This is a genomic window from Agrobacterium sp. CCNWLW32, from assembly GCF_037083425.1.
In the GTDB taxonomy this organism is placed as follows: domain Bacteria; phylum Pseudomonadota; class Alphaproteobacteria; order Rhizobiales; family Rhizobiaceae; genus Agrobacterium; species Agrobacterium radiobacter.
The window spans coordinates 667755-724140 of record NZ_JBAOJM010000001.1; the positions used below are offsets into that span (position 1 = coordinate 667755).

At 59.4% G+C, this 56386-nt stretch carries 55 protein-coding genes (2 of these 55 only partly in view); 44 read left to right on the forward strand and 11 right to left on the reverse strand.

From position 1 onward, the window contains the following. The 17 genes from tsf to V6R85_RS03570 form a co-directional block, all read left to right on the forward strand. Positions 1 to 273, forward strand: the end of a protein-coding gene (gene tsf, locus V6R85_RS03490) for a translation elongation factor Ts (protein ID WP_003502560.1). Its footprint begins 654 nt before the window's first position; 273 of the gene's 927 nt are visible here — the last part of the coding sequence; its start codon lies off the left edge, out of view; its stop codon occupies positions 271 to 273. Between the two features lie 97 nt (positions 274 to 370). Further along, positions 371 to 1093 (forward strand): UMP kinase, encoded by a 723-nt coding sequence (gene pyrH / locus V6R85_RS03495; protein WP_003502561.1) that lies wholly within the window; start codon positions 371 to 373, stop codon positions 1091 to 1093. A gap of 62 nt (positions 1094 to 1155) precedes the next feature. Continuing rightward, positions 1156 to 1713 carry a ribosome recycling factor gene (frr, locus tag V6R85_RS03500; RefSeq protein WP_003502562.1) on the forward strand — a complete coding sequence of 186 codons (558 nt, stop codon included), beginning with the start codon at positions 1156 to 1158 and terminating at the stop codon, positions 1711 to 1713. 65 nt (positions 1714 to 1778) lie between these two features. Next, positions 1779 to 2522 (forward strand): isoprenyl transferase, encoded by a 744-nt coding sequence (locus tag V6R85_RS03505; RefSeq protein WP_003502563.1) that lies wholly within the window; start codon positions 1779 to 1781, stop codon positions 2520 to 2522. Then, positions 2522 to 3355 (forward strand): phosphatidate cytidylyltransferase, encoded by an 834-nt coding sequence (locus V6R85_RS03510; protein ID WP_080866113.1) that lies wholly within the window; start codon positions 2522 to 2524, stop codon positions 3353 to 3355. The genes V6R85_RS03505 and V6R85_RS03510 overlap by 1 nt, the downstream gene beginning before the upstream one ends. Before the next feature lie 49 nt (positions 3356 to 3404). Continuing rightward, positions 3405 to 4526 (forward strand): RIP metalloprotease RseP, encoded by a 1122-nt coding sequence (gene rseP / locus V6R85_RS03515; RefSeq protein WP_162687200.1) that lies wholly within the window; start codon positions 3405 to 3407, stop codon positions 4524 to 4526. A 199-nt stretch (positions 4527 to 4725) separates the two neighbouring features. Next, positions 4726 to 7050 (forward strand): outer membrane protein assembly factor BamA, encoded by a 2325-nt coding sequence (gene bamA, locus V6R85_RS03520; protein ID WP_060724139.1) that lies wholly within the window; start codon positions 4726 to 4728, stop codon positions 7048 to 7050. Between the two features lie 49 nt (positions 7051 to 7099). Then, the gene (gene lpxD, locus V6R85_RS03525; protein WP_111834335.1) at positions 7100 to 8167 is read left to right on the forward strand and encodes a UDP-3-O-(3-hydroxymyristoyl)glucosamine N-acyltransferase; all 1068 of its coding nucleotides are present in this window, start codon (positions 7100 to 7102) and stop codon (positions 8165 to 8167) included. Continuing rightward, complete coding sequence (gene fabZ, locus V6R85_RS03530) at positions 8160 to 8627, forward strand: 3-hydroxyacyl-ACP dehydratase FabZ (RefSeq protein WP_003502572.1); 468 nt, start codon at positions 8160 to 8162, stop codon at positions 8625 to 8627. The genes lpxD and fabZ overlap by 8 nt, the downstream gene beginning before the upstream one ends. After that, the gene (gene lpxA / locus V6R85_RS03535) at positions 8624 to 9439 is read left to right on the forward strand and encodes an acyl-ACP--UDP-N-acetylglucosamine O-acyltransferase (RefSeq protein ID WP_003502575.1); all 816 of its coding nucleotides are present in this window, start codon (positions 8624 to 8626) and stop codon (positions 9437 to 9439) included. Before fabZ ends, lpxA begins: the two co-directional genes overlap by 4 nt. Before the next feature lie 3 nt (positions 9440 to 9442). Beyond that, positions 9443 to 10315: an LpxI family protein gene (locus tag V6R85_RS03540; RefSeq protein ID WP_003502576.1), complete on the forward strand. Its 873-nt coding sequence runs from the start codon at positions 9443 to 9445 to the stop codon at positions 10313 to 10315. A 4-nt stretch (positions 10316 to 10319) separates the two neighbouring features. Further along, positions 10320 to 11504, forward strand: a complete 1185-nt coding sequence (gene lpxB / locus V6R85_RS03545; protein ID WP_003502577.1) for a lipid-A-disaccharide synthase — start codon at positions 10320 to 10322, stop codon at positions 11502 to 11504. 197 nt (positions 11505 to 11701) lie between these two features. After that, positions 11702 to 12412: a GntR family transcriptional regulator gene (locus V6R85_RS03550; RefSeq protein ID WP_003502578.1), complete on the forward strand. Its 711-nt coding sequence runs from the start codon at positions 11702 to 11704 to the stop codon at positions 12410 to 12412. 6 nt (positions 12413 to 12418) lie between these two features. Then, the gene (locus tag V6R85_RS03555) at positions 12419 to 13204 is read left to right on the forward strand and encodes a transporter substrate-binding domain-containing protein (protein ID WP_003502579.1); all 786 of its coding nucleotides are present in this window, start codon (positions 12419 to 12421) and stop codon (positions 13202 to 13204) included. 80 nt (positions 13205 to 13284) lie between these two features. After that, positions 13285 to 13956 carry an amino acid ABC transporter permease gene (locus tag V6R85_RS03560; RefSeq protein WP_111792759.1) on the forward strand — a complete coding sequence of 224 codons (672 nt, stop codon included), beginning with the start codon at positions 13285 to 13287 and terminating at the stop codon, positions 13954 to 13956. Continuing rightward, positions 13953 to 14612 (forward strand): amino acid ABC transporter permease, encoded by a 660-nt coding sequence (locus V6R85_RS03565; protein ID WP_003502581.1) that lies wholly within the window; start codon positions 13953 to 13955, stop codon positions 14610 to 14612. The genes V6R85_RS03560 and V6R85_RS03565 overlap by 4 nt, the downstream gene beginning before the upstream one ends. Then, entirely contained in the window at positions 14590 to 15324 is a 735-nt protein-coding gene (locus V6R85_RS03570; protein ID WP_111834337.1) for an amino acid ABC transporter ATP-binding protein, read from the forward strand. Before V6R85_RS03565 ends, V6R85_RS03570 begins: the two co-directional genes overlap by 23 nt. 78 nt (positions 15325 to 15402) lie before the next feature. Here the strand turns inward: V6R85_RS03570 and gltA are convergent, their stop codons facing one another. Further along, complete coding sequence (gene gltA / locus V6R85_RS03575) at positions 15403 to 16692, reverse strand: citrate synthase (RefSeq protein ID WP_003502585.1); 1290 nt, start codon at positions 16690 to 16692, stop codon at positions 15403 to 15405. Positions 16693 to 16998: 306 nt separating this feature from the next. Between gltA and V6R85_RS03580 the strand changes: the two genes are divergently transcribed. Next, positions 16999 to 19431, forward strand: coding sequence for a ComEC/Rec2 family competence protein (locus V6R85_RS03580; protein WP_111834525.1), 2433 nt, complete (start codon positions 16999 to 17001; stop codon positions 19429 to 19431). A 19-nt stretch (positions 19432 to 19450) separates the two neighbouring features. Here V6R85_RS03580 and V6R85_RS03585 read toward each other — a convergent pair whose 3' ends face one another. Together V6R85_RS03585 and lexA are read right to left on the reverse strand one after the other, a co-directional pair. After that, positions 19451 to 20128 (reverse strand): glutathione S-transferase family protein, encoded by a 678-nt coding sequence (locus tag V6R85_RS03585; protein WP_003502589.1) that lies wholly within the window; start codon positions 20126 to 20128, stop codon positions 19451 to 19453. 400 nt (positions 20129 to 20528) lie between these two features. Further along, positions 20529 to 21251, reverse strand: a complete 723-nt coding sequence (lexA, locus tag V6R85_RS03590) for a transcriptional repressor LexA (RefSeq protein WP_060724145.1) — start codon at positions 21249 to 21251, stop codon at positions 20529 to 20531. A 211-nt stretch (positions 21252 to 21462) separates the two neighbouring features. Between lexA and V6R85_RS03595 the strand changes: the two genes are divergently transcribed. The 11 genes from V6R85_RS03595 to lipA all read left to right on the forward strand — a co-directional run bounded on the left by V6R85_RS03595 (position 21463) and on the right by lipA (position 32835). Beyond that, positions 21463 to 22341, forward strand: a complete 879-nt coding sequence (locus V6R85_RS03595; RefSeq protein WP_111834338.1) for a VOC family protein — start codon at positions 21463 to 21465, stop codon at positions 22339 to 22341. Then, positions 22341 to 23186 carry a 3-deoxy-8-phosphooctulonate synthase gene (gene kdsA, locus V6R85_RS03600; RefSeq protein ID WP_003502594.1) on the forward strand — a complete coding sequence of 282 codons (846 nt, stop codon included), beginning with the start codon at positions 22341 to 22343 and terminating at the stop codon, positions 23184 to 23186. The genes V6R85_RS03595 and kdsA overlap by 1 nt, the downstream gene beginning before the upstream one ends. Before the next feature lie 147 nt (positions 23187 to 23333). Continuing rightward, positions 23334 to 24608, forward strand: a complete 1275-nt coding sequence (eno, locus tag V6R85_RS03605) for a phosphopyruvate hydratase (RefSeq protein WP_003502596.1) — start codon at positions 23334 to 23336, stop codon at positions 24606 to 24608. A 304-nt stretch (positions 24609 to 24912) separates the two neighbouring features. Further along, positions 24913 to 25230: an FtsB family cell division protein gene (locus V6R85_RS03610; protein ID WP_003502598.1), complete on the forward strand. Its 318-nt coding sequence runs from the start codon at positions 24913 to 24915 to the stop codon at positions 25228 to 25230. 153 nt (positions 25231 to 25383) lie between these two features. Beyond that, positions 25384 to 26427, forward strand: a complete 1044-nt coding sequence (pdhA, locus tag V6R85_RS03615; protein ID WP_020012450.1) for a pyruvate dehydrogenase (acetyl-transferring) E1 component subunit alpha — start codon at positions 25384 to 25386, stop codon at positions 26425 to 26427. A gap of 17 nt (positions 26428 to 26444) precedes the next feature. Beyond that, complete coding sequence (locus V6R85_RS03620; RefSeq protein WP_111834339.1) at positions 26445 to 27866, forward strand: pyruvate dehydrogenase complex E1 component subunit beta; 1422 nt, start codon at positions 26445 to 26447, stop codon at positions 27864 to 27866. A 14-nt stretch (positions 27867 to 27880) separates the two neighbouring features. Further along, entirely contained in the window at positions 27881 to 29251 is a 1371-nt protein-coding gene (locus V6R85_RS03625; RefSeq protein ID WP_111834340.1) for a pyruvate dehydrogenase complex dihydrolipoamide acetyltransferase, read from the forward strand. A gap of 12 nt (positions 29252 to 29263) precedes the next feature. Next, positions 29264 to 29908 carry an SGNH/GDSL hydrolase family protein gene (locus tag V6R85_RS03630; RefSeq protein WP_003502606.1) on the forward strand — a complete coding sequence of 215 codons (645 nt, stop codon included), beginning with the start codon at positions 29264 to 29266 and terminating at the stop codon, positions 29906 to 29908. A 60-nt stretch (positions 29909 to 29968) separates the two neighbouring features. After that, complete coding sequence (lpdA, locus tag V6R85_RS03635) at positions 29969 to 31414, forward strand: dihydrolipoyl dehydrogenase (protein ID WP_111834341.1); 1446 nt, start codon at positions 29969 to 29971, stop codon at positions 31412 to 31414. Between the two features lie 96 nt (positions 31415 to 31510). Next, positions 31511 to 31759 carry a GlsB/YeaQ/YmgE family stress response membrane protein gene (locus V6R85_RS03640; protein WP_003502608.1) on the forward strand — a complete coding sequence of 83 codons (249 nt, stop codon included), beginning with the start codon at positions 31511 to 31513 and terminating at the stop codon, positions 31757 to 31759. Positions 31760 to 31863: 104 nt separating this feature from the next. Beyond that, positions 31864 to 32835: a lipoyl synthase gene (lipA, locus tag V6R85_RS03645; RefSeq protein WP_087743870.1), complete on the forward strand. Its 972-nt coding sequence runs from the start codon at positions 31864 to 31866 to the stop codon at positions 32833 to 32835. A gap of 199 nt (positions 32836 to 33034) precedes the next feature. Here the strand turns inward: lipA and V6R85_RS03650 are convergent, their stop codons facing one another. From V6R85_RS03650 to V6R85_RS03660, 3 genes are all read right to left on the reverse strand, one after another. Beyond that, positions 33035 to 33964, reverse strand: a complete 930-nt coding sequence (locus V6R85_RS03650; protein ID WP_111834342.1) for a DMT family transporter — start codon at positions 33962 to 33964, stop codon at positions 33035 to 33037. 93 nt (positions 33965 to 34057) lie between these two features. Next, positions 34058 to 34792 (reverse strand): helix-turn-helix transcriptional regulator, encoded by a 735-nt coding sequence (locus V6R85_RS03655; protein WP_060726183.1) that lies wholly within the window; start codon positions 34790 to 34792, stop codon positions 34058 to 34060. 128 nt (positions 34793 to 34920) lie between these two features. After that, the gene (locus V6R85_RS03660; RefSeq protein WP_003496171.1) at positions 34921 to 35097 is read right to left on the reverse strand and encodes a hypothetical protein; all 177 of its coding nucleotides are present in this window, start codon (positions 35095 to 35097) and stop codon (positions 34921 to 34923) included. A 249-nt stretch (positions 35098 to 35346) separates the two neighbouring features. Between V6R85_RS03660 and V6R85_RS03665 the strand changes: the two genes are divergently transcribed. Both V6R85_RS03665 and V6R85_RS03670 read left to right on the forward strand, forming a co-directional pair. Beyond that, positions 35347 to 35916 (forward strand): AAA family ATPase, encoded by a 570-nt coding sequence (locus V6R85_RS03665; RefSeq protein ID WP_111834526.1) that lies wholly within the window; start codon positions 35347 to 35349, stop codon positions 35914 to 35916. A gap of 9 nt (positions 35917 to 35925) precedes the next feature. Then, complete coding sequence (locus tag V6R85_RS03670; protein ID WP_060724154.1) at positions 35926 to 36381, forward strand: type II toxin-antitoxin system RatA family toxin; 456 nt, start codon at positions 35926 to 35928, stop codon at positions 36379 to 36381. Here V6R85_RS03670 and V6R85_RS03675 read toward each other — a convergent pair. Both V6R85_RS03675 and V6R85_RS03680 read right to left on the reverse strand, forming a co-directional pair. Then, entirely contained in the window at positions 36363 to 36872 is a 510-nt protein-coding gene (locus tag V6R85_RS03675; protein WP_099085433.1) for a CinA family protein, read from the reverse strand. The two genes, V6R85_RS03670 and V6R85_RS03675, sit on opposite strands and share 19 nt — an antisense overlap. Beyond that, a complete protein-coding gene (locus tag V6R85_RS03680) occupies positions 36869 to 38059 on the reverse strand; it encodes a bifunctional 2-C-methyl-D-erythritol 4-phosphate cytidylyltransferase/2-C-methyl-D-erythritol 2,4-cyclodiphosphate synthase (protein WP_111834343.1) in 1191 nt (396 codons plus the stop codon). The genes V6R85_RS03675 and V6R85_RS03680 overlap by 4 nt, the downstream gene beginning before the upstream one ends. 275 nt (positions 38060 to 38334) lie before the next feature. On the opposite strand from V6R85_RS03680, the gene dusB reads away from it, so the two are divergent. The 8 genes from dusB to hflX all read left to right on the forward strand — a co-directional run bounded on the left by dusB (position 38335) and on the right by hflX (position 49090). Continuing rightward, positions 38335 to 39348: a tRNA dihydrouridine synthase DusB gene (gene dusB, locus V6R85_RS03685; RefSeq protein WP_111834344.1), complete on the forward strand. Its 1014-nt coding sequence runs from the start codon at positions 38335 to 38337 to the stop codon at positions 39346 to 39348. Continuing rightward, positions 39345 to 40493 carry a two-component system sensor histidine kinase NtrB gene (locus V6R85_RS03690; protein ID WP_003502622.1) on the forward strand — a complete coding sequence of 383 codons (1149 nt, stop codon included), beginning with the start codon at positions 39345 to 39347 and terminating at the stop codon, positions 40491 to 40493. The genes dusB and V6R85_RS03690 overlap by 4 nt, the downstream gene beginning before the upstream one ends. Continuing rightward, positions 40490 to 41941: a nitrogen regulation protein NR(I) gene (ntrC, locus tag V6R85_RS03695; protein WP_003502624.1), complete on the forward strand. Its 1452-nt coding sequence runs from the start codon at positions 40490 to 40492 to the stop codon at positions 41939 to 41941. Before V6R85_RS03690 ends, ntrC begins: the two co-directional genes overlap by 4 nt. 150 nt (positions 41942 to 42091) lie before the next feature. Further along, a complete protein-coding gene (locus V6R85_RS03700; protein ID WP_111834345.1) occupies positions 42092 to 44353 on the forward strand; it encodes a sensor histidine kinase NtrY-like in 2262 nt (753 codons plus the stop codon). Further along, entirely contained in the window at positions 44343 to 45707 is a 1365-nt protein-coding gene (gene ntrX / locus V6R85_RS03705) for a nitrogen assimilation response regulator NtrX (RefSeq protein ID WP_003502628.1), read from the forward strand. The genes V6R85_RS03700 and ntrX overlap by 11 nt, the downstream gene beginning before the upstream one ends. A 48-nt stretch (positions 45708 to 45755) precedes the next feature. After that, positions 45756 to 47132, forward strand: coding sequence for a Trk system potassium transporter TrkA (gene trkA / locus V6R85_RS03710; RefSeq protein WP_003502654.1), 1377 nt, complete (start codon positions 45756 to 45758; stop codon positions 47130 to 47132). Between the two features lie 184 nt (positions 47133 to 47316). Continuing rightward, positions 47317 to 47559, forward strand: coding sequence for an RNA chaperone Hfq (gene hfq / locus V6R85_RS03715; RefSeq protein WP_003496145.1), 243 nt, complete (start codon positions 47317 to 47319; stop codon positions 47557 to 47559). A gap of 91 nt (positions 47560 to 47650) precedes the next feature. Further along, positions 47651 to 49090, forward strand: a complete 1440-nt coding sequence (gene hflX, locus V6R85_RS03720) for a GTPase HflX (RefSeq protein WP_170318977.1) — start codon at positions 47651 to 47653, stop codon at positions 49088 to 49090. Between the two features lie 86 nt (positions 49091 to 49176). Here hflX and mazG read toward each other — a convergent pair whose 3' ends face one another. After that, entirely contained in the window at positions 49177 to 50022 is an 846-nt protein-coding gene (gene mazG, locus V6R85_RS03725; protein WP_111834527.1) for a nucleoside triphosphate pyrophosphohydrolase, read from the reverse strand. A gap of 66 nt (positions 50023 to 50088) precedes the next feature. Then, positions 50089 to 50721: a deaminase gene (locus V6R85_RS03730; RefSeq protein WP_410468966.1), complete on the reverse strand. Its 633-nt coding sequence runs from the start codon at positions 50719 to 50721 to the stop codon at positions 50089 to 50091. 218 nt (positions 50722 to 50939) lie between these two features. Here V6R85_RS03730 and cysG point away from each other — a divergent pair, with 218 nt between their 5' ends. The 5 genes from cysG (at position 50940) to V6R85_RS03755 (ending at position 55865) form a co-directional block, all read left to right on the forward strand. Then, a complete protein-coding gene (cysG, locus tag V6R85_RS03735) occupies positions 50940 to 52403 on the forward strand; it encodes a siroheme synthase CysG (protein WP_111834347.1) in 1464 nt (487 codons plus the stop codon). Then, positions 52396 to 52710 carry a DUF2849 domain-containing protein gene (locus V6R85_RS03740; RefSeq protein WP_003512933.1) on the forward strand — a complete coding sequence of 105 codons (315 nt, stop codon included), beginning with the start codon at positions 52396 to 52398 and terminating at the stop codon, positions 52708 to 52710. The genes cysG and V6R85_RS03740 overlap by 8 nt, the downstream gene beginning before the upstream one ends. 8 nt (positions 52711 to 52718) lie before the next feature. Next, complete coding sequence (locus V6R85_RS03745; RefSeq protein WP_003512935.1) at positions 52719 to 54389, forward strand: nitrite/sulfite reductase; 1671 nt, start codon at positions 52719 to 52721, stop codon at positions 54387 to 54389. Between the two features lie 10 nt (positions 54390 to 54399). After that, positions 54400 to 54906 (forward strand): DUF934 domain-containing protein, encoded by a 507-nt coding sequence (locus V6R85_RS03750; RefSeq protein ID WP_111834528.1) that lies wholly within the window; start codon positions 54400 to 54402, stop codon positions 54904 to 54906. Between the two features lie 146 nt (positions 54907 to 55052). Further along, on the forward strand, positions 55053 to 55865 hold the full coding sequence (locus V6R85_RS03755) for a ferredoxin--NADP reductase (protein WP_003512938.1): 813 nt from the start codon (positions 55053 to 55055) through the stop codon (positions 55863 to 55865). A gap of 63 nt (positions 55866 to 55928) precedes the next feature. On the opposite strand, the gene V6R85_RS03760 is transcribed toward V6R85_RS03755, so the two are convergent. Beyond that, positions 55929 to 56386 carry the end of an MFS transporter gene (locus V6R85_RS03760; RefSeq protein WP_162695521.1) on the reverse strand. Its footprint extends 883 nt past the window's final position, so 458 of the gene's 1341 nt are visible here — the last part of the coding sequence; its start codon lies off the right edge, out of view; it ends in the stop codon at positions 55929 to 55931.

The following is a 56386-nucleotide window of genomic DNA, read 5'->3' on the forward strand; positions in this document are numbered from 1 at the left end:
ATCGAACAGGCCCGCGAATCCGGCAAGCCGGAAGCCATCATCGAAAAGATGGTTGATGGCCGTATGCGCAAGTTCTTCGAAGAAGTAGCTCTTCTGTCGCAGGCTTTCGTCATCAACCCCGACATCACTGTCGGCGCTGCCGTCAAGGAAGCCGAAAAGGAAGCCGGCGCTTCCATCGAAGTGACGGGCATGGTTCGCCTGCTGCTCGGCGAAGGCGTCGAAAAGGAAGAAAGCGATTTCGCAGCAGAAGTCGCCGCAGTCGCCAAGGGCTGATTATATTTACCCAATCTTGGGAAAACGGGAGGGCATCGCGTGACAACGCGGTGCCCTTCGTGTATCCGCGTTTCGGTTACATTTCCGAGGAGTCATGATGTCTTCCAAGCCGATCTACAAACGTGTTCTTCTCAAGGCTTCCGGTGAAGCCCTTATGGGCGATCAGGGTTTCGGTATCGATGTGGCGGTGGCCGACCGTATCGCCTCCGATATCGCCGAGGCGAGGGCGATGGGTGTTGAAGTCGGCGTTGTCGTCGGCGGCGGTAATATTTTCCGCGGCGTGGCCGTGGCCTCCAAGGGGGGCGACCGCGTTACCGGCGACCATATGGGCATGCTGGCGACCGTCATCAATGCACTGGCGCTCGCCACGTCGCTGCGCAAGCTCAGCATCGACACCGTCGTTCTCTCGGCAATCGCGATGCCTGAAATCTGTGAGAGCTTCTCCCAGCGCGCCGCCCTTCACCATCTCGCACAGGGGCGTGTGGTGATTTTCGCCGGCGGTACGGGCAACCCGTTCTTCACCACCGATTCTGCTGCAGCGCTTCGCGCCGCGGAAATGGGCGCCGAGGCGATCTTCAAGGGTACCCAGGTGGATGGCATCTACTCCGCCGACCCGAAGAAGGATCCGACAGCTACCCGTTTCGACGAGCTGACCCATAGCGAAGTGCTCGGCAAGGGCCTGGCGGTCATGGATATCGCCGCTGTCGCGCTTGCTCGCGAGAACCATATTCCGATCATCGTCTTCTCGATCCACGAGAAGGGCGGTTTCGCGCAGATATTGACCGGCGGTGGCCGCAAGACCATCGTGCACGACAAGTAATCAAAAAAGACGCCGCCCCCTGGGCGAATTCCGGCCACAGCCGACAGAGACGGAGTATCAAGATGAGTGGTATTGACCTCAACGATATCAAGCGCCGCATGGATGGCGCCATCAACGCATTCAAGAGCGATATCGCATCGCTGCGCACCGGCCGGGCTTCGGCAAACATTCTCGATCCGGTCACCATTGAAGCTTACGGTTCGCGTGTGCCGCTCAACCAGGTCGCAAACATCACGGTTCCGGAGCCGCGGATGCTCGGCGTCAACATCTGGGACAAGTCGATGGTCAATGCCGTCGATCGCGCGATACGCGAATCCAATCTCGGCCTCAACCCGATCGTCGATGGTCAGAACCTCAGAATTCCGCTGCCTGAACTGAACGAAGAGCGCCGCAAGTCGCTCGTCAAGGTCGCTCATGATTATGCCGAAAAGTCCAAGGTCGCGATTCGCCATGTGCGCCGCGACGGCATGGATGGTCTGAAAAAAGCCGAAAAGGATGGTGACATCGGTCAGGACGAAAGCCGTGGACAGTCGGAAAAGGTGCAGAAAATGACCGACGACACGATTTCGGAAATTGACCGCTTGCTTGCCGAGAAGGAAAAGGAAATCATGCAGGTCTGATATCGCTTGCGATAGACCTGTATTTTATTCGTTTTAATTCCGCGCTGCCCTGTTACTGGATCGATATGCCGACGACGACACGTTCCTCCATACCCGAGCACGTCGCCATCATCATGGATGGCAATGGACGCTGGGCAAAGCAGCGCGGTCTTCCGCGCGTGATGGGGCATCGCCGCGGGGTGGAGGCCGTACGCGAGACCGTGCGCGCGGCCGGTGATTGCGGAATACGCTATCTCACGCTGTTTGCCTTCTCGTCGGAAAACTGGCGCAGGCCCGAATCCGAGGTGAGTGACCTGATGGGGCTTTTGAAGGCTTTCATCCGGCGTGACCTTGCCGAACTGCATCGCGAAAATGTCCGCGTGCGGATCATCGGTGACCGGCAGGGGCTGAAGACCGACATACGCTCTCTCCTCGAAGAGGCGGAGCAGATGACGGCTGGCAATACCAAGCTGACGCTGGTGATCGCCTTCAACTATGGAAGCCGTGACGAGATTGCGCGCGCGACGGTGGCAATCGCCCGCGATGTCGCCGAAGGCCGGCTCGATGCCGCTTCGATCACGCCGGAGATGATTTCGGCCCGGCTTGACACGTCGGGCATGCCGGATCCGGATCTTATCATCCGCACCAGTGGCGAAGAGCGCCTGTCGAACTTCCTGCTCTGGCAGGCCGCTTATTCTGAGTTCCTCTTCGTTCCCGAATATTGGCCCGACTTCGACCGCCAGCGATTCTTCTCCGCAATCGAGCAATATGCAACGCGTGACCGCCGCTTTGGTGCACTCACCGAGCAGGTTGCCGTGGCAGGCGCCTGATGAGCCGTGAACTCAGACTGCGGATCGTCTCCGCAATCGTCATGGCAGCGGTCATTCTGGCCGCGACCTGGTATGGCGGCATTCTGTTCCGCATCGTCGCGGGTCTTCTGGCGATCCTCATCTATTATGAATGGTCGACGATTACCCGGCTGTCGGAGGCCAACCCGACCGGCAATGCCTGGGGCTGGTTCGCGGTCGCCGTTATCGCCGGCAACACGATTTTCGGCGAATCCTCGCTCGATCTGCCGCTTTTATCCGGCTTCACGCTGACCGCAGCCCTGTTTCCGGTTTTGCGCGGCAGGAACTGGTGGCTGGTGGGTGGCATTTTTTATGCGGGTCTGAGCGGCATATCGCTGGCGGCCATTCGCGGTGATGAGCTGACGGGCTTCGTGTCCATCCTTTTCATCTTCGCCGTTGTCTGGTCGACGGATATTCTCGCCTATTTCGTTGGACGCGCCATTGGCGGGCCGAAGCTTGCGCCTTCGATTTCGCCCGGCAAGACCTGGTCGGGTGCGATCGGCGGGGCAGCGGCGGCTGTGATCGGCGGCGGCGCGGTGTCCATGGCCTATCACGGCAGAATCAGCCTGCTGGTGCTGGGGCTCGCGTTCATCCTGTCGGTATTCAGCCAGATAGGTGATCTCTTTGAATCCTTCGTGAAACGACGTTTCCAGGTCAAGGATTCCAGCCATCTCATTCCGGGCCATGGCGGCTTCATGGACCGTGTTGACGGTCTTGTTTTCGCCTGCTTTACGGTATTCCTCATTGCTTTCGTGCATGCGGCGGCAACCGGCGACGTGCCCGGATCGGGCGGCGGTCTGTTGCCGGGTTTCTGAGCGGCGCGAAAGGTCACGACATAAAGGGCAGATTGTCATGAACACAGTAATGGCGGCGACCGGCTTTCTGACCGGCTATATCGTGCCCTTCATCCTGGTGCTGTCCCTGCTCGTTTTTGTCCATGAAATGGGCCACTATCTGGTCGGGCGCTGGTGCGGCATCCGTTCCACGGCATTTTCCATCGGCTTCGGCCCGGAGCTGATCGGTTTCACCGACAAGCGCGGCACGAGATGGAAGATTTCCGCGATCCCGCTCGGCGGTTACGTCAAGTTCTTCGGTGATGAGGATGCCGCCAGCAAACCGGATAGTTCCGGCCTGTCGCATATGTCGCTGGAGGAGAGGGCGCAGACGCTTTCCGGCGCAAAGCTGTGGAAAAGAGCGGCCACGGTTGCTGCGGGCCCGATCGCAAATTTCATTCTCGCCATTCTCATCTTCGCGGTGCTTTTCGGCATTTATGGTCGGATGATTGCCGATCCAGTCGTGGCGGAAGTGCGCGAAAACAGCGCTGCCGCCGCAGCTGGCGTGCGGCCCGGCGACCGACTGGTCGCGATCGATGGCGAAAAGGTGATGACTTTCGAGGATGTCCGTCGTTACGTCGGCATCCGCCCGGGCACGCCGATCACCGTAACTGTCGAAAGGGCAGGCGAGGAGCTGAAGCTGCCGATGGTTCCGACGCGCACGGAAACCACTGACCAGTTCGGCAACAAGCTGGAAATGGGCATTATCGGCATCGTCACCGACCAGACCAGCGGCAATTTCCGCCACATCGAATATTCGCCGACCGAGGCGCTGGTTGAAGGCGTGCGCGAAACGGGCCACGTCATTACCGGCACCTTCAACTATATCGGCAACCTCGTGACCGGCCGCATGAATGCCGATCAGCTGGGCGGTCCGGTGCGTGTCGCGCAGGCATCCGGCCAGATGGCGACGCTCGGCATTTCCGCCGTTATCCAGCTTGCCGCAGTCCTTTCCGTTTCGATCGGTCTGCTGAACCTGATGCCCGTCCCGGTTCTGGACGGCGGCCATCTGGTGTTTTACGCGATCGAGGCCATTCGCGGCAGGCCGCTCGGCGCGGGCGCGCAGGAAGTCGCGTTCCGTATCGGCATGATGATGATTTTGGGTCTTATGGTTTTTGCAACATGGAATGATATCAGCAGCTTGATCGGCTGAGGATTGTGTTTTAACGGTTTTGTTAGTTGTTTGTTTACCTTGTTTTTATGCCGAAGTGGCGAATGCGCCACTCTGGATCACGAAGTAAACAGAATTTAACGTTCTGACTTGCTTGTAGGGGAAAAGCAGGTAAAACGACGCACATGGCCGGAGTCGGGTTCCGCCCGCTGAGGGACAACGTAAAAAGGTAAGAATTGAAATGAAGGCTGGTTCAAGATTTTTGAACGCGGTGTCGGCGGTTGCGCTGTCTGCTGGTGTTTCTTCGGTTGCGGGCCTTGGCGTGCTTGCCTCTGCTGGTGTTGCGAATGCAGCCGTCATCAGCAAGATCGATGTTCGCGGGGCCGAGAGGTCCGGTGCGGACTCCGTGCGCTCCAACATCACCATTGCGCCGGGTAAGAACTTTTCCAATTCGGATATCGATGAATCGGTGAAGCGTCTTTACGCCACCGGTTACTTCTCGAATGTCTCCATGCGCGTTTCCGGCAGCACGCTGGTCGTCACTGTTAACGAGAACCAGCTGGTCAACCAGGTGGTCTTCAACGGTAACCGCAAGATCAAGGACGACAAGCTCGCCGGCGTCGTACAGACACAGGCGCTTGGCCCCTTCAATCAGGCTATCGTGACGGCGGATATCGCCCGCATCAAGGAAGCCTATGCCGCGATCGGCCGTAGTGACGTCGAAATCACCACGCAGACCGTTTCCGTCGGTCAGGGCCGTGTGAACATTGCTTTCGTCATCAATGAAGGCGAGCGCACGAAGATCGGCCGTATCGATTTCGTCGGCAACAATGCCTACAGCGATGGTCGTCTGGCCGCTGTCATCAATACCAAGAAGTCCAACATGCTGTCGTTCCTGACGCGTAAGGACGTTTATAACGAGGACAAGCTGCGCGCCGACGAAGAGGCGCTGCGCCAGTTCTATTACAACCGCGGTTACGCCGACTTCCGGGTCGTGTCCTCCGAGGCGGTGCTGGACGAGTCCAAGAACGAATACACCGTCTCCATCACGGTCGATGAAGGTCAGCGTTATAACTTCGGCAACGTTGCGGTCGAATCGACCGTTCCGGGCGTCGATGGTTCCGAACTTCAGGGCCTCGTGGAAACCCGTCAGGGTGGCAGCTACAGCGCCAAGGAAGTTCAGCAGAGCATGGAAGCGATTTCCAAGCGCGTGGCCGGCGAAGGTTATCCCTTTGCCCGCGTAACGCCGCGCGGCGACCGTGACATGGCTGGCAACACCATCGGCGTAACCTATATCGTCGATCAGGGCGAGCGCGCCTATGTCGAGCGCATCGAAATCCGTGGCAACACCCGTACGCGTGACTACGTCATTCGTCGCGAGTTCGATATCTCCGAAGGCGACGCGTTCAACCAGACGGTCATCACGGCTGCAAAGCGCCGTCTCGAGGCGCTCGGCTATTTCTCGAAGGTCAATATCTCGACCGCCGGCGGCAGCGCGCCTGACCGCGTCGTGATTGTTGTCGATGTGGAAGACCAGTCGACGGGTTCGTTCGGTATCGGTGCAGGTTACTCGCAGAACGACGGCGTTCTGCTCGAAGCCTCCATCGAAGAAAAGAACTTCCTCGGTCGTGGCCAGTACATTCGTCTCGCCGCTGGTGCGGGTGAAGACGATGCACGTAGCTACACGCTGTCCTTCACCGAGCCTTACTTCCTCGGCTATCGTCTTGCCGCAGGTTTCGACCTGTTCAAGAGCCAGAGCCGCAGCGAAGATTATTACGACTACGACGAGCAGGGTTTCGCGCTGCGTGTAACCGCGCCGATCACCGAGGACCTCTCGACAACGTTCAAGTACACCTACAAGCAGCTCAACTATGATGGCGAAGGCGACTGGGAAACCGGCAGCAACCTTGCAGCGCCTTATAAAGACCTGATCCGTGGCGGTGACTGGACGCAGTCCATCATTTCGAACACGCTGAACTACAATACGCTCGACGACCGCAACATGCCGCGTGAAGGCTGGCAGGCTGCTCTGACGAACGAATTTGCAGGCCTCGGCGGCGATTCCGAATATTACAAGATCTACGCCAAGGCTCGTTTCTTCTATACGCTGTCTGACGAATACGATGTCATCGGCTCGCTCACGGGTCAGGCCGGTCACGTAGTGCCGACGGGCGACAATCTGCTGGTCTTCGATCAGTTCAAGTTCGGCGGCCGTCAGGTTCGCGGCTTCAAGAACGACGGTATCGGTCCGCGTATCGGCTCCGACTCCATCGGCGGCACGACCTATTTCGCCGCGTCTGCTGAAGTCACGGCTCCGATGCCTGGCGTTCCGGAAGATTTCGGTCTGCGCCTCGCAGGCTTCGTTGATGCCGGCACGCTCTATGGCAACAAGGTTGCCAACAGCGCAGGTGTGAAGGACGACAACTCCATCCGTGCATCCGCTGGTATCGGCGTGATGTGGGCGTCGCCCTTTGGTCCGATCCGAGTCGACTACGCGGTACCGATCGCCAAGGAAGACTACGACGAGGAACAGCGTTTCCGGTTTGGCATGTCCAACACTTTCTGATATCGGCAGTCCAGAACTGCAACTTTGAACGTTCTGGAGTTTCCGGCTGATGGAATACAATGCCTTTTTTCCGCCCCACGAGGGACTGCGATTGAAAGATATCGCAGATAATTTTGGGGCGGAACTGTCTGACGATGCGGCGGGAGAACGGATTATCAGGTCCGTTTCGCCGGTCTATAGGGCAAAGCCCGATCAGCTCTGCTATATTCTTTCGCGCAAGAGCCGCGATGAGTTGCAGACCTGCGAAGCTGGCGCCGTCATTTGTGATGCAGCGCTTGTAGACATGCTTCTGTCTCACACCCCCGCGCTGATATCGAAAAACCCCCACACCCTTTTTGCGCAGGTCGGTGCATTGTTGCATCCTTCCGCCATGCGACCCGGTCCGATCGCGCGGATGGACGCCGAAATTTCCCATGCTGCCCATGTCGATCCATCCGCGAAACTGGAAGCGGGCGTCATTGTCGAGGCGCTTGCCGTGATCGGAGCCGGCGCCCATATTGGCGCTGGCACGCGGATTGGCCCCGGCGTCATCATCGGGCAGGATGTGCAGATAGGGCGTGATTGCACCATTGCGGGCGGCGCAAGCGTTCTTGCCGCGCTCATCGGTAATAATGTGATTATCCACAACGGCGCGCGCATCGGTCAGGACGGTTTCGGTTATGCCCCCGGTCCACGCGGCATGCTGAAGATCGTGCAGATCGGTCGTGTCATCATTCAGGACAATGTCGAGATTGGCGCCAACACCACGATCGATCGCGGCACCATGGATGACACGGTCATTGGCGAAGGCACCAAGATCGACAATCAGGTCCAGATTGGCCACAACGTTCGTATCGGCCGCCATTGCGGCATCGTCAGCAAGGTTGGCATTGCGGGCAGCACCCGCATCGGCGACGGTGTGATGATTGGCGGCGCGGCCGGCATCAATGGCCATATCAACATTGGCGACGGCGTGCAGATTGCGGCGATGAGCGGTGTTGTAGCGGACGTACCGGCAGGCGCCCGTTATGGCGGAACGCCTGCGCGTCCAATGAAATATTTCCTGCGCGACATGGCCGAAATTCTGGCACGCGCTGAAGGGCGTGATAAAAAAACAGGAGAGAAAAACAATGACTGAAGAAACGAAGACGACGCTCGGCGCGGCTGACATTCTGGAAGTCATGAAGCTTCTGCCGCATCGTTACCCATTCCTGCTGATCGACAAGATCATCGAGATCGATGGTAACAACTCGGCGATCGGCATCAAGAACGTCACGGTCAACGAACCGCATTTCACCGGCCATTTCCCGGATCGCCCGATCATGCCGGGCGTTCTGATCGTCGAAGCCATGGCGCAGACGGCAGGCGCGATCTGCGCCCGTAGCCAGGGTGAGGGCGGTTACCTCGTCTATTTCATGACCATCGACAATGCGCGCTTCCGTAGACCCGTCGTTCCCGGTGATCGTCTGGAAATCCACGTGGTCAAGCAGCGCCAGCGCGGCAATGTTTTTAAATTCCATTGCGAGGCGAAGGTGGACGGCGCGCTGGTGGCGGAAGCCGATGTCGGCGCCATGATGATCCCCGAGGACCAGCAATGAGCACGATTGCCGCCTCGGCCAGAATTCACCCGACGGCCGTCATCGAAGACGGCGCGGTGATCGGTGAAAACGTCGTCATCGGCGCGCTGAGCTATGTCGGCGCGAAAGTCACGCTGCATGACGGTGTCTGGCTGCATAATCACGCCGTTGTTTCCGGCCGGACCGTCATCGGCCGCGGTTCGGTCGTCCATCCCATGGCGGTCATCGGCGGCACACCGCAGGCGGTTCGCCATGACGGTTCGGAAACGACGCTTGAGATCGGTGAGCGCTGCGTCATGCGTGAAGGCGTAACGATGAACGCCGGCAGTTCCGATGGCAGCGGCAAGACCATTATCGGTGATGACAATCTCTTCCTCGCCAATTCGCATGTGGCGCATGATTGCCGCCTCGGCAGCCACATCATCCTGTCCAACAATGTGATGCTGGCGGGCCATGTTACCATCGAGGACCGCGCTATTCTGGGCGGTGGCTGCGCCGTGCACCAGTTCACCCGTATCGGCCGCCAGGCTTTCATCGGCGGGCTGTCGGCGGTCAATTACGACGTCATTCCCTATGGCATGCTGAATGGCAATCCCGGCATTCTAGGCGGGCTGAACGTTGTCGGCATGACACGTGCAGGCATCGAGCGTGCGGATATCCACAAGGTCAGACGCGTCTACAAGGCGATTTTCGAGGCCGAAGGCACGATCCGCGGCAATGCCGCAGCCCTCGACCGCAACGACTATCTGGACTGCCCGCAGGCGCTTGAAATCCTCGATTTCATCGGCGCGGATAGCGACCGCGCGATCTCTTCGCCCAACCGGGGCAAGTGAGCCGTGACAGGCGGCGGGCGTCTCGCCATCGTGGCCGGCAGCGGCCAGCTGCCGCTTTATGTGGCGGCCGCCGCCCGTGAGATGGGCGAGAACCCTTTCATCGTGCGCTTGCGCGACGATTCCCGTTTCGACTGGAGCGGTTTCGACAATGCCGTCATCAGTGTCGGTGATGTCGCCGGGCTGGGCCGTCTGCTGCGTGAAAATCAGGTAGACCGTGTCGTGCTTTCCGGCGGCGTGGCGCGACGGCCGGAATGGCGGGAGATCCGCCCCACGGTCGGCATCCTGCTCAAACTGCCGTCCATTGTCAGGACTCTGCTGTCGAGCGGCGATGACGCCGTTTTGCAGATGGTCATCAAGATCATTGGCACACTTGGCGCAAAAGTCATCGGCGCGCACGAGATCGCGCCCGGCCTGCTGGCTGCGACAGGCCCTTTCGGTGCACAAAAGCCCGCCGAGGAAGATCTGCGTGACATACGCAAGGCGGCTGAGGCGGCACTTGCACTCGGTAAGCTGGATGTGGGGCAGGGAGCAGTCGCCGTGGGTGGCCGTATCGTCGCGCTGGAAGGCGTTGAGGGCACGGATGCCATGCTGGCGCGCGTCGCGGCATTGCGCGCCAAAGGACGTATATCCCCGCGCCGCAAGGGTGTACTCGTAAAGCTGTGCAAGCCGCAGCAGGATGTGCGCGCCGACCTGCCGACAATCGGTGTGGAAACGGTGGAGAATGCACGCAAGGCGGGATTGGCCGGCATCGCCGTCGAAGCCGGACGGGCGCTGGTGCTTGATCGCGAGGCGATGTTGAAGGCGGCCGATGAGGCGGGCATATTCGTCTGCGGCATCGATACGTCACTCGGCGGAGACATGATGGAGGAGAGTTGATCGGATGACGGCGGCATTAAAAGTGGCGGTCATTGCCGGAGAGGTATCCGGTGATCTTCTGGGTGCGGATCTGATCCGGTCGCTCAAGGCCCGATATGCGGGCCCCGTCGAGCTGGTGGGTGTCGGCGGCGATGCGCTGGAAGCACAGGGTCTGGTTTCCCTGTTCGACTATTCCGAACTCTCGATCATGGGCTTCACGCAGGTTCTGAAAAAGCTGCCGAAGCTCATTGCGCGGATCAACCAGACCGCCCAGGCAATCGCCGCTGCAAAGCCCGATATTCTGCTGATCATCGACAGTCCGGATTTCACCCATCGCGTGGCGAAAAAAGTTCGCCGGCAATTACCGCATCTGCCTGTTGTCAATTATGTCTGCCCCAGCGTCTGGGCGTGGAAGGAATATCGCGCCACCGCGATGCTGTCCTATGTCGATCATGTTCTGGCCCTGCTGCCCTTCGAGCCGGAAGCGATGCGCCGTCTCGGCGGTCCCCCGACGACCTTTGTCGGCCATCGGCTCAGCGTCGATGCCGATGTGCTCTCTGTGCGGCAGAAGCGGGCGGAACGCTCTCTGCCGGCAGATGGCCAGCCGAAAACCATCCTCCTCCTGCCGGGCTCGCGCTCCACTGAAACGACGCGGCTGATGGAGCCTTTTCAGGTGGCAGCGAGAGCTTTTGTAGAGCGCAACGGTCCGACGCGGTTTCTTTTGCCCACTGTGCCACGTCAGGAAAAACGCATCCACGAACTGGCGGCATCATGGCCGGAGGATATAAGGCCCGAAATCGGCATCGATTCCGCCTTCAAATGGAACGCGTTTGCTGAAGCCGATGCGGCCATCGCCGCTTCCGGCACGGTCATTCTGGAACTCGCACTCGCGGGCGTACCGACCATCTCGGTCTACAAGACCGACTGGATTTTCACCATGCTGAGCAAGCGGGTGAAAACCTGGACCGGCGCCCTGCCGAACCTGATCGCCGATTACGCCATCATTCCGGAATATTTCAACGAGGTCGTCAGGGCAGGCTCGATGCTGCGCTGGGCCGAGCGTCTGTCGTCCGATACCACCGAGCGGCGGGCGATGCTCGAAGGTTATGCGCTGGTGCAGCGGCGTTTGCACACGGATGTACCGCCGGGCGAAACCGGCGCGCGCATTCTTCTCGATGTCCTCAAAAACAAGAATAGCTCCTCGGTATAATCGCAGCCATCCTGTCCTCAGGCGGCGGAAATAGCGGTTTTCCGACAAGGTTAAGCCAGCTGCCGCCTTGCCGCCAATGCAGGCAGGCGAGGGGTTGGTTTTAACGCATTTGATCGTTAGGGCGGCAATCCCCAGGCTTTTATAGGGTCCGCGGCCCGCGAATTTACGTCTGGCACACCTCTTGCTTTCAATCTTGTATGCAAGATAGCCATACATCAGAAAGCGCCCAGAGCGCGGTAGAAGACGCCATCATCTCAGGCATTCTTTCCGCGCGGATCCGCCCGGGCACCCGCCTCAGCGAGAACCAGCTCGCCAGCCTTTTCAGCGTGTCGCGCACGCGCATCCGCGAGGCGATGATGCGGCTGGAGACGCGCGGCATCGTCACCGTCAGCCCGCGCCGCGGCTGGTTCGTGGTGGAGCCTTCCGCCGAAGAATCCATCAAGGTCTATGAGGCACGGCGCATCATCGAATATGGACTTTTGCGCAACCTTTCCGCCATCAGCGCGGAAGGCATAACGATCCTTGCCAATCATCTCGATGAAGAAAAGGCGGCGATTGTCAAAGGCGACCGCCAGCGCCTGACCTGCCTGATGGGCGATTTCCACATCCGCATCGCCGAAATCGCCGGAAATGACATCATCGTCGAAACGCTGCGCGACCTGACGGCCAGAACCATCCTCATCTCCATGCTCTATCAGTCCGATTTCCATGCGCAGCAATCGCATGACGGGCACTGCCGCATCTTCGAGGCGATCAAGGCGGCTGATTTTCACGGCGCCGCCGAACTCGCCATCCGCCATCTCGACGAAGTCGAAACCGGTCTCGATCTCACCCGCAGGCCGGACCCGCTCTACGAGCTTCGCAATTCGCTTTCACTGCAGCCTCTTTCCTCAAGCCCCAAGGAGTAATTCCCAATGTTTTCCAGACGTTCATTGCTTGCCATTGCCGCGATTTCCGCAACACTTGGTTTTTCGCCCGCAGCCTTTGCCGACGCGCTCGGCGATATCACTTCCCGAGGCACGATCCGCGTCGCCGTCCCGCAGGATTTTCCGCCGTTCGGCAGCGTTGGCACCGATATGGCGCCGCAGGGTTACGATATCGACGTCGCCAACCTGATCGGCGAGAAGCTCGGGGTGAAGGTCGAGCTGGTGCCGGTCACCAGCGCCAACCGCGTTCCCTATCTGCAGACCAACAAGGTCGATCTCGTCATTTCGAGCCTCGGCAAGAACCCGGACCGTGAAAAGGTCATCGACTTCTCCACTGCCTATGCGCCTTTCTTCAACGGTGTGTTCGCTCCGGACTCGCTTGCTGTCACCAAGGCGGAAGATTTGGCCGGCAAGACCATCGGCGTTACCCGTGGCGCCGTCGAGGATCTGGAACTGACCAAGGTCGCTCCCGCTGATACGACCATCAAGCGCTACGAGGACAATAACGGCACTATCTCTGCCTTCCTCGCCGGTCAGGTGGAAGCCGTCGCCACGGGCAATGTCGTGGCCGCCGCCATTCTCGCGAAGAACCCACCGAAGCGCCCCGAGCTTAAGTTCCTGATCAAAAATTCTCCCTGCTATATCGGCCTGAACAAGGAGCAGCCGGCGCTGCTGGAGAAGGTCAACGCCATCATCGCCACCGCAAAGACCGACGGTTCGCTGAACACCATCGCGCAGAAGTGGCTGAAAACCGATCTTCCGAAGGATCTGTGACCAACCCGGCAAACACATGCGCCGGTCCCGTTTGATCCCGGCCCGGCGCATGGTTTGTCCTCTTCCGAAGGAAACATCGGGTGAAATACACATTCGATTTTGGATGGCTCCTCGAATATTATCCGCAGATCGCCAAGGGTATCGCCGTCACGCTTGAATTGATCGCCGTCGGCGGCGTTCTCGGCATCGCGCTCGGTATATTCTGTGCCTGGGTGCGCGCGCTTGGCCCGAAATGGCTGCGGCCGCCGGTCGCGACCTATGTGGAACTCATTCGCAATACGCCGTTTCTCATACAATTGTTTTTTATCTTTTTCGGCCTGCCCTCGCTTGGCCTGCAACTGTCGGAACTGAGCGCTGCCAATATCGCCATGGTGGTCAATCTCGGGGCCTATAGCTGCGAGATCATCCGCGCCGGCATTCAGGCGACGCCGAAGGGGCAGTTCGAGGCCGGCGCAAGCCTTGCCATGACCCGTTTCGAAACCTTCCGCCACGTGGTGCTGGTTCCCTCCCTGCAACGAATATGGCCGGCGCTCTCCTCGCAGGTGGTAATCGTCATGCTCGGTTCGTCGGTCGTGTCGCAGATCGCCGCCGAGGACCTGACCTTCGCGGCCAATTTCATCCAGTCGCGCACCTTCCGCGCCTTCGAAGCCTACATGGTCTCCACCGTCATCTATCTCGTGCTGGCCATTCTTCTCCGGCAGGTGCTGCTGACGGGCGGCAACCTCATTTTTCCGCGCAGGAGTGTCCGATGATCGAGTTCTCCACCTGGGATATTCTCAGAAACCTGCTGCTCGCCACGCGCTGGACCGTGCTGCTCTCGCTCGTCTCCTTTGCGGGCGGCGGCTTGGTGGCGCTGCTTCTGCTCTTCATGCGCATTTCCCGGAAAAAATCGATGCGGGTTTTCGCGCGCTATTATGTCGAGCTTTTTCAGGGAACGCCGCTGCTGATGCAGCTCTTCATCGCCTTTTTCGGCCTTGGTCTCTTCGGTATCGATGTGCCGGCCTGGCTCGCGGCGGGTCTGACGCTGATCCTGTGGGCAGCAGCCTTCCTGACCGAAATCTGGCGTGGCTGCGTCGAATCTGTCGCCAAGGGGCAATGGGAGGCGTCGGCAAGCCTTGCCATGGGCCGCCTGCAGCAGATGCGTTACGTCATCCTGCCGCAGGCCATGCGGGTCGCCATTCCGCCGACCGTCGGTTTTTTCGTGCAGGTCATCAAGGGAACGGCGGTGACCTCGATCATAGGCTTCGTGGAACTGTCCAAGGCCGGCACGGTCGTCACCAACGCCACCTTCCAGCCCTTCACCGTTTATGGCCTCGTGGCCCTCATCTATTTCGCGCTGTGCTGGCCTCTGTCGAAGAGCAGCCAGATCCTCGAAAGGAAGCTCAATGTCGCTCATCGAAATCACTGAAGTCCGCAAAAGCTATGGCAGCAACGAGGTTCTGAAGGGCATCAATCTCGATGTCGAGCCGGGCGAGGTCATCGCCATCATCGGCAAGAGCGGATCGGGAAAATCGACCCTGCTTCGTTGCATCAACGGGCTGGAGACGATTTCGGCCGGTTCCATATCGGTCGCCGGCGCACAGCTTCTCGAAGACGATCTCCATCTCAAGGCACTTCGATTGAAGGTCGGCATGATCTTCCAGCAGTTCAATCTCTTCCCGCACCAGACCGTCGGCGGCAATGTCATGCTGTCACAGATGGTGGTCAAGAAGACGTCGAAACCGGAGGCGGAAGCCGTTGCCCGCAAGATGCTGGAACGGGTTGGCCTAGCGCATAAATTCGATGCCTATCCCGATGAGTTGTCAGGTGGCCAGCAACAGCGCGTCGCCATTGCCCGCGCCCTCGCCATGCAGCCGATCGCTTTGCTCTGCGATGAGATCACCTCGGCGCTCGATCCCGAACTGGTTGCGGAAGTGCTTGCCGTGGTGCGGGAACTCGCCGCCGAAGGCATGACGCTCTTGATGGTGACGCATGAAATGAAGTTCGCGCGCGACGTCTGCTCTCGCGTCGTCTTCATGCATGAGGGCAGGGTGCATGAAATTGGCCCGCCGGAAGAGGTGTTCGCCAATCCCGAAACCCCCGAACTCAAGCAGTTCCTGGGCGTTGCGGCGCGCCACTAAGAACCACTCAGACGCCCAACAAAAAAAAGGCCGGCGGGTGAAAACCTGCCGGCCTTTGATCTCAAATGGTTTCGCGGCTTAGCGCTTGGAAACCGGAACGTAGTCGCGCTTGCCGGCGCCCGTGTAGAGCTGGCGCGGACGACCGATGCGCTGCTGCGGATCTTCGATCATTTCGTTCCACTGTGCGATCCAGCCGACGGTGCGGGCGAGAGCGAAGAGAACGGTGAACATGGTCGTGGGGAAGCCGAGCGCCTTCAGCGTGATGCCCGAATAGAAGTCGACATTCGGGTAGAGCTTCTTCTCGACGAAATAAGGGTCGGAAAGGGCGATCTTTTCCAGTTCCAGAGCAACCTGCATGATTGGATCGTCGGAGTTGCCAGTGGCTTCCAGCACTTCGTACATCGTCTTCTGCATGATCTTGGCGCGCGGGTCGTAGTTCTTGTAGACGCGGTGGCCAAAGCCCATCAGGCGGAACGGATCGTTCTTGTCCTTGGCGCGGGCGATATATTCCGGAATACGGTCAACCGTGCCGATCTCGTTGAGCATGTTGAGCGCCGCTTCGTTGGCGCCGCCATGAGCCGGGCCCCAGAGGCAGGCAATGCCAGCCGCAATACAGGCGAACGGGTTGGCGCCCGAAGAACCGGCAAGACGCACCGTGGAAGTGGAGGCGTTTTGCTCGTGATCGGCATGCAGGATGAAGATACGGTCCATGGCGCGGGCCAGAACCGGATCAACCTTGTAGTCCTCGCACGGTACGGCAAAGCACATATGCAGGAAGTTGGAGGCGTAATCGAGATCGTTCTTCGGGTAAACGAAAGGCTGGCCGATATGGTACTTGTAGGCCATGGCGGCGATCGTCGGCATTTTTGCGATCATACGCAGCGAAGCGACCATGCGCTGGTGCGGATCGGTAATGTCGGTCGAGTCGTGATAGAAGGCCGAGAGAGCGCCGACCGTGCCGCACATGACGGCCATCGGATGCGCGTCGCGACGGTAGCCGGTGAAGAAGCGGCTCATCTGCTCATGCACCATGGTGTGACGCGTGACGCGGGTGTCGAAATCCTTCTTCTGCGCAGCCGTCGGCAGTTCGCCGTAGAGCAGCAGGTAGCAGGTTTCCAGGAAATCGCCCTGTTCGGCAAGCTGCTCGATCGGGAAGCCGCGGTGAAGGAGAACGCCTTCGTCACCATCGATATAGGTGATCTTGGATTCGCAGGAGGCCGTCGACGTGAAGCCCGGGTCGTAGGTGAAGGAGCCCGTGTGCTTGTACAGCGTGGCGATATCGACGACGCTTGGTCCAATCGTGCCTTCCCTGACCGGGAGTTCGACCTGTTTTTCGCCAAGTGTCACTGTAGCGCTTTTTTCCGTCATACTGATCCTCCGAAAACATGCGGGTGGGGGCGTTGAGACACGCCCCGCGGTTAAGCGTCTACCGATTAGCTATATGATCCTTGCGCCGATGCCAAGCTATCCAAAGGTCAAATTGTGCATTGCGGCATACGCAATTGCGTTGCTTTTCGCTTTATCATCATAGCAATTCGATCTCGGTCAACGCAGGGTTAAAGGAAAGCATTGCAATCCCTCGCATCCGCCTGCAAACCTGTTTCCGGTGCGGCAGGGGCGCGGCGCAGAGTGCTTGGTCAAGGGGAAAAAAAGCATTTCGGATATGCGGAAACGATGCAGGGCGGCTTGCCCGGCACGGCGGAGATTCTGTTTCCGCTACGCAGAACCGGGGATGTCGCGACATATGATACGCCCGCCCTTGTCAGCAGGCCAAAACTGCGAGCTATCGCCCCTCAAAAAATCGCCGCGTGCTTCGCCGAGGAGCGCTCATTCGGCCACGATTTTCTTTTCGTTCCGGTCTTTATCGGTTGTGGTGCGATCTTCTGGTTTTCCCTCGACACCTCGCCTTCATTCCCTGTTCTGGCGATCACATGTCTCATTGCCGCGGGTCTGGCATCCTTCACGAAATATCGTTCGGGCCTGGCAGCGACGGCCTGCGGCTTTTTCGCGCTGTTCTTGCTGGGCATGCTTTTCGCCGAGGTAGAAACGCGGCGGGTGGGAACCGTGGTGCTGGATACACCCGTCACCACCACCATTACAGGCACGGTGACGCGCCGGGAGGTCGATGCACGCGGGGATTGGCGATATGTGGTGCGGCTTGCCGCTACGGAGGCGCCGGCATTGTCACGCCCGCCGGAAAAGGTCTCGCTTCTCTCACGCGGGGGAGGTGAACCTGTCGCACTGGGCGCGACCATTCGTGGCAAGGCGCGGCTTTCGCCACCATCCGGCCCGGCTTTGCCGGGGCTCAACGATTTCGCCTTTGCCTCCTATTTCAGGGGCATAGGCGCGACGGGCTTCTTTTATAAGCCGCCACAGACGGTCATATCACCCGAAGATGACGTCAGGGCCGGAACGGACTGGCTGGAATGGGCCGATATGCGGCTTTACGGCCTGCGCACCGCCATTGCCGAACGCATCCGCAACACCATCGGCGGTGATGCCGGAGCCTTTGCCGCCTCCATCGTCACCGATGAGAGACAGGCCATATCCGCCGGGACGATGGAAGCGCTGCGGCTTTCCGGCCTTGCCCATATCGTTGCCATATCCGGGCTCAACATGGCGCTGGCGTCAGGCATATTCTTTGTGGGGCTGAGGCTTGCCTTCAGCCTTTTTCCGGCCTTTGCGCAGCGCTGGCCCGTCAAGAAAATCTCGGCTTTCGCCGCACTCCTGATGACGCTTGCCTATTATCTGATTTCCGGTTTCGCCGTCTCCGCCGAACGCGCCTGGCTGATGATGTCGGTGATGCTGATCGCTGTTCTCTTCGATCAACCCTCGCTCAGTCTCAGGAATGTTGCGCTTTCCGCTCTGGTCATTCTTGCCTTGTCGCCCTCGGAAATCATGGGCCCGAGCTTCCAGATGTCCTTTGCCGCAACCATCGCGCTCGTCGCCTCCTATGCCGCCTGGAGCCGCTGGCGTGTTGATCGCGAGCGGCTGTTCATCGGGCGCAAACCGGCATGGATGACGGTGGCGCAAACGGCGGGCGCCATCATCGGCGGCGTCATCACGACCTCGTTGATCGGCGGTCTTTCGACTGCGATCTATTCCGCCGAGCATTTTCAGCGTGTCACCACCTATGGACTTTTTGCCAATCTGGCCGCCATGCCGCTCATGTCGCTGATCGTCATGCCTTTCGGCCTTGTCGCCATGCTGCTGATGCCTTTCGGGCTTGATGCTCCGTTCCTCAAGGTCATGGGTTACGGTATGGCTCTCGTGATCGAAGTTTCCCGGGAGGTGGCCTCCTGGGGAGGAAGCGCTGCGACGGGGCGGCCACATGGCTGGTTCCTGGGGCTTGCCTCCGTTGGTTTTCTGCTGCTGGCATTGTTACGCAGCCGGCTGGCGCTTCTTGGTTTGCCGTTTCTGGTCCTCGCCTTTGGCCTGTCGGCGGCCACGGCCTATCGCAATCCGCCTCATCTGCTTGTTCATGAGGATGGCATGCTGGTGGCGCTGCTGGAGGATGGCAAAGCCTACACGACGAAAACACGGCCGCAGGGTTTCGTTTATGACCAGTGGCAAAGGGCACTGCTGCTGCCGGAACAGCCAGTTCCGCCGGTCTTTCTCAAGAGCGAGGCTGCGGCAACCACCGTGGCTTTGACCAAGGCGAAGCTTGATCCGGAAAAGATGAGGGCGGTTACACGGCAGATGACGGTGGCCCTGAGAGACGCGGAGCCCGGTATTTTCACCTGCAGCAAAGGCATATGGTGTGCCGCACGCGCGGGAAGCGGCGAATGGATCATCGTTCTGGAAGATGGTCGATTTGCCGGAAAGGCTTGTGATATCGCCGATATTGTCGTCGTTTCCCGCAGAACATCCTTCTCCCAATGCCGCTCGGGCGCACTCTTGCTTAACCGCGATATCCTGCGGCGGATCGGTTCACTGGAAATAGACTTTGCCGGCAGCGATCAGGTAGCGGTAGTCGGCAGGTTGCGCGCCGCGATAGCCGGCATGGACAGGCCCTGGAGCGAACATCGCTATTACGACTGGAAAAGCGGCCGTTTTGACCATGAGGTCCCTGATGCCGTCACGCGGTTGCTGGCGGCACCACAATGAGGGCCGCCAGCCTGGATCGTCAGGCCTTGATGCGCAGATCCGTCGTCAATTCGCCGATCCCGCCGATTTCCTCTTCATGCGCCGCGTCGCGCCAGGTTTCCTTCAGTCCGGCCTCGTACCATTCGCGCATGGCGGGCAGGGCGAGCAGCCGGTCACAATAGGCTTTCGCTGCGGGCGAAAGTTCCGCGCCATAGGTCTGGAAACGGAAAGCCACCGGGCAGAAGAAGGCATCGACCGCCGTAAATTTCTGGCCGGCAAGAAAGGGCCCGCCAAATTTTGCCAGGCCTTCGCTCCACAGCGCATCAACGCGCTTTATGTCGGCCGCTAGCCCGGTATCACCACCCTTCGGTTTTACGCGAATGCCGACCGACATGGGGTAGAGATTGCGCAGCGAGAAAAAGCCCGCATGCATTTCGCTCGCAGCCGAACGCGACCAGGCTCTTGCCTGCTTGTCGCTCGCCCAGACGCCCTGATGTCGCTCCGCCAGATATTCGGCGATCGACAACGATTCCCAAACCGTCACGCCTTCATCAACGAGGCAAGGCACCTTGCCGGTTGGCGAAAAGGTGGAGAAGGAAACGCCTTCGCCGAAGGGAACGAGTTTTTCATCGAAAGCAATGCCGAGCGTGCGCATCAATACCCATGGCCGCAGTGACCATGAGGAATAGTTCTTGTTGGCGATATAAAGATCGTACATGGCGTGTTCCCCGATATGATGCGCATTTCTATACCGGCGGATGGGCCCAGGAATATTGCAAATAATCCATGGCTCCCATAAGCCGCATTGATGAGTGGGGCAGGAAGAAAAGAAGCACCTGCACGTCACCATTCGGAGATGACGACGAAACACACCGCGACGAGACTGATGACCTGCATCCTTTCTCAACGAAATTAAGGATGCTCATTTTCAATCATCTGTTTCTTACCGCTGCCTGCTGGCCTTCGCGATAAAAGATGTGCGGACCTGCCAGACGATGTCGTTTCTCACTTATGCAGAGCCGCATCGTTCCAAGGAGCAAGCTGCAATGCTCCATAAGGGGAGCGCCATAATCTTGATGGTGCCCGCAGCAAAAGGAATTGCGGCCCCATGCCTTGAATCAATGGTAACGGCGGATCAGCCCTACCAGCTTGCCCTGGATTTTCACCCGGTCCGGTCCAAAAATACGCGTTTCATAGGCTGGGTTTGCCGCCTCGAGCGCAATGGAGGCGCCCTTGCGACGGAAACGCTTCAGGGTGGCTTCCTCATCATCCACCAGCGCTACGACGATATCACCCGGATTCGCCGTATTGCCATTGCGGATGATGACGGTATCGCCATCAAAAATGCCGGCCTCGATCATCGAGTCGCCCTTGACCTCAAGAGCGTAATGTTCGCCCGAACCGAGCATATCAACAGGCACGGCCACATCGTGGGTATTGTTCTGGATGGCGGAAATCGGCACACCGGCGGCAATGCGGCCCATGACCGGCACGGTGACGGCCCCGACGAGATCATTGGCCGGCGTCTTGGGGGCAGGGGCCGCTTCCGGCGCCTTGGCCTTGCCAAGGCTGCCTTCGATGACGCTCGGCGAAAAGCCGCGCTGCGGCCTTGCACCCGGCGTATAGGCCTCAGGCAGCTTGATGACTTCCAGCGCTCGCGCTCTATTTGGTAGCCGGCGAATAAACCCGCGCTCTTCGAGGGCGGTGATCAGGCGGTGGATGCCAGATTTCGAGGCAAGATCGAGTGCGTCCTTCATTTCATCGAAGGATGGCGGCACGCCGGACTCTTTCATTCGTTCATGAATGAAGAGAAGCAATTCCTGCTGTTTGCGCGTGAGCATGAGGAAAACACCCTTTAGAATCGTAGTGGAAGTCGCGAAACAAATACAGAACGAACACTATATGTTCCATATGTGTTCCGCAATCCCCTAAAATTTCGTGAAGCTGCTATCTGTTGTTTTGATGATTTGCTTCTTGGCCTACGATTGTGCTTTTCTGCGGCCCAAATCGTCCAGGCATGTCCGGGCGGAGTGCCAGCGCAGGAAACAGGTCATGATGAAATCCCATAGCGTCGATCATCTCGTTCTGCCGGTGCAGGATATCGGCGTTGCCGCGAAACGTCTCGCCAGCCTTGGATTTACGGTCTCACCGGAGGCTTTGCATCCTTTCGGCACCCGAAATGCCTGTGTTTTTTTTACCGACGGGACCTATCTGGAGCCGCTCGTAATTGCTGATCCGGCTAAATATAATGCGTCGGCAGACAGGGGAGATGTGTTCACGGGCAGGGACAGGGCCTTCCGGCAACGTGACGGGCGGGAGGGTTTTTCGGCTCTTGTCGCCAAAACCGAAGATGCCCTTGCCGACCATGACAGGTTTCTGACGTCTGGCGTGTCAGCGGGCGATGTGTTCCAGTTTTCGCGGCCTGTGCGGATGCCGGATGGATCGGAAAGCGAGGCGGCGTTCCGGCTGGCTTTTGCGGCAAGCGGGGCGGCGGATTTCTTTCTGTTTAGTTGTCAGCGGCTGCAGGCCCTGCCGGGCGATCGAACAGTGCTGGAGCGCCATGCCAACGGTGTCTCCGGCCTCAGTGAAATCGTTCTGTTCTCCGGTGATGATCCGAACGCGGCGCGCTTGATCGAAACGGTGTTTGGTTGTGAGGGCAGAATATCTCCGGATGGTGATATGGTTTTCGCGACTGGCAATGCGCGCATCAGATTGACCGGAAAACCTGATTTCAGCGGACAGGCTCCGAATACTCCTGATTGGAGAGGCGGCGGATTGCGCGGTGCGGGCATCGTCTTTTCGTCACACGATCTTGCCGTGACAGAGGCGGCGCTTGCTGCTAATGGCGTGTCCTGCGCAAAAGCGGGCGGTCGCCTGGTGGTGCCCGCAGCACCTGGTCAGGGCGTTGCCTTCGCCTTCGAGGAAAAATGATGAGCGTTACGAACAATCTCAAAGTCACCGCCGGCGACGGCGCCAGCAAGGTTTCCTTTTCCAATACCGAGCGTTTTTCGCTGATCGCCGGCCCCTGCCAGATGGAAAGCCGGGAACATGCTTTCATGATCGCTGGCATCCTGAAGGAGCTTTGCGACAAGCTGGGGATCGGGCTCGTTTATAAGTCCTCCTTCGACAAGGCGAACCGCACCTCGCTTTCCGGCAAGCGCGGCATCGGCCTTGACAGTGCGATGCAGGTTTTCGCTGATCTCAAGAAGGAATTCGGCTTTCCTGTTCTGACCGACATTCACACCGAGGAGCAATGCGCCATCGTTTCCGAGGTGGTGGATGTGCTGCAGATTCCGGCTTTCCTCAGCCGCCAGACCGATCTTCTCGTCGCCGCCGCCAAAACCGGCCGTGTCATCAACGTCAAGAAGGGCCAGTTCCTGGCGCCCTGGGACATGAAGAACGTGCTCGCCAAGCTTAATGAGAGCGGCAACCCGAATGTGCTTCTGTGCGAGCGCGGCGCTTCCTTCGGTTACAATACGCTGGTCTCCGACATGCGCTCCCTGCCGATCATGGCATCGCTTGGCGCGCCGGTCGTGTTTGACGCCACCCACTCGGTGCAGCAGCCGGGCGGGCAGGGTGGCTCCACGGGCGGCCAGCGCGAATTCGTCGAGACCTTGGCACGCGCGGCGGTCGCCGTCGGCGTGGCCGGCCTCTTCATCGAGACCCATGAGGACCCTGATAATGCGCCGTCTGACGGCCCCAACATGGTGCACCTGAAGGACATGCCGAAACTGCTCGAAAAGCTTCTGGCTTTCGACGCCATCACCAAAGCCTGAGGGCTGGCCGCTGCGGCGGGCGCCGTTTGTGCCAATCGATTTTAATGGCGGGCGGGCCGTTTCCGCTGCCCACCGTCATTGTAATTTCTTCGCCATCGTCTAAGACAGGCGACGGAAAATATCTGTTCCATTCCCAAGGGAGAGACCATGACTGCCATTACCGATATCATCGCGCGCGAAATCCTCGACAGCCGCGGCAACCCGACCGTTGAAGTCGACGTTTATCTCGAAGACGGCTCCATGGGCCGTGCCGCCGTTCCCTCCGGCGCCTCCACCGGCGCGCATGAGGCGGTTGAGCTGCGCGATGGCGGCAAGCGTTATCTCGGCAAGGGCGTGGAAAAGGCGGTCGAAGCCGTCAATACGGAAATCTTCGACGCCATCGGCGGTTTTGATGCCGAAAACCAGATTCAGATCGACCAGATGATGATCGCGCTTGACGGCACGCCGAACAAGTCGCGCATTGGCGCGAACGCCATCCTCGGCGTATCGCTTGCAGTCGCCAAGGCTGCCGCTGAAGCTTCCGGCCTGCCGCTTTACCGTTATGTCGGCGGCCCGAACGCACATCTGCTGCCGGTTCCGATGATGAACATCATCAATGGCGGCGCGCATGCAGACAACCCGATCGATTTCCAGGAATTCATGATCCTGCCGGTCGGCGCGGAAAACATCCGCGAAGCCGTGCGCATGGGTTCGGAAGTGTTCCATACGCTGAAAAAAGAACTGTCGGCGCAGGGCCACAACACCAACGTCGGCGACGAGGGCGGTTTTGCACCGGGCCTCGAAAGTGCGCCGGCTGCGCTCGATTTCATCATGAAGTCGATTGAAAAGGCCGGTTACCGTCCGGGCGACGACATGTTCGTTGGTCTTGACTGTGCATCGACCGAATTCTTCAAGGACGGAAAATACGTTCTCGAAGGCGAAGGCCGCACGCTGGAGCCGGGCGCGATGGCTGAATATCTCGCCGATCTGGTCGGCAAGTATCCGATCATCTCCATCGAAGACGGCATGGCTGAAGACGACTGGGAAGGCTGGAAGACGCTGACCGATCTCGTCGGCAACAAGTGCCAGCTGGTGGGCGACGATCTTTTCGTCACCAACTCCGCACGTCTTCGCGACGGCATCAAGATGGGGGTTGCCAACTCCATCCTCGTCAAGGTCAACCAGATCGGTTCGCTTTCCGAGACGCTGGATGCGGTCGAAACGGCGCACAAGGCCGGTTACACCGCCGTCATGTCGCACCGCTCGGGCGAAACGGAAGATTCCACCATCGCCGATCTCGCGGTTGCCACCAATTGCGGTCAGATCAAGACCGGTTCGCTTGCCCGTTCCGACCGGCTCGCGAAGTACAACCAGCTGATCCGTATCGAGGAAATGCTGGGCCCGCAGGCCGCTTACGCCGGCCGTTCGATCCTGCGCGGATAATTCGCGTTCAGGTTTGGCGACGTGGCCCGCCGCTTGGCGGGCTGAGGTTGGTGAAAGACGTGTCCACGCATGAGACGTCGTCCTCGGGCCTGACCCGAGGATCCACCTTCCAAACCACTTATAGATCCTCGTCCCAAGGGCGAGGATGACGAAGTTGAGAGGAGAACTCTCTTTGCAAACGTAGCCCGCCTTCCGGCGGGCTTTTTTGCGTCCGTCAGCCGACAGGAATTTAAGGTCAACGGATAGTTAAACAATCCGGCTTAGTCTCAGAATCACGTTGTGCGTTTTAAGGCTTCTCTCCGGCATGTGGACCAGACATCATAAAAAGAGACGATTCGGCCGTTTGATCGTTCCGGCCATCACGATCGCTTTTCTTTCCTATTTCGGGTATCATTCCATTCATGGCGACTTCGGCCTGCAGGCGACGGAGCGGCTGGAGCGGCAGCGCATTACCCGCACCGCGGAGCTCGCAAAGCTCACGCAGGCGCGTGTGGCGCTTGAGCGGCAGGTGGAATTGATGAGCGACGGCTCGCTTGAGCGGGACATGATCGACGAGATTTCGCGCTATCAGCTCAATATGTCCCGCACGGACGAAATCGTCATCATGAACACCTATTTCTGATTAACCTAAATCAAGTTAATTAATCATTTGTGATTTATTCACAGCGCTTTAGCGTGAATATGTGCCATGCGTTTAAAGCATTGCTGCATGGCATTTTCTTGCATATGGTACGCGCCACTCTATCCATTCAAACGGCAACTCAGGGAGGGATGAATGGCGCCGCGAAAACCAGCGACCGTATCCGGCCGCAAGACAACGGCAAAGGCTGCAACCGAATTTACCGGCAAGAACAGCCCGGACTTCTCGAAGGAAGAAGAGCTTCACGCTTATCGTGAAATGCTTCTTATCCGCCGTTTCGAAGAAAAGGCCGGCCAGCTTTATGGTATGGGCTTCATCGGCGGTTTCTGTCACCTCTACATCGGTCAGGAAGCCGTTGTTGTTGGCATGCAGATGTCGCAGAAGGAAGGCGATCAGGTCATCACCGCTTACCGTGACCACGGCCACATGCTCGCTCTGGGCATGAGCGCGCGTGGCGTCATGGCCGAGTTGACCGGCCGCAGGGGCGGCTTGTCGAAAGGCAAGGGCGGCTCCATGCACATGTTCTCCAAGGAGAAGCATTTCTACGGCGGTCACGGCATCGTCGGTGCGCAGGTTTCGCTTGGAACCGGTCTTGCCTTCGCCAACCGTTATCGCGGCAACGACAATGTTTCCGTGACTTATTTCGGTGACGGCGCGGCCAACCAGGGTCAGGTCTACGAGAGCTTCAACATGGCTGCTCTCTGGAAGCTGCCGATCATCTATATCGTCGAAAACAACCGTTACGCCATGGGCACCTCGACCGCCCGCGCCACCGCCCAGTCGAACTATTCGCTGCGCGGCCAGTCCTTCGGCATTCCCGGCATTCAGGTGGATGGCATGGATGTGCGCGCCGTCAAGGCGGCTGCCGATCAGGCACTGGAACATTGCCGCTCCGGCAAGGGTCCGATCATTCTGGAGATGCTGACCTACCGTTACCGTGGTCACTCCATGTCCGACCCGGCAAAATACCGTTCGAAAGACGAAGTGCAGAAGATGCGCTCCGAACACGACCCGATCGAGCAGGTCAAGGCACGGCTCATCGACCATGGCTGGGCAAGCGAGGACGAACTGAAGGCCATCGACAAGGATGTCCGTGACATCGTTGCCGACAGCGCTGACTTCGCCCAGAACGACCCCGAGCCGGATGTATCCGAGCTCTACACCGACATTCTGCTCTGATCGGGAAAGGGAAACCCATGCCAGTAGAAATTCTTATGCCCGCCCTTTCCCCGACCATGGAGGAAGGCACGCTTTCCAAATGGCTTAAAAAGGAAGGCGACAAGGTCACCTCCGGCGACGTGATTGCCGAGATCGAGACCGACAAGGCGACCATGGAAGTGGAAGCCGTGGATGAAGGCGTCATCGGCAAGCTGCTGATCGATGCCGGCACCGAAGGCGTCAAGGTCAACACGCCGATCGCCGTTCTCATTCAGGAAGGCGAAAGCGCCGCCGACATCTCTTCCTCCGCCAGGAAGGAAGAGCCGAAGGCAGAGGCCGCAAATTCCGGTTCGGACGCCGCAGGCGGCAAGACCCGCGAAGCATCCGAAGAGCCGAGCACTGCAAAGGAAGCCGCCAAGGTTCCGGCAGCACCCAAGATCGAAGTTGCTGCCGATCCGGATATTCCTGCCGGTACTGAAATGGTGATGACGACGGTGCGTGAAGCGCTGCGTGACGCCATGGCCGAAGAAATGCGCGCCGACGAAAAAGTTTTTGTCATGGGTGAGGAAGTCGCCGAATATCAGGGCGCCTACAAGATCACCCAAGGCCTGTTGCAGGAATTCGGTGAACGCCGCGTCATCGACACCCCGATCACCGAGCACGGTTTTGCCGGTATCGGCGTTGGTGCGGCAATGACGGGCCTGCGGCCTATCGTCGAATTCATGACCTTCAACTTTGCCATGCAGGCGATCGACCAGATCGTCAACTCGGCAGCGAAGACACTTTACATGTCGGGTGGCCAGATGGGTGCGCCGATGGTGTTCCGCGGTCCTTCGGGTGCTGCCGCCCGCGTTGGCGCTCAGCATTCGCAGTGTTATGCCGCCTGGTACAGCCATATTCCGGGCCTCAAGGTCGTCATGCCTTACACGGCAGCGGACGCGAAGGGTCTTCTGAAGGCGGCTATCCGCGATCCGAACCCGGTCATCTTCCTTGAGAACGAAATTCTCTACGGCCAGAGCTTCGAAGTACCGAAGCTCGATGATTTCGTGCTGCCAATCGGCAAGGCGCGCATTCATCGCAAGGGCACGGACGCGACCATCGTTTCCTTCGGCATCGGCATGACCTACGCGATCAAGGCGGTTGCGGAACTCGAAAAGCTCGGCATCGACGTCGAACTGATCGATCTGCGCACCATCCGTCCGATGGATCTGCCCACCGTCATCGAATCGGTCAAGAAGACCGGTCGTCTGGTCACGGTCGAGGAAGGTTTCCCGCAGTCATCGGTCGGTGACTTCATCGCCAACCAGGTCATGCGCGCCGCTTTCGACTATCTCGATGCGCCGATCCTGACGATCGCCGGCAAGGATGTTCCGATGCCTTACGCGGCAAACCTCGAAAAGCTGGCTCTGCCGAACGTCGATGAAGTCGTTCAGGCCGTCAAAACCGTCTGCTACAAGTAAGGGGAGGCGTTTCGATGCCGATAAACATCACCATGCCTGCCCTTTCTCCTACCATGGAAGAGGGCAATCTGGCCAAGTGGCTGGTCAAGGAAGGCGACAAGGTCGCACCCGGTGACGTGATCGCCGAGATCGAGACCGACAAGGCAACCATGGAAGTGGAAGCCGTCGATGAGGGCACGGTCGCCAAGCTGGTCGTTCCCGCCGGCACTGAAGCGGTCAAGGTCAACGCCCTGATCGCCATCCTTGCCGCAGAAGGCGAAGATGTGGCCGAGGCGGCAAAGGGCGGCAATGCCGCTCCTGCTCCGTCTCAGGCCAAAGCCGAGGCACCGAAGCAGGAAGCTGCAAAGGCTGAAGCGCCAAAGGAAGAAGCTGCCCCGGCCAAGGCTGAAAAGCCAGCTGCCGACCAAGCCTCCGCACCTTCCACCCCGGCCCCGGTTGCAAAGTCCGGCGAGCGCATTTTCGCTTCGCCGCTTGCCCGTCGTCTTGCCAAGGAAGCCGGTCTCGACCTCACGGCCGTCTCCGGGTCCGGCCCGCATGGCCGCATCGTCAAGACCGACGTGGAAAAGGCTGCCGCTTCCGGTGGTGCGAAGGCAGCTCCTGCCGCCGCAGCATCCGCAGGCGCACCGGCTCCGGCACTTGCCAAGGGTCCGTCCGACGAAGCCGTTCTCAAGCTGTTCGAGCCGGGTTCCTACGAGCTGGTGCCGCACGACGGCATGCGCAAGGTCATCGCCAAGCGTCTGGTCGAATCCAAGCAGACCGTTCCGCATTTCTACGTTTCCGTGGATTGCGAACTGGATACGCTTCTGGCGTTGCGCGCCCAGCTCAATGCTGCAGCACCCGAAAAGGACGGCAAGCCGGCCTACAAGCTTTCGGTCAACGACATGGTCATCAAGGCGCTGGCTCTGGCGCTACGCGACGTGCCTGACGCCAACGTCTCCTGGACGGAAAGCAACATGGTCAAGCACAAGCATTCGGATGTCGGCGTTGCCGTTTCCATTCCGGGTGGCCTGATCACGCCGATCATCCGCAAGGCGGAAGAGAAGTCGCTCTCCACCATCTCCAATGAGATGAAGGACTACGGCAAGCGCGCGAAAGAGCGCAAGCTGAAGCCCGAGGAGTATCAGGGCGGTACGACGGCCGTGTCCAACATGGGCATGATGGGCGTCAAGAGCTTCTCCGCCGTCATCAACCCGCCGCATGCCACCATTCTGGCGGTCGGCGCGGGTGAGGAGCGGGCTATCGTGAAGAAGGGCGAGATCAAGATCGCCAATGTCATGACGGTCACGCTTTCCACCGACCACCGCTGCGTCGATGGCGCGCTCGGAGCCGAACTGATCGGCGCCTTCAAGCGCTACATCGAAAACCCGATGGGCATGCTGGTTTGATCGGAGAATAACATGGTGAAGTCGGTCCTCTGCTTTGGCGATTCCCTGACCTGGGGATCTGATGCGGAAACGGGTGGCCGGCACAGCCATGACGATCTTTGGCCGAGCGTCTTGCAGAAGGCGCTCGGTTCCGACGTGCATGTGATCCATGAGGGTCTTGGCGGCCGCACCACCGCCTATGACGACCTGACGGCCGATTGCGACCGCAACGGCGCGCGGCTTCTGCCGACGCTGCTGCACAGCCATGCGCCGCTTGATCTCGTCATCATCATGCTCGGCACCAACGACATGAAACCGTCGATCCACGGCTCGGCGATTGTCGCCATGAAGGGTATCGAGCGGCTGGTGAAGCTCACGCGCAACCATGTCTGGCAAGTTACGGACTGGGAAGCGCCTGACGTGCTGATCGTCGCGCCACCGCAACTCAGTGAGACGGCAAACCCTGTCATGGGCGCGATCTTTCGCGATGCAATCGATGAGTCGGCGATGCTGGCTTCCGTTTACCGGGACCTTGCCGACGACCTCGACTGCGGATTTTTCGATGCCGGGTCTGTCGCCCGCACGACGCCGGTGGACGGCGTCCATCTCGACGCTGAAAACACGCGGGCCATCGGGCGCGGGCTGGAGCCTGTCGTCCGCATGATGCTCGGACTTTGACACTCATTCTCGTTTCGGGGCGGTTTGCCGTCACCCGAATAAGACAAGGCAGGATTTCCAATGGCTCAATCTTATGACGTCATCATCATCGGTTCGGGACCAGGCGGTTACATTGCCGCGATCCGCGCAGCCCAGCTCGGCATGAAGGTTGCGGTCGTGGAGCGCGAGCATCTGGCCGGCATCTGCTCCAACTGGGGCTGCATTCCCACCAAGGCGCTGCTGCGCACCGCCGATGTCATGCACACCGCCACCCACGCCAAGGATTACGGTCTGACGCTGGAAGGCTCGATCAAGCCTGACGTCAAGGCGATTGTGGCGCGCTCGCGCGGCATTGCTGCGCGCATGAACAATGGCGTCGGTTTCCTGTTCAAGAAGAACAAGGTCGATATCATCTGGGGTGAAGCCAAGATCACCAAGCCGGGCGAAATCGTTGTCGGAAAGTCCACCAAGCCGGTGGTTCAGCCGCAGGGTCCCGTGCCGAAAAACACGCTGGGCGAGGGCACCTATACCACCAAGCACATCATCGTCGCCACCGGCGCACGCCCGCGCGCGCTTCCGGGCATCGAGCCGGATGGCAAGCTGATCTGGACCTATTTCGAGGCGATGAAGCCGGAAGAACTGCCGAAGTCGCTGCTCGTCATGGGGTCGGGCGCCATCGGCATCGAATTCGCCAGCTTCTACCGCACCATGGGCGTCGACGTCACCGTCGTCGAAATCATGAGCCAGGTCATGCCGGTTGAAGACGCGGAAATCTCCACCTTCGCCAAGAAGCAGCTCGAAAAGCAGGGCATGAAAATCCATCTGGAGACCAAGGTTTCCAAGGTCGAGAAGGGCGCGAACTCCATCACCGCGACGCTTGAGAAGAAGGATGGTTCTTCCGAAAAGATCACGGCCGACCGCATGATTTCCGCCGTCGGCGTCGTCGCCAATATCGAAGGTATCGGGCTTGAGGCTGCCGGCGTGAAGACCGATCGCGGCTTCATCGTCATCGACGGTTACGGCAAGACCAATGTACCTGGTATCTACGCCATCGGCGATGTTGCTGGCCCGCCGCTGCTCGCCCACAAGGCGGAGCATGAGGCCGTCATCTGCGTCGAAAAGATTGCAGGTCTGCCGAATGTCCATCCGATGGACAAGCTCAAGATTCCCGGCTGCACCTATTGCAACCCGCAGGTCGCTTCTGTCGGCCTCACCGAAGCCAAGGCGAAGGAACAGGGCCGCGATATCCGCGTCGGTCGCTTCTCCTTTGCTGCGAACGGCAAGGCCGTGGCACTCGGCGAAGATCAGGGTATGGTCAAGACTATCTTCGATAAAAAGACCGGTGAACTGCTCGGCGCGCATATGGTCGGTGCGGAAGTGACCGAGCTCATTCAGGGCTTCGTTGTCGCCATGAATCTCGAGACGACGGAAGAAGACCTGATGCACACGATCTTCCCGCATCCGACGATTTCGGAGTCGATGAAGGAAAGCGTGCTCGACGCCTATGGGCGTGTTCTGAATGCATAAGTGCTCCGTGATACCCGGCATTGTCTAACCCTGCCGGGTGTCCCATATGTCTCGATGCAGGCTGCTCAAGGGGCCGGTTCTTTCAGGGAGCGTGGAATGGAAAGTGTAGGCTGGATTGCAGCAATCATCATCGGCGGTCTCGCCGGCTGGCTTGCGGGCAAGCTCATGGACATGCGCTTCGGCGTTTTCATGAACATCGTCCTCGGCATCGTCGGTTCGGTGGTGGCTGTTGCGGTGCTGAGAACCTTCGATGTTTTCGTGCAGGACAGCAGGCTCGGCTACTTTGTCACGTCTTTCCTCGGCGCCAGCCTGCTGCTGTTCCTGGCGAAGCTGGTGCGGCGCTGACAAGGCTTCGTGACCGGAAGGGGCTTACGCTTTTTCTGGAATTGTTCTAAAGCATCCGGCCAACAGATGTTTAGATCGCTAAAGGCGATGGAAGCAGGTTTTAAATGGTCACTATTCTCGACAGGACTTCGTCCGAAGAAAAGCGTATTCGCCACCCGGAAAAGGCGCATAAGCCCGATACCGAGGTCATGCGCAAGCCGGAATGGATCCGCGTCAAGGCGCCGACCTCCAAGGGCTATCACGAGACGCGCGAACTGGTGCGTTCGCACAAGCTGGTCACGGTGTGCGAGGAAGCCGGCTGTCCGAATATCGGCGAGTGCTGGGACAAGAAGCACGCGACCTTCATGATCATGGGTGAAATCTGCACCCGCGCCTGCGCCTTCTGCAACGTCGCGACCGGCAAACCCAATCCGCTTGACATGGATGAGCCCGAGAACGTCGCCAAGGCCGTCAAGCAGATGGGCCTGTCGCACGTCGTCATCACCTCGGTCGACCGCGATGACCTCGCCGATGGCGGCGCTGAACATTTCGAGAAGGTGATCTGGGCGATCCGCGCCGCGTCTCCGACGACGACCATCGAAATCCTCACGCCTGACTTCCTGAAGAAGCCGGGCGCGCTGGAACGTGTTGTTGCCGCCAAGCCCGATGTCTTCAACCACAATATGGAAACCGTTCCTGGCAACTATCTGACGGTTCGCCCCGGCGCGCGCTATTTCCACTCCGTGCGCCTCCTGCAGCGGGTGAAGGAACTCGATCCCACCATGTTCACCAAGTCGGGCATCATGGTCGGCCTTGGCGAAGAGCGCAACGAAGTGCTGCAGCTGATGGACGACCTGCGCAGCGCCGACGTGGACTTCCTGACCATCGGCCAATATCTGCAGCCGACCCGCAAGCACCACAAGGTCGAGGCCTTCGTGACGCCGGAGGAATTCAAGTCCTACGAGACGGTGGCCTATACCAAGGGCTTCCTGATGGTGTCGTCGAGCCCGCTGACCCGCTCCTCGCACCATGCCGGCGACGATTTCGAGCGCCTGCGTGCTGCCCGCGAGAAGAAGCTGCTGGCTGCTGCTGAGTAATCAGGGGCGGAAAGGCTGGGCAAAACGACGTGTCATCGCACGTTTTGCACGCTCTCATGCTCGGGCTTGTCCCGAGCATCTGCAACCTCTGTACTTTACGATACGTGATTGGATTCTCGGGACGGGCCCGAGGATGACGTTGAGCTGGAGGCGATCCTTACGAAATGGCTCAATCGCCTGTCTTCGGCCCTTAAGCTAATTACGCCACAACCTTCTTCGGGCGATGCGCCCGCATGCACAGCACCACGCTCAGCACTACTGAGCAGATCGCGACGACCTCAACCAGCGTCGGGCCACGTCCCTCCCAGAGAAAACCGTAAAGCAGCGCAAACAGCGTTTCGAACAGGATCATCTGTCCGACCATGGTGAGCGGCAGAAGTCGGCTCATGCGGTTCCATAGCGCATTGCCGATAATGGAGGCGGTGACGCCGAGGCCTGCGGCAACGGCGGCGAAATGCAGCCAATCCCCGGAAGCGTGGCTTGCGCCACCAAAGCCGAAAGCCGGAATTGCCAGCGCCAGCGCCAGTGCGCCGGTCACCACACCCGTCATCATGTTCCAGTCATCGGCGCTGACATCGTGGAGGCGGGAAAGCCAGCGGGCGTTGCCGACGGCAAAGGCCGTCCAGGAGGCCAGTGCCCCGAGCGCGCAGGCAAGGCCGATGACGCGTGAAAAATCGAGCCCACCATCGCCTTGCACCAGCGATTGCCAGGAAATGCCGACAATGCCGATTGCGCCGAAAACAAGCGACGGCCATAGCCGCCGGAGCGATACCGCGCCGTGGTCGCGACTGCCGATGATGGTGACGGCGACGGGCAGGAAACCGATGATGATGGAGGTGAAAGCGACACCGCTGAGTTTAACGGCTGTCGATATGAAGACATAATAGGCGATATTGCCGATCATGCTCAGCCAGCCGAGCGCAAACCATTCCCGCACGCCAAAACGGGCGGAAACCCGCCTGATGCGCGGTCCGATGATGATGAGGGAAATCAGCCCGTAGGTGAGGTAACGCGCCGTCGACAGTTGTAGGGCGGAAAAATCCGGCACGAGTTTGGGGGCGAGAAAGATGCCTCCCCACATCGCTCCCGCCAGCATGCCATAAAAAACACCGAGACCTGTCCTGTTCATGTCCTGTCACATCCGCATTCGCATTTGCCTGCGATGTGCCACAGCCCCTTCCGGCTGTCTTGACAAAAACTCCTGATGACCGTGTAGACGGTTCTAATGAATGCCGCGGTTTCGGCGATAGGCAGCGGGCGTTTCACCCACCGCATTGCGCATGGCGCGCGTCAGTGCCGTCTGGTCGGAAAAGCCGGCCCGTAGGGCAATCTCGGCAATTGGCAGGGCGGAATCGTCGAGCAATGCAAAGACCTTGTCCATGCGCAGCCCGGCCAGCCAGCGGTGAGGCGGGAGGCCGAATTCTTCGAGAAACAGAGCATGCAGACGGCTGTCGCTGATCGTCACGCAGGAGGCAAGCATCCCGATGGTCCAGGGGAAGAACGGTTCCGCCCTGACGACCGCGGCGAGCCTGTGCAGGCGTTGGCGGATATCGGTTCGTTCGTCGGCCAGGCTGTCGATCAGCAGCGGCGCCCACAGACCGGCAATATCGTCGCGCCGCCCATCCGCTCCGATGATGCCGCGCATATAGGCGATCAATTGCCGGGTATCCTGCGCTATGTCGAGAAACGGCGAACGGGCGAATTTTTCGAGGGTTTGCGCGGGAAGGGCGCTTTCATCGATATCGACCACCAGTGAGTGATTGCTCGCTGTCGCTTCCTGGGTATGCGGTGTGTCGCGATGGATGAAGACGCCGCGCCCGGTCGACAATTCATCCTGCCGTCCGGCTACATCGATCAGCAGACGCCCGGAGACCGGAAGAACGATCTGAACGAAGCCATGCCGTTCCTTCGGTCTTTCTTCCCTGTAGGTTCTGATATCGGCGGATGCGGCTGTCATGACGCTGTCGTTTCCATTGTGCAAAGAAATGGCCGCCTCGAAAAAGCGGCCGGTTTCATTGTTTGATTATGACATCGTCTTGAAGATTGGGCCAGTCGGCTTTATCCGTCGGCTCTGCGCGCCGGCAATTAACAGTCTTCCTTGGCGGTCGATTCGCCGCGTTTGCGCTTGCGCAGAACCGGCTTGTTTTCTCTCGCCTCGCATTTCGCGACATCGATAAGATAGGCAAGCACCGGCATGCCGTTCATCGATGCGAGTTGTTTTGCGGATTCGAGAAGGTTGATGATGTTGGAAAAATCGTCCATCGGCTCACTCAGTGGCTCAAAGCGGTTATGTATCGGGTCTGAACCCAAGGATGAATACGCTGGGTGAAATTGGGAGCTTCCAGCGCCGTTGCATCCAATGGGTGTAATATTAGTCGCAAATAAATAGCAATCCCTGCGACGGAGTTACAATAGTCAATTTTCCGTAACTGCCATGCGCGGTAACGATATCGCTCAAGGGTTATGACCGGGTGGCAGAAATATATCCAGCGGTTGGATGAGGTCTATCAAATGCCGAACTATCTTCACAGGGTAGAAGATGCTGCCGCGATTATCGCCGGCGCGCAGCGCATATTGGTCGTTGGCTGTTCCGGCGGCGGCAAGTCGACGCTTTCGCAGAAGCTCGCGGGCAATTTCGGGCTTCGTTATATCTCCATGGATCGGGAGATTTTCTGGCTGCCCGGCTGGCAGGCGCGCGCCCGCCATGAGCAGCGGCAGAGGATAGCCGCCATCATCACCGAAGAGCGCTGGCTGATGGACGGCAGCAACCCGTCGTCTTTCGATATGCGCCTGCCGAGGTCCCACATCGTTCTCTGGGTGCGCATGCCGCGCTGGCTCTGCCTGTGGGGTGCCGTCACCCGGGCGATCAAGGGTTACGGCAAGGCGCGGCCCGAAATGGCGGAGGGATGTCCCGAAAGGATAGACATCGATTTCCTGCGCTATATCTGGAATTTCGAACGCCGCCACGCCCCGATTTTTGAGCAGAATTTCGCGCTTTATGGTCCTGATGTGCCGGTATTCCAGCTGAAAAGCCGAAAACAGTTTCGCCGCCTTCTTGATCTTCTCGTTATCGAGGATTAACTGCCGCTCATGCCACAGTTCGAAACGCATCGCCTTGTCAAACACTCGCCCGACCGCATGTACGACCTCGTCGCCGATGTGGAGAAATATCCGCAGTTTCTTCCCCTTTGCGAGGCGCTCACCGTCCGCTCGCGCAAGGAACGCGACGGCAAGATACTGCTGGTGGCGGATATGACGGTTGGTTACAAGGCCATTCGTGAGACCTTCACCACCCAGGTGCTGCTGAACCCTGCGGAGCGCGCCATTGATGTGAAATATATCGACGGACCGTTCAAATATCTCGAAAATCGCTGGCGTTTCGAGGCCTCGGACGAGGACGGCTCAGCCATTCATTTCTTCATCGACTATGAATTCAAGAACCGACTGCTCGGCGCGGTCATGGGATCGATGTTCGACCGGGCGTTCCGCATGTTCGCGGAAGCTTTCGAGACCCGCGCCGACAAGATTTATGCCGACCCGGCCTGATTAAGTGCAGTCAGCATCTCGAGCGCTGTCTTAACCGTCGCAAGACGGATTTCGGTGCGACCGATATCGCCGTAATGCATCTCCTTATGCAGGCTGTGGCCGTTGCGCGCCTTGGCCGCCAGATGCACCAGTCCCACCGGTTTTTCCGAAGAGCCGCCGCCCGGGCCTGCAATGCCGGTTACGGCCACGGCAAAATCCGCCCGTGAACGGAACAGCGCGCCATGCGCCATCTGCAGCGCCGTCTGCCGGGATACCGCGCCGAAATTCGCCAGTGTCCCGACGCCAACCCCCAGCATGTCCATCTTGGCTTCATTGGTATAGGTGACGAAACCACGATCGACGACGGCGGAGGAGCCGGCAATCTCCGTCAGCGCGCCGGCGATCAGGCCGCCCGTGCAGCTCTCGGCTGTCGAGACCATGAAACCGCGGGCGGTGAAATCGGTGATGATCCGCCGCGCCAGTTCTTCTATGTCAGCGGGAAAAAGGCTCATAGCGGTCTGCCCCGGTAGACAACGGTGGCGGTGGCGATCGCCGCAATGCCCTCCCGGCGGCCGACGAAGCCAATCGTCTCGTTGGTCGTCGCTTTCACCGAGCAGCGCTCCAGCGCGATGCCGAGCATGTCCGAAAGCGCTTCCCGCATGGCCTGGCGGTGCGGACCGATGCGTGGCGCTTCGGCGATCAGCGAAACGTCGGCATTCATGATCGTGCCGCCATTGTCACGCACCACCTTGGCCGCGTGTTCGAGGAAGATACGGGAGGCCGCACCCTTCCATTGCGGATCCGAGGGCGGGAAATGGTCGCCGATATCGCCGGCGCCGCAGGTGGCGAGCAGCGCATCGGTCAGCGCATGCAGCGCCACATCGGCATCCGAATGACCTTTCAGTCTCTGGTCATGCTCGATGAAGATGCCGCAGAGGGTGACGCCATCCCCGGCCTCCAGCTGATGCACGTCGTAACCATTGCCGGTGCGCACGTCGGGCAATCCGTGAGAAAGCTTTTCATCGGCCATGGCGATATCCCGCTTGAGAGTGAGTTTTACGTTGTCGACCGAACCTTCGGTCAGCGTCACCGTCAGCCCGGCCCATTCGGCGATGGATGCGTCATCGGTGAAATCCGTTTTGCCGGAAGCAGCAGCAGCGCGATGCGCGCGAAGAATATCACCGTAATTGAAGCTCTGCGGTGTCTGCGCCGCATAAAGACCCTGCCGGGAAACTGTCTGTAGTACGACGAGGTCGTCAGAGCCGCGCTTCAGTGTATCGGTGACGGGCAGGGCAGGCAGAACGCCGGTGGCGCCAGCCTGATGCAGGGCGATGATGCGTTCCAGCATGTCCACGGCGACGAAAGGCCGCACGGCGTCATGGATCATAACATGCGTCAGCTCTTCCGAGGCGAGCGCCTCCAGCCCGGCCAGCACCGATTGCTGGCGCGTCGCGCCGCCTGTTACGGTGACAATCCGCTCACCCGCATCCAGTCGCTGCAGAATTGGTGACAGCAGTGCTGTATCGTCGGCATGGCTGACGACCACGATGGGGGAGGCGCCATTCCAGCCGAGGAACGTCGCCAATGTATGCTCGATCACGGCCCTGCCGCCGATCGGGCGATATTGCTTCGGCCCTTCCTCGGGCGAGCCTGCCCTTTCACCGCGTCCCGCGGCGACGATGACGATGCCGAGTTTCATAGTACTTTCCTGCATTGGTCATATGCTTTGCGCGCAACCCTTAGCGGTTGACAGTCCTGCTCTAGCGTTTCAAAACCCGGATGGCCAGCCCGATAAGACGCGCATTCGCCCCTGCATGACGCAGGATCGATCATCATTGGCCTTTGAACCTGCACAAATTGCTGCCGACAGCAAAACAGGCAGGCAGTCGCCCAGCAAATAAAAGGTGCAACCCTCTAAAAGTGCTTGGCAACCGCGCAAACACTGTCTAAAAATAATGCAAATAACCCTTCTGCATGAAAGATCATCAATTGCATCTTCCGGAGTTGTCAGAACCGTTCAGCATCGGCTCAGTTACGATCCGTAATCGTGCCGTGCTGGCGCCCATGTCGGGCGTGACGGATCTGCCGTTTCGGCAGCTTGCCTGGCGTTATGGTGCGGGTCTCGTCGTGACGGAAATGGTGGCGAGCCGCGAACTTGTCGCTAACAGGGGAGAATCCTGGGCGCGGCTGAAAAATGCCGGCATGGTTCCGCATATGGTGCAGCTTGCCGGGCGTGAGGCGCATTTCATGGCCGAGGCGGCGAAGATCGCGGCCGATAACGGCGCCGGCATCATCGATATCAATATGGGATGCCCGGCCAAGAAGGTAACGGGCGGTTATTCCGGCTCGGCGCTGATGCGCGATCCCGATCATGCGCTCTCGCTGATCGAGGCGACGGTCAATGCGGTCGACGTGCCTGTGACGCTGAAGATGCGGCTCGGCTGGGACGAAAACACCATCAATGCGCCTGATATCGCCCGCCGCGCCGAGGCGGCAGGTGTTCAGCTCATCACCATTCATGGGCGCACCCGCATGCAGTTTTACGAGGGACGAGCGGACTGGAACGCCATCCGCGCCGTGCGCGAGGTGATTTCCGTGCCTCTCATCGCCAATGGAGATGTGGAGACGGCCGAAGATGCGCGCGAAATCTTGCGCCGTTCGGGTGCGGATGCCGTCATGGTCGGGCGCGGCGCACAGGGACAACCCTGGCTGCCGGCAGTGCTCGCCGGACATGCAGCGCCGCACCGCGACGATATTCCCGCCATTGCCATCGAGCATTACGAGATGATGCTGGAATTTTACGGAAGGGAAGCCGGTCTCCGGCATGCCCGCAAACATCTGGGCTGGTATCTCGACCGTTTCGCGCCAGAGATCGCCACGCCCGACAAGGCTCAAATCATGACATCGCGTGACACGGTGGAGGTGGCCGATCTGCTGCGCTCCGCCCTTTGCAAAAATGCGGGCGAAGCCGCAAGGAAGGCCGCATGAGCGCTGACAAACACAGCCCGGCAGATGCAAACCCGCTCGCCATGGCGGTTCTGAACGCGGTGCAGAACCCCGTCATTCTGGTGGATGCCGAAGGTTTCATCGCGTTTGCCAATTGGGAAGCCGAAGCCTTTTTCGGGGCAAGCGCCTCCCATCTCGCCCGCTACCGCGTTTCCACCTTCATTCCCTTCGGCAGCCCGCTTCTGGCGCTGATCGATCAGGTGCGGGAGCGCCGCGCGCCGGTCAATGAATATCGCGTCGATCTGAGTTCGCCACGGCTTGGACAGGACAAGCTCGTCGATCTCTATGTGGCGCCCGTTGTCAGCGAGCCGGGTTCGGTTGTTGTCGTCTTTCAGGAGCGGTCGATGGCCGACAAGATCGACCGGCAATTGACCCATCGCGCGGCTGCCCGTTCCGTAACCGGCCTTGCCTCGATGCTCGCGCATGAGATCAAGAACCCGCTGTCAGGCATTCGCGGCGCTGCCCAGCTTCTGGAGACATCGGTTGCCGATGAGGACCGGGCGCTGACGCGGCTGATCTGCGATGAGACCGACCGCATCGTTTCGCTGGTCGACCGCATGGAGGTGTTTTCCGACGAGCGGCCGGTAGATCGCGTACCGGTCAACATCCATTCCGTGCTCGATCATGTGAAGGCAATCGCCAAGGCCGGTTTTGCCCGCAATATCAAGATTTCCGAGAACTATGACCCGTCGCTGCCGCCGGTCTATGCCAATCGCGACCAGCTGGTTCAGGTCTTCCTCAATCTGGTGAAGAATGCGGCGGAAGCCGTGGGCAACCAGTCGGATGGCGAGATATTGCTGACCACCGCCTACCGTCCCGGCATGCGGCTTTCCGTCGCCGGCAGCCGCGAGCGCATTTCGCTGCCGCTTGAATTCTGCGTGCATGACAATGGCCCGGGCGTTCCGGCCGATCTCTTACCGCATCTCTTCGATCCCTTCATCACCACCAAGACGAATGGTTCGGGCCTGGGCCTAGCGCTTGTCGCCAAGCTGATCGGCGCCCATGGCGGCATCGTCGAATGCGACAGCCAGAACCATCGCACGACTTTCCGCGTATTGATGCCCGTCTCGCCGGAAGTGGCGCTCGACGACATCACCTTGCCGAACACGACAGGAAATGACCTATGACAGCTACGATCCTCGTCGCCGATGATGATGCCGCAATCCGCACCGTTCTGAACCAGGCGCTGAGCCGCGCCGGTTACGACGTGCGCATCACCTCCAATGCCGCAACGCTCTGGCGCTGGGTTTCGGCGGGCGAGGGCGATCTTGTCGTGACCGATGTCGTGATGCCGGATGAAAACGCCTTCGACCTTCTGCCGCGCATCAAGAAGGCCCGTCCAGACCTGCCGGTTCTTGTCATGAGCGCGCAGAACACCTTCATGACCGCCATCAAGGCCTCGGAAAAAGGCGCTTACGACTATCTGCCGAAGCCCTTCGACCTGACGGAACTGATCGCCATCATCGGCCGCGCCCTGTCGGAGCCGAAGCGCAAGCCGGCCAAGCTTGATGACGACATGCAGGACGGCATGCCGCTCGTTGGCCGTTCCGCGGCGATGCAGGAAATCTACCGCGTTCTCGCCCGCCTGATGCAGACCGACCTGACGCTGATGATCACCGGCGAATCCGGCACCGGCAAGGAGCTGGTGGCGCGGGCGCTGCATGATTACGGCAAGCGCCGCAACGGCCCCTTCGTTGCCATCAACATGGCGGCAATCCCGCGCGACCTGATCGAATCCGAACTTTTCGGCCATGAAAAGGGCGCCTTCACTGGTGCGCAGAACCGCTCGACCGGCCGTTTTGAACAGGCCGAAGGTGGTACGCTGTTCCTCGATGAAATCGGCGATATGCCGATGGATGCCCAGACACGCCTGCTGCGCGTGTTGCAGCAGGGCGAATATACGACGGTGGGTGGGCGCACGCCGATCCGCACCGATGTCCGCATCGTTGCCGCCACCAACAAGGATCTGAAGCAGTCAATCAATCAGGGCCTCTTCCGCGAGGACCTCTATTATCGCCTCAACGTCGTGCCGCTTCGGCTGCCGCCGCTGCGTGACCGCGCCGAGGATATTCCCGATCTCGTGCGCCATTTCATCCAGCAGGGTGAAAAGGAAGGTCTGGAAGGCAAGCGTTTCGAGACCGAGGCGCTGGAAGTCATGAAGGCCTATGCCTGGCCGGGCAACGTGCGTGAACTGGAAAACCTGATCCGCCGCCTGATGGCGCTTTATCCGCAGGAAGTCATCACCCGCGAAATCATCGAGCAGGAATTGCAGTCGGATGTCCCGGACAGCCCGCTCGACAAGATGGCGGTCCGTACCGGCTCGCTCACCATTTCGCAGGCGGTCGAGGAAAACATGCGGGATTATTTCTCAAGCTTTGGTGATGGCTTGCCGCCGCCGGGTCTTTACGACCGCGTGCTGCGCGAACTGGAATATCCGCTGATTCTCGCCGCCTTGACGGCGACACGCGGCAACCAGATCAAGGCTGCTGATCTTCTTGGCCTCAACCGCAATACGCTACGCAAGAAAATCCGCGAGCTTGGAGTTTCCGTGTATCGCAGCTCCCGCCCCAGCTGAGAATGTTGACAAGGCCGCATCTGTCGTTGCATTTTCGCCACATTGTGTTGCTTGGAAAACACTAGGAGGGAGGGAGATTCGCCGAACTGCGGTGAATCTTGCCTGACTTCAGGAATGTGGTGCTGGCTGGCCAGCGATTGGGAGTAGTTGATGCGGAAACCCGCCGCCGAAAACGCCGTTGCTGACGAAGCCGCGGGCATGGTGGTTGCCGATCGCAGGATGTCTTTCGCTCTGCCGGGGCTGGTGCTCGCCGGCGTCGCCCTCGTCTGCGCCATCATTACCCTCTTCGTGCTGCTCGGCGTGACCCCGATTGCGCCGACATCCAACGTCGTCATCGCTTCCGTCGTCATCAATTCGATCTTCGTGATCGGCCTGATCTTTCTGATCGGCCGCGAAATCAACCGCCTGCTAAAAGCCCGGAAAAAGGGCAGGGCGGCAGCGCGTCTGCACGTGCGCATCGTCGTGCTTTTCTCCATCGTGGCGATCACGCCCGCCGTGCTTGTCGCCATCTTCGCCAGCCTGACGCTGAATGTCGGTCTCGACCGCTGGTTTTCGCTGCGCACGCAGTCGATCGTCGATTCGTCGAGCAACATCGCCCAAGCTTATATGATGGAAAATGCCGGTTATCTTCAGGGTCAGACCCTGTCGATGGCCACCGACCTCGACCGCAACCGCGCGCTTTTTTATCTAGACCGCACCGGCTTCGTTGATCTCATGACCCGTCAGGCCAAGGGACGCGGCCTGCTTGGCGCGTTTCTGGTGCAGGAAGACGGCGACGCCGTCGCGCAGGCCGATATCAAGACGGAAAAACCGCTTCCCGCCATTCCGCATGACGCGCTTGAAAAGGCCGCCGCCGGTCAGCCGACGCTGATCCCGCCTGGCATCACCAACCTCGTTGGCGCGATTATCAAGCTCGAAGGCATTAGCGGAACCTTCCTTTACACGGTACGCGCCGTCGATCCCAAGGTCATGGGCGCAATGCGGCTGATGGAAGAGAACCGCGCCGAATACAAGGCGATGGAGGCAGGCCGTGCGCCGCTGCAGATCGCCTTTGCGATCCTCTATCTCGGTTTTGCGCTGATCGTGCTTCTGGCGGCGATCTGGACGGCGATCGCAGTCGCCGACCGTATCGTGCGCCCGATCCGGCTTCTCATCAGCGCCGCAGACAGTGTCGCCACCGGCAACATGCATGTGCTGGTGCCCGTTCGCGCCGTTGATGGCGACGTCGGGCGTCTGTCGCGCACCTTCAACAAGATGGTCTCGGAACTGCGCAGCCAGCAGGAACAGATCATCGAGGCGAAAGACGATATCGACGATCGCCGCCGCTTCATCGAGGCGGTGCTGTCGGGCGTTACCGCCGCTGTTATCGGCGTTGACGAGAACCGCAAGATCACCATCGTCAATCCCTCGGGCGAAGAGTTCTTGGCGCAGACCTCCGAGCAGCTTATCGGTGCGCAACTGTCGGAGATTGCGCCTGAAATCGAAGAGGTCGTGACCGAGGCCAACACCTGGTCGCGCGGCAACTTCCGCAAGCAGATCAATATCATGCGGCGCGGCAAGGAGCGTACCCTCAATGTGCAGGTGACCCGCGAGGACGCCCGCGACAGCCGCGACAGCTATGTCATCACGCTCGACGACATCACCGATCTCGTCATCGCCCAACGCTCCACCGCATGGTCGGATGTGGCGCGGCGCATCGCTCATGAAATCAAGAACCCGCTGACGCCGATCCAGCTTTCTGCCGAGCGCATCAAGCGCCGTTTCGGCAAGCAGATCGATGAGAGTGACCGCGCCATTTTCGACCAGTGTACGGACACCATCGTCCGGCAGGTCGGTGATATCGGCCGGATGGTGGATGAATTCTCCGCTTTTGCGCGTATGCCCAAACCAACGAAGGAAAAATCGGACCTGCGTTCGATTTTGAAGGACGCGGCGTTCCTGCGCGAAATCAGCGCCGCCGACACGAAATTCTCAACGGAACTGGGCGACATCCCGCTGGAGGGCATGTTCGATGCCCGCATGCTGGGACAGGCGTTCGGCAATCTCATCAAGAATGCGACGGAAGCCATCGAGGCGGTGGAAGGCGACAAGCGTCCGGGTAAAATCCTGGTGCGTGCATCCTTCGACGAAGCCAATTCCCGTTTCGTGGCTGACATCATCGACAATGGCCGCGGCCTTCCCGTCGAGAACCGTCACCGCATTCTCGAACCCTATATGACGATGCGGGACAAGGGCACAGGCCTCGGCCTCGCCATCGTCAAGAAAATCATCGAAGAACATGGCGGGTATCTGGAGCTCCATGATGCCCCGGCCGAATTCGACCATGGCCATGGCGCCATGATCCGAGTGCTGCTGCCCTATATCGAGGCGGTCGGCAGCGAAAATAACAAGGAAGCAGCATATGGCGTCTGATATTCTGGTCGTGGATGACGAGGCGGACATTCGCGAAATCGTAGCGGGCATTCTTTCCGACGAGGGACACGAGACCCGCATGGCGTTCGACAGCGACAGCGCGCTGGCCGCCATTTCGGAACGGGTGCCGCGCCTGATCTTTCTCGATATCTGGATGCAGGGTTCGAAGCTCGACGGTCTGGCGCTGCTGGACGAAATCAAGAGCCGCCATCCCGAAATTCCTGTCGTCATGATTTCCGGTCACGGCAATATCGAAACCGCCGTCAACGCCATCAAGCGTGGCGCTTTCGACTTTATCGAAAAGCCGTTCAAGGCCGACCGGCTGATCCTGATCGCCGAGCGGGCGCTGGAAAACTCCAAGCTGAAGCGCGAGGTTCAGGAACTCAAGAAACGCACCGGTGACGCGGTTGAACTCGTTGGTGCGTCACTTGCCGTGTCGCAGCTTCGCCAGACCATTGACAGGGTGGCCCCCACCAACAGCCGCATCATGATCCTCGGCCCCTCCGGCTCCGGCAAGGAGCTGGTGGCGCGCATGGTGCACAAGAAATCCTCGCGCGCTACAGGACCTTTCGTGGCGCTCAATGCCGCGACGATCACGCCCGACCGCATGGAAATCGCGCTTTTCGGCACGGAAGGCCTGCCCGGACAGCCACGCAAGGTAGGCGCCTTGGAAGAAGCCCATCGCGGCGTTCTTTATCTCGATGAAGTCGGCGAAATGCCGCGCGAGACGCAGAACAAAATCCTGCGCGTGCTGGTCGACCAGCAATTCGAGCGTGTCGGCGGCGGCAAGCGGGTGAAGGTGGATGTGCGCATCATTTCCTCGACCGCCCACCATCTCGAAAGCCTGATCGCCGAAGGCCAGTTCCGCGAGGACCTCTATCATCGCCTCGCGGTGGTGCCGGTGAAGGTGCCGGCGCTTTCCGAGCGCCGCGAAGATATCCCCTTCCTCGTCGACATGTTCATGCGGCAGATTTCCGAACAGGCTGGCATTCGCCCGCGCAAGATCGGGGATGACGCCATGGCCGTTCTCCAGACCCATGACTGGCCGGGCAACATCCGCCAGCTCCGCAACAATATCGAGCGGCTGATGATTCTGGCGCGGCCCGAAGGCGGCGAAGCGCCGATCTCGGCCGACATGCTGCCGGCGGATATTGGCGACATGCTGCCGAAGATTTCGGCGCAGGGCGATCAGCACATCATGACCCTGCCGCTGCGCGAAGCGCGTGAAATGTTCGAGCGGGACTACCTGATGGCCCAGATCAACCGCTTCGGCGGCAATATTTCGCGCACGGCGGAATTTGTCGGCATGGAACGGTCGGCGCTGCATCGCAAACTGAAATCTCTCGGCGTATAAGGAATCTAGGCGCTTTGCCGTAACCGATTATTCCGTCAGAGAGACAGCATGAAAGTCATCATTTGCGGCGCAGGGCAGGTGGGTTACGGCATCGCCGAACAATTGTCACGGGAGGATAATGAGGTATCGGTCATCGATACCGCTGCGCCGCTTATTACCGCCATAACCGAGACGCTGGACGTGCGCGGTTATGTCGGCCATGGCGCCCATCCCGACATGCTGGCCAAGGCCGGTGCCGACCAGGCCGACATGATCATCGCCGTTACGCTGCATGACGAGATCAATATCGTCGCCTGTGAGGTGGCGCATGCGCTCTTCAGCGTGCCGACCAAGATCGCCCGCATCCGCGACCAGAGCTATCTGAAGCCGGAATATGCCGATCTCTTCAGCCGCGAGAACATGTCCATCGATGTGACGATTTCTCCGGAAGTTGAAGTCGGCAAGATGGTACTGCGGCGTATCGCTTTTCCGGGCGCAACCGACGTTGTGCGGTTCGCGGAAGATACGATCTACATGCTGGCCATCGAGTGCATGGAAGATTGCCCTGTCATCAACACACCGCTGCAGCAACTCTCCAGCCTCTTTCCCGACCTTATCGCCACAGTGGTTGGCGTTTACCGGGATGGTATTCTGAAGGTGGCGCATTCTTCGGAACAGTTGCGGGTGGGCGACCTTGCCTATGTCATCTGCCAGCGCCAGCACGCCCGCCGTACCTTAAGCCTCTTCGGTCACGAGGAGCAGGAAGCGCAGCGCATCGTGATTGCGGGTGCCGGTAATATCGGCCATTTCGTCGCGCACAAGATCGAGGAGATGCAGCCGAAGACGCGGGTGAAGATCATCGAGTCGGACCGCGACAGGGCGGTTGCCGCATCTGAGCAGTTGAGCCACACCATCGTCATGCATGGTTCGGCGCTCGATCAGAAAATCCTGATGCAGGCCGATATTCAGGACGCCGACCTGATTGTAACGCTCACCAACAATGACCAGACCAATATTCTGGCCGCCGTCATTGCAAAGCAGCTCGGCTGCAAATCGAATCTGGCGCTCTTGAACAGCACGTCATTCCACGATGTCGCCCGTTCTCTGGGGCTCGATGCCTATATCAACCCCAGGGCCGTGACGATCTCCCGTGTGCTTCAGCACGTGCGCAAGGGTCGCATCCGCTCTGTCTACGCCGTCCAGCGCGGTTCGGCGGAGGTAATCGAGGCGGAGGCGCTGGAGACATCGCCGCTGGTCGGCCAATCCTTCCGCGACATCGATATGCCCGAAGGCGTGCGCATCGGCGCGATCTATCGCGACGGTGTGGTGATCCGTCCTGACGGCAGCACGAAAATCAAGGCGAAGGACCGTGTCGTGCTCTTTGCATCCGCCGATGCGGTGCGCGACGTGGAACAACTTTTCCGTGTTTCGATACAATATTTTTGACTGTCCCGAATCGAAAATGCGGGTCAATACTCGTACCCGTCAGGCTGTTTTGACCGTTGCGGAACGGAACATGATTTGATACCAGAGTTTGAGGTCAGCCAAGCGGGGGACAAGACTTGGCCGGCTTATTATTGATTGATTATTTTCCGGTATCCCTGCCGGCAAAAAAGAAAGAAGCGGCGCTATGGCGGAACGTTCTCAAAACCTTCAGGATCTCTTCCTCAATACCGTTCGTAAGCAGAAGATTTCGCTCACGATTTTCCTGATCAACGGCGTCAAGCTGACGGGCGTTGTCACCTCCTTCGACAATTTCTGCGTGCTTTTGCGCCGTGACGGTCATTCGCAGCTGGTCTACAAGCATGCGATCTCCACCATCATGCCGGGCCAGCCGATGCAGATGTTCGAAAGCGAAGAAGGCGCGGCCTGATCGGCTCCCTCGACGGATATTCGATATAGACTGACCCGGACCGGGAACATTTCCCGTTCCGTCAGGTTAATTCCCATGGCCGCCCGCGCGGATGCGGTCGGCCGCAATCTTCTTTCTGGATAAGGCTGAGCCCATTTCGACGCGCGACACTTCGAACGAATCGATCATTCCGGAGCAGGAAAAGCGCCGCGACGACATGCGCGCGGTTGTCCTCGTGCCCGTCCTCAAGCAGCAGCGCGAAAATCGCGATGCGGCGGCAGGCCCCGTCGCTCCCGGCCGTTCCGTTGAAGCCAAGCTTGAGGAAGCCAAGGGTCTGGCGCTCGCCATCGATCTGGAGGTGACGCAGGGTCTCATCGTTTCGGTGAACCAGCCGCGCCCGGCGACATTGTTCGGCACCGGCAAGATCGAGGAAATTGGCCATCTGCTCGATGAGACGGATTCCGGCCTGGTGATCGTCGATCATCCGCTGACCCCGGTGCAGCAGCGAAATCTCGAAAAGCAGTGGAATGCCAAGGTCATCGACCGCACGGGTCTCATCCTTGAAATCTTCGGCCGCCGCGCCTCCACCAAGGAGGGCACGTTGCAGGTTGATCTCGCGCATCTGAACTACCAGAAGGGCCGCCTCGTCAGGAGCTGGACCCACCTTGAGCGCCAGCGCGGTGGTGCGGGCTTCATGGGTGGTCCGGGTGAAACTCAGATCGAGGCCGACAGACGATTGCTGCAGGATCGCATCGTCAAGCTCGAGAAGGAACTGGAGCAGGTGGTGCGCACCCGCCAGCTTCACCGCGCCAAGCGCCGCAAGGTGCCGCATCCGATCGTGGCGCTGGTCGGTTACACCAATGCCGGTAAATCCACGCTGTTCAACCGTATCACCGGCGCGGGCGTTCTGGCGGAGGACATGCTGTTCGCGACGCTCGATCCGACGCTGCGCCGGATGAAGCTGCCGCATGGCCGCACCGTCATCCTGTCCGACACGGTGGGCTTCATTTCCGACCTGCCGACGCATCTCGTCGCCGCCTTCCGTGCAACGCTGGAAGAAGTGCTTGAAGCCGATCTCGTTCTGCATGTGCGCGACATGTCCGATCCGGATAATGCCGCACAGTCTGCGGATGTGCTACGTATTCTCGGCGATCTCGGCATTGACGAGAAGGAGGCCGAAAAGCGCATCATCGAGGTCTGGAACAAGGTCGACCGTCTCGAGCCGGAAGCGCATGACGCCATCATGCAGCGCGCCGAAGGCCGCTCGGATATTCGCGCCGTTTCGGCAATCACGGGTGAGGGCGTCGATGCCCTGATGGACGAGATTTCAAAGCGCCTCTCCGGTGTGCTGACGGAAACGACCGTCGTGCTTTCCGTTGAGCAGCTGTCGCTGATTTCCTGGGTCTACAGCAATTCCATCGTGGATGCCCGTGAAGACCATGAGGACGGATCGGTGGCGCTCGATGTGCGCCTGTCGGAAACGCAGGCCGCCGAGCTGGAGCGCAAGCTTGGTAAAGTTACCATCCGCGAACGCGAGGACTGGGAGCGCTGAGGGCTTCGAGAACGATGGCGGAGCTTCCCTCACGTCACCAGTCTCGGGAGCGCCGGGCGCTCCTATTTTTCGGGCATATCCGGTGATTAGGACGAAACGGTATCGAGCGAGCGCTCGATGCGTTTTGCCGCCTGCCACAGGTCTTCCATCCGCTCAAGGCTCGCTTCTTCCAGCGTCTCGCCATTTTCGGTGAGCGACGTTTCGATGTGATTGAAACGCCTACGGAATTTCGTATTGGTGCCGCGCAGCGCATCTTCCGGATCGGCTTTGACATGCCGGCCAATATTGACGAGGGCAAAGATCAGATCGCCGAGTTCGTCCGAAACTTTCTCCGGTTTCCCCTCCGCCAGCGCCTCACGCAATTCGGCGATTTCCTCCTCGATCTTGTCGAGAATGGGAGCGGGATCTGACCAGTCGAAACCGGCGCGCGCGGCCTGTTCCTGCAGCTTCAGGGCCTCGGTGAGCGCCGGCTGGCTGCGCTGCACGCCGCCCAGAAACCCGGCCTTGAAATCCTCGGTGATGCCCCGCCGCGCGCGGCGCTCAGCCCGTTCGCGCTTTTCCTCGGCCTTGATCCGGTCCCATTGCAGCTTGACGCTGTCAGGTGTATCGGCCTCGGAAACGGCAAAGACATGCGGATGGCGGCGGATCATCTTCGAGGTGACGGCCTCAACCACGTCGCCAAAGGCGAATTCACCCCGTTCCTCGGCAATGCGGGCGTGGAAAACCACCTGCAAGAGAAGGTCGCCCAGTTCCTCGCAAAGATCGTCCATGTCCTTGCGCTCGATGGCGTCGGCGACTTCATAAGCTTCTTCAATGGTATAGGGCTTGATCGTCTCGAAGGTTTGCACAACATCCCACGGGCAACCGGTTTCCGGCCGGCGCAGGGCTTCCATGATCTCGATCAGGCGGGAAATATCCTTCGAGGCTTCCATATGTCTCAAACCTTCGTTCTTCGCTTTTTTGCGCATTATCCTGACGGAAAACCGCCTGGAAGGGCTCTAATTCAACGGAATGTCGTTACCGCTTTTTGACGACTGATAGCTGGTGGAAAGATCGTCATAAGCGGCCTTGATACGGGCCGTCTGCGCCTTCAGCGTGGTTTTGAGCGGATCATCTTCGCCCTCCACCAGATCGGCGATGAAGAAAGAGTTCCAGAAGGCGTTACTGCGGCGATATCCGCCCGGCTCCAGCCCAAAAATTTCCTTCAGGATTTTCAGATCGTGCGGGATCGCGAAAGCGTCGCGGGAATCCTCATGGCTGAAAAAGGAATAGAAATTGTCGAAACCGGCCCAGGTGATGGCGGACATGCACATGGTGCAGGGTTCATGGGTGGAAAGAAAAATCAGGTCCTTGGTGTTCGGTTTTTCGCCGAGTTCGTAAAACCGCTTCAGCGTGTGCACCTCGCCATGCCAGAGCGGATTTTCCAGCTCGTTGTTGGTCTCCGCTATCACCAGCGACAGATCGGATTTGCGCAGGATAGCCGCACCGAAGACCTTGTTGCCGAGGCTGACGCCGCGCGCCGTCAAGGGCAGAATATCGTGTTCGATGACATCAAGAAGGCGGTTGGCGAGGGTGTGGCTGGTCAAGGGTCTGATCCTTCGTGCCGCCTCAAGGAAAAGCGGTCTTCGCATGGAGAAATCGACTGGTAATCGTTGCTCCTTGTTCGGCGCGGGTACCCGCTTTGTCAAGGGATTCTGAGTGGATTCTCAGGCCTCGCGCAGGCGCGAAAAAGGGCTACCGGTTTGTTTTCCTCCAAAACCGGGGTCTTCGAGAAATAAAAATCCAGGTGTCGGAAAGGCTTGAATTTCTGTTTCTTCAATCTTGCACCGCAATGCGAGATATATGTCCAATGCACAACGAACATGATTTTTCCGCTGCTGGCGACCGCCTTTCTACCTTCCCCGCCTTCTTCCGGGTTGAGGGACGGCAGGTCGCTGTGTTCGGTAATGGTGATGAAGCGTTCGCGAAGGTGAGGCTTCTCGCCAATACCAATGCGCATATCATTGCCTATGCCAACAAGCCGGAAGCGGATTTTGTGCGCTATCTCCGCGAGAACGGCATTGATCATCGGGCTTTGGGTTTCTCCAGCCAGTTGATCGAAGGCGCGACGCTGGTTTTTGCCGCCACCGGGGACGAGGCGCTGGACCGCGAGATAGTTACGGCTGCGCGCGCTAAGAAAATCCCCGCCAATGCGGTGGACCAGCCGGAATTTTGCGATTTCTTCACCCCGGCGCTTGTCGCCCGCGCGCCCGTCGCCATCGCCATTGGCACCGAAGGGGCAGGGCCGGTTCTCGCCCAGATGATCCGCGTGCGTATCGACCAGATGCTGTCACCGTCGCTTGGCAAGCTTGCCCGCCTTGCGGTGCAGTATCGTGATGCGGCGGAAAAAAACGTGCCCAAGGGAGCATTGAGACGCAATTTCTGGCGGCGGTTCTTTTCCGGTGCTGTCGCAGATGCCGTCGCTCTCGGCGATACGCTTTCCGCCCGCGATGCCGCCAACCGTCTGTTGCAATCGCCCGAACGCAGTGAAGGCCGCGTCTGGCTTGTCGGCGCTGGCCCCGGTGCGGAAGACCTGTTGACGCTGCGCGCGCAGCGCGTGTTGATGGAGGCCGACGTCATCGTTTATGATGCGCTGGTACCGCAGGCGATCGTCGATATGGGTCGCCGCGATGCCGAAAGACTGTCTGTCGGCAAGCGCAAGGGCTGCCATACGAAGTCGCAGGATGAGATCAACCACCTGCTGGTGCGTCTCGGCAAGGATGGCAAGCGCGTCGTTCGCCTCAAATCCGGTGATCCGCTGGTTTATGGCCGGGCGGGCGAGGAGATGGCGGCGTTGCGTGACGCTGGCATCGGTTACGAGATCGTGCCCGGCATCACTTCGGCCTTTGCCGCCGCTGCGGATTTCGAATTGCCGCTGACGCTGCGCGGTGTCGCCTCGTCGCTGATTTTCACCACCGGCCACGATCTGACCGGCGATGTCCTGCCCGATTGGGCGCGTCTTGCCGTCTCTGGTGCGACGATTGCCGTCTATATGGGCCGCAGCGTTGCCGCTTCGGTCGCGACAAGGCTGATCGAGGCAGGTCTCGGCGTGGAAACGACGGTGGCCGTCATCGAAAATGCCAGCCGCGCGGATCGCCGCCTGCTGCATGGCACTTTGAACGATCTGCCCGACCTCGAACATCGCGACGAACTGACCGGTCCGGTCATGGTCATCATCGGCGATGCGGTGGCGGGCGCCAATTTTGACAGGTCCGAGGCGCTCGCGCTTGTTGCGCGGCCAGCGAACCTTAAAAGGGAGTATGCAAATGGCTGACAAGGTTTTGACCGCCAACCGCCTGGGCGATGGGATCGCTGTATGGCTCGATGCCAATGGCGAATGGACGGAGAACCTGCAGGACGCAATCGTCGCCCGCCACGCAGAGGCCGTCGCTTCGTTCGAGGAAATCGGCAAGCGGGATTTTTCCGCCAACAAGGTCGTTGACGTGAATGTCATCGACGTGGTGGAGGAGAATGGCAAGCTTTGGCCGACGCGGCTTCGTGAGCGTATTCGCGCCGCTGGCCCGACCATGCACTATGCCAACGGCTTCAAGCCGGCCGATGCAGCATTCATCGCAGTCTGAGGAAGAATATGTACCGTTACGACGAGTTCGATCACGCATTTGTTGAAGGCCGCGTGGCACAGTTTCGCGATCAGGTCGAGCGCCGGTTGTCCGGCGAGCTTGCCGAGGACGCGTTCAAGCCGCTGCGCCTTATGAACGGTGTCTATCTCCAGCTCCATGCCTATATGCTGCGCGTCGCCATTCCCTACGGCACGCTGAATTCGCAGCAGATGCGGATGCTGGCCCATATCGCCCGCAAATATGACCGGGGTTACGGCCACTTCACCACCCGCCAGAACATTCAGTACAACTGGCCGCGCCTGTCCGACACGCCCGATATCCTCTCCGAACTGGCAAGCGTGGAAATGCATGCGCTGCAGACCTCGGGTAACTGCATTCGCAACGTGACCGCCGACCATTTCGCGGGCGCCGCCGCAGACGAGGTCGCCGATCCGCGTCCTTATGCGGAAATCCTGCGTCAATGGTCTTCCGTGCATCCGGAGTTCTCGTTCCTGCCGCGCAAGTTCAAAATCGCTGTAACGGGCGCCGAGCGCGACCGCGCCGCGATTCAGGTTCACGATATCGGCCTGCATCTGAAAAAGAACGACAAGGGCGAGATTGGTTTTGCCGTCTATGTCGGCGGCGGGCAGGGCCGTACGCCGATGATCGCCAAGAAGATCCGCGACTTCCTGCCGGAAGAAGACCTGCTGTCCTATACCACGGCCGTCATGCGCGTTTACAACCTGCACGGCCGCCGCGACAACAAATACAAGGCGCGTATCAAGATCCTCGTGCATGAAACCGGCGCAGAAGAACTGGCCCGCCAGGTTGAGGTTGAATTCGCGGAGCTGAAAAACACGGAATTGAAGCTGCCGGATGCCGATATTGCAGCCATCACCGCCTATTTTGCACCGCCAGCACTGAAGGACCGCCCTGAAGGCTGGGAGAGCCTGGCGCGCTGGAAGCGGGCGGATGAAGGTTTTGCCCGTTTTGTCGAGCAGAACGTCCAGCCGCATAAGCATCCGGACTACGGCATGGTGACGATTTCCCTGAAGCCGATTGGCGGCATTCCCGGCGATGCGACCGACGAGCAGATGGAACTCGTCGCCGATATCGCCGCCGAATACGCGTTTGACGAAATCCGCATCAGCCACGAGCAGAACATCATCCTGCCGCATGTGGCGCTGGCCGATCTCGAGCCGGTCTATCGCGCACTTGTAGGAGCCGGACTGGCGACTGCCAATGCCGGGCTGATCACCGATATCATTGCCTGTCCTGGGCTGGACTATTGCGCGCTTGCCAATGCGCGCTCCATTCCGGTGGCGCAGGAAATCTCTACCCGTTTTGGCGCGCCGGAACGTCAGGCGGAAATCGGCGAGCTTAAGATCAAGATTTCCGGCTGCATCAATGCCTGCGGCCACCACCATGTCGGCCATATCGGCCTTCTGGGTGTTGAGAAGAAGGGTGCGGAACTCTACCAGATCACGCTTGGCGGATCGGGTGATGAAAACACCTCGATTGGTGAGATTATTGGCCGCGGTTTCGAGCCGGAAAAAGTCACCGACGCGGTGGAAACCATCGTCGACACCTATCTGGGCTTGCGTCTTTCGAAGGAAGAAACCTTCCTCGAAGCCTATCGCCGCGTCGGACCGCAGCCGTTCAAGGATGCGCTCTACGGTTCCGCCGCTGAAGCCGCCTGAGGAGATTGCCATGACGAAAATCTGGAACCGCGACGGCTTCGTGGAAAACGATCCCTGGGTGATCGAAACGGAAGAAGTGAACGCAACTGCCGAGCAGAAACCGGTGCTGCCGCTCGCTGATTTCCTTGTCCGGGCGGCCGAAAGCAATGATGTCGGCCTCGGCGTTCTGATTGCGCCTGCCGACGATGTCACCCGGCTCGAGCCCTATCTCGACCGCATCGACCTTGTCGCCGTCAGCTTCCCGGCCTTCAATGACGGGCGGGGTTTCAGCCATGCCTCGTTGCTGCGCAGCCGTCTTGATTTTGCCGGCGAGGTGAGGGCGGTTGGCGATGTTTTGATCGACCAGGTGCCGCTGATGCTGCGCACCGGCTTCACCAGCTTTGCGGTCACGAACGAGACGGCGATCCGCCGCCTGTCCGAAAATCGCCTGCCGGAAATCCCGGTCTATTACCAGCCGGCGGCCCTTCCGGCCAACGGTGGAGAGGCCTATAGCTGGCGCCGCCGTGCGGCCCAATGACGCGTTGCGCGGAAATATGAGTTTTAGATGCATATTTTCTGCGCGCATGGCAGTATTGATATTCTCATGCCTTCAAACCGCGGCAAAAATGGTATAATTGCCCGGTCGAAGAATGTCGCTTATCGAATGAATGGACGGAACCTGAAATGAACGCGCCAGCCAAGACGGAAGATTTCGCGATCAAGATACCCGATGGTGTTTACGCCGAGACAGTTTTGTCGGTGGAACACTATACGGATCACCTGTTCCGCTTCCGCATGACGCGTCCGGCCGGCTTCCGCTTCCGCTCCGGCGAATTCGCCATGATCGGCCTGATGGTCGGCGAAAAGCCGATCTACCGCGCCTATTCCATCGCCAGCCCTGCCTGGGACGAGGAACTTGAATTCTTCTCGATCAAGGTTCCGGATGGCCCGTTGACCTCGCATCTTCAGGCGATCAAGCCCGGCGACACCGTGCTTATGCGCAAGAAGCCGACAGGCACTCTGGTTCTGGATGCGCTGACACCAGGCAGACGGCTCTATATGTTCTCGACCGGCACCGGCATCGCACCTTTCGCAAGCCTGATCCGCGATCCGGAGACCTATGAAAAGTTTGAAGAGGTCATCCTCACCCATACCTGCCGCGATGTGGCCGAATTGAAATACGGTTTCGACCTGGTCGAGGAAATCAGGAACCATGAATTCCTGAACGAGATCGTCGGCGACAAGCTCAAGCACTATGCGACTGTCACGCGCGAGGATTATCCCTTCAAGGGCCGCATCACCTCGCTGATTGAGAACGGCAAGCTGTTTGCGGATCTGGGTGTTCCCGCACTCGATCCCGCGATCGATCGCGGCATGATCTGCGGTTCTTCGGCCATGCTGAAGGACACGAAGGAGCTTCTTGAAAAGGCCGGCCTTAACGAAGGTGCGAATAACAAGCCTGCCGAGTTCGTCATCGAGCGCGCTTTCGTCGGGTAAAACCGAAATTTGCACGGGTTGGATTAAGGAGGCCGTGAGGCCTCCTTTTTTATTTGTACGGTTTTACTGAGGCAGTGCTTCGTCGGCCTGCTTCGGGGCGATCTCGTTTCGGTAGATGAAGAAGAGGGCGATAGCGATGGCCGATATGCCGCCGCCGACCAAGTGCGAAAGGGCGTAACCGCCTTTGGTGACCAGCCAGCCGGCAACGACGTTGCTGAGGGACGCACCAATGCCTTGCACCATCATGACGCTTGCAAGGCCGACATTGAACCGGCCGGTTCCCTTGAGAATGCGTTCGGCGGCCACAGGCGTCACGATGCCCAGAAGGCCGGCACCGATACCATCAAGCAACTGTACCGGAAAGATTACCCAGAAATCGGTGAAGGCGGAAGCCAGCAGACCGCGGATCGGCAGGGCCGCAAGCGCGATCAGGAACACCGTCGCAAGACCGAAGCGACGGATAAGCCACGGCGCCAGGGCCGCAACGAAGATCATGGCAAATTGCGCGACGCCAGTAATGA

Bases quoted from the DNA above. Each gene is read 5' to 3' on its own strand.
- V6R85_RS03630 (WP_003502606.1), top strand. From the start codon at position 29,264: ATGGTGAAGTCGGTCCTCTGCTTTGGCGATTCCCTGACCTGGGGATCT.
- V6R85_RS03580 (WP_111834525.1), top strand. From the start codon at position 16,999: ATGCAGGGCGGCTTGCCCGGCACGGCGGAGATTCTGTTTCCGCTACGC.
- V6R85_RS03550 (WP_003502578.1), top strand. From the start codon at position 11,702: ATGCAAGATAGCCATACATCAGAAAGCGCCCAGAGCGCGGTAGAAGAC.
- pdhA (WP_020012450.1), top strand. From the start codon at position 25,384: ATGGCGCCGCGAAAACCAGCGACCGTATCCGGCCGCAAGACAACGGCA.
- V6R85_RS03690 (WP_003502622.1), top strand. From the start codon at position 39,345: ATGAGCGCTGACAAACACAGCCCGGCAGATGCAAACCCGCTCGCCATG.
- V6R85_RS03585 (WP_003502589.1), bottom strand. From the start codon at position 20,128: ATGTACGATCTTTATATCGCCAACAAGAACTATTCCTCATGGTCACTG.
- V6R85_RS03750 (WP_111834528.1), top strand. From the start codon at position 54,400: ATGACGAAAATCTGGAACCGCGACGGCTTCGTGGAAAACGATCCCTGG.
- V6R85_RS03650 (WP_111834342.1), bottom strand. From the start codon at position 33,964: ATGAACAGGACAGGTCTCGGTGTTTTTTATGGCATGCTGGCGGGAGCG.
- V6R85_RS03755 (WP_003512938.1), top strand. From the start codon at position 55,053: ATGAACGCGCCAGCCAAGACGGAAGATTTCGCGATCAAGATACCCGAT.
- kdsA (WP_003502594.1), top strand. From the start codon at position 22,341: ATGAGCGTTACGAACAATCTCAAAGTCACCGCCGGCGACGGCGCCAGC.
- bamA (WP_060724139.1), top strand. From the start codon at position 4,726: ATGAAGGCTGGTTCAAGATTTTTGAACGCGGTGTCGGCGGTTGCGCTG.
- V6R85_RS03610 (WP_003502598.1), top strand. From the start codon at position 24,913: ATGTGGACCAGACATCATAAAAAGAGACGATTCGGCCGTTTGATCGTT.
- frr (WP_003502562.1), top strand. From the start codon at position 1,156: ATGAGTGGTATTGACCTCAACGATATCAAGCGCCGCATGGATGGCGCC.
- V6R85_RS03700 (WP_111834345.1), top strand. From the start codon at position 42,092: ATGCGGAAACCCGCCGCCGAAAACGCCGTTGCTGACGAAGCCGCGGGC.
- V6R85_RS03505 (WP_003502563.1), top strand. From the start codon at position 1,779: ATGCCGACGACGACACGTTCCTCCATACCCGAGCACGTCGCCATCATC.
- hfq (WP_003496145.1), top strand. From the start codon at position 47,317: ATGGCGGAACGTTCTCAAAACCTTCAGGATCTCTTCCTCAATACCGTT.
- lexA (WP_060724145.1), bottom strand. From the start codon at position 21,251: ATGCTCACGCGCAAACAGCAGGAATTGCTTCTCTTCATTCATGAACGA.
- lpxA (WP_003502575.1), top strand. From the start codon at position 8,624: ATGAGCACGATTGCCGCCTCGGCCAGAATTCACCCGACGGCCGTCATC.
- trkA (WP_003502654.1), top strand. From the start codon at position 45,756: ATGAAAGTCATCATTTGCGGCGCAGGGCAGGTGGGTTACGGCATCGCC.
- V6R85_RS03660 (WP_003496171.1), bottom strand. From the start codon at position 35,097: ATGGACGATTTTTCCAACATCATCAACCTTCTCGAATCCGCAAAACAA.
- V6R85_RS03665 (WP_111834526.1), top strand. From the start codon at position 35,347: ATGCCGAACTATCTTCACAGGGTAGAAGATGCTGCCGCGATTATCGCC.
- lpxD (WP_111834335.1), top strand. From the start codon at position 7,100: ATGGAATACAATGCCTTTTTTCCGCCCCACGAGGGACTGCGATTGAAA.
- V6R85_RS03570 (WP_111834337.1), top strand. From the start codon at position 14,590: ATGTCGCTCATCGAAATCACTGAAGTCCGCAAAAGCTATGGCAGCAAC.
- V6R85_RS03745 (WP_003512935.1), top strand. From the start codon at position 52,719: ATGTACCGTTACGACGAGTTCGATCACGCATTTGTTGAAGGCCGCGTG.
- gltA (WP_003502585.1), bottom strand. From the start codon at position 16,692: ATGACGGAAAAAAGCGCTACAGTGACACTTGGCGAAAAACAGGTCGAA.
- ntrX (WP_003502628.1), top strand. From the start codon at position 44,343: ATGGCGTCTGATATTCTGGTCGTGGATGACGAGGCGGACATTCGCGAA.
- lpdA (WP_111834341.1), top strand. From the start codon at position 29,969: ATGGCTCAATCTTATGACGTCATCATCATCGGTTCGGGACCAGGCGGT.
- fabZ (WP_003502572.1), top strand. From the start codon at position 8,160: ATGACTGAAGAAACGAAGACGACGCTCGGCGCGGCTGACATTCTGGAA.
- V6R85_RS03510 (WP_080866113.1), top strand. From the start codon at position 2,522: ATGAGCCGTGAACTCAGACTGCGGATCGTCTCCGCAATCGTCATGGCA.
- ntrC (WP_003502624.1), top strand. From the start codon at position 40,490: ATGACAGCTACGATCCTCGTCGCCGATGATGATGCCGCAATCCGCACC.
- V6R85_RS03565 (WP_003502581.1), top strand. From the start codon at position 13,953: ATGATCGAGTTCTCCACCTGGGATATTCTCAGAAACCTGCTGCTCGCC.
- lipA (WP_087743870.1), top strand. From the start codon at position 31,864: ATGGTCACTATTCTCGACAGGACTTCGTCCGAAGAAAAGCGTATTCGC.
- V6R85_RS03655 (WP_060726183.1), bottom strand. From the start codon at position 34,792: ATGACAGCCGCATCCGCCGATATCAGAACCTACAGGGAAGAAAGACCG.
- V6R85_RS03670 (WP_060724154.1), top strand. From the start codon at position 35,926: ATGCCACAGTTCGAAACGCATCGCCTTGTCAAACACTCGCCCGACCGC.
- V6R85_RS03640 (WP_003502608.1), top strand. From the start codon at position 31,511: ATGGAAAGTGTAGGCTGGATTGCAGCAATCATCATCGGCGGTCTCGCC.
- hflX (WP_170318977.1), top strand. From the start codon at position 47,651: ATGCGGTCGGCCGCAATCTTCTTTCTGGATAAGGCTGAGCCCATTTCG.
- V6R85_RS03555 (WP_003502579.1), top strand. From the start codon at position 12,419: ATGTTTTCCAGACGTTCATTGCTTGCCATTGCCGCGATTTCCGCAACA.
- V6R85_RS03620 (WP_111834339.1), top strand. From the start codon at position 26,445: ATGCCAGTAGAAATTCTTATGCCCGCCCTTTCCCCGACCATGGAGGAA.
- dusB (WP_111834344.1), top strand. From the start codon at position 38,335: ATGAAAGATCATCAATTGCATCTTCCGGAGTTGTCAGAACCGTTCAGC.
- V6R85_RS03675 (WP_099085433.1), bottom strand. From the start codon at position 36,872: ATGAGCCTTTTTCCCGCTGACATAGAAGAACTGGCGCGGCGGATCATC.
- V6R85_RS03680 (WP_111834343.1), bottom strand. From the start codon at position 38,059: ATGAAACTCGGCATCGTCATCGTCGCCGCGGGACGCGGTGAAAGGGCA.
- mazG (WP_111834527.1), bottom strand. From the start codon at position 50,022: ATGGAAGCCTCGAAGGATATTTCCCGCCTGATCGAGATCATGGAAGCC.
- cysG (WP_111834347.1), top strand. From the start codon at position 50,940: ATGCACAACGAACATGATTTTTCCGCTGCTGGCGACCGCCTTTCTACC.
- lpxB (WP_003502577.1), top strand. From the start codon at position 10,320: ATGACGGCGGCATTAAAAGTGGCGGTCATTGCCGGAGAGGTATCCGGT.
- V6R85_RS03595 (WP_111834338.1), top strand. From the start codon at position 21,463: ATGATGAAATCCCATAGCGTCGATCATCTCGTTCTGCCGGTGCAGGAT.
- V6R85_RS03730 (WP_410468966.1), bottom strand. From the start codon at position 50,721: ATGCGAAGACCGCTTTTCCTTGAGGCGGCACGAAGGATCAGACCCTTG.
- pyrH (WP_003502561.1), top strand. From the start codon at position 371: ATGTCTTCCAAGCCGATCTACAAACGTGTTCTTCTCAAGGCTTCCGGT.
- eno (WP_003502596.1), top strand. From the start codon at position 23,334: ATGACTGCCATTACCGATATCATCGCGCGCGAAATCCTCGACAGCCGC.
- rseP (WP_162687200.1), top strand. From the start codon at position 3,405: ATGGCGGCGACCGGCTTTCTGACCGGCTATATCGTGCCCTTCATCCTG.
- V6R85_RS03740 (WP_003512933.1), top strand. From the start codon at position 52,396: ATGGCTGACAAGGTTTTGACCGCCAACCGCCTGGGCGATGGGATCGCT.
- V6R85_RS03625 (WP_111834340.1), top strand. From the start codon at position 27,881: ATGCCGATAAACATCACCATGCCTGCCCTTTCTCCTACCATGGAAGAG.